Annotated in this window: 53 protein-coding genes (1 of these 53 cut by a window edge); 25 read left to right on the top strand and 28 right to left on the bottom strand. The window is 64.6% G+C overall.

The features are described 5' to 3' along the window. Positions 1–423: 423 nt before the first annotated feature. Together ppdK and SO140_RS18760 are read right to left on the bottom strand one after the other, a co-directional pair. The gene (gene ppdK / locus SO140_RS18765) at positions 424–3315 is read right to left on the bottom strand and encodes a pyruvate, phosphate dikinase (protein ID WP_498541104.1); all 2892 of its coding nucleotides are present in this window, start codon (positions 3313–3315) and stop codon (positions 424–426) included. Positions 3316–3491: 176 nt separating this feature from the next. Next, on the bottom strand, positions 3492–3647 hold the full coding sequence (locus SO140_RS18760; protein WP_449384629.1) for a DUF3096 domain-containing protein: 156 nt from the start codon (positions 3645–3647) through the stop codon (positions 3492–3494). Positions 3648–3896: 249 nt separating this feature from the next. On the opposite strand from SO140_RS18760, the gene SO140_RS18755 reads away from it, so the two are divergent. Continuing rightward, positions 3897–4250 carry a DUF1236 domain-containing protein gene (locus SO140_RS18755; protein WP_474802247.1) on the top strand — a complete coding sequence of 118 codons (354 nt, stop codon included), beginning with the start codon at positions 3897–3899 and terminating at the stop codon, positions 4248–4250. Positions 4251–4501: 251 nt separating this feature from the next. Here the strand turns inward: SO140_RS18755 and glyS are convergent, their stop codons facing one another. The 6 genes from glyS to SO140_RS18725 all read right to left on the bottom strand — a co-directional run bounded on the left by glyS (position 4502) and on the right by SO140_RS18725 (position 10174). Continuing rightward, positions 4502–6601 (bottom strand): glycine--tRNA ligase subunit beta, encoded by a 2100-nt coding sequence (gene glyS / locus SO140_RS18750; protein WP_498542922.1) that lies wholly within the window; start codon positions 6599–6601, stop codon positions 4502–4504. Further along, complete coding sequence (locus tag SO140_RS18745; protein WP_498541106.1) at positions 6601–7539, bottom strand: glycine--tRNA ligase subunit alpha; 939 nt, start codon at positions 7537–7539, stop codon at positions 6601–6603. Before SO140_RS18745 ends, glyS begins: the two co-directional genes overlap by 1 nt. Before the next feature lie 219 nt (positions 7540–7758). After that, a complete protein-coding gene (locus SO140_RS18740; protein ID WP_027524294.1) occupies positions 7759–7950 on the bottom strand; it encodes a hypothetical protein in 192 nt (63 codons plus the stop codon). 104 nt (positions 7951–8054) lie between these two features. Beyond that, entirely contained in the window at positions 8055–8963 is a 909-nt protein-coding gene (locus SO140_RS18735; RefSeq protein ID WP_449384032.1) for a S49 family peptidase, read from the bottom strand. A 214-nt stretch (positions 8964–9177) separates the two neighbouring features. Next, complete coding sequence (locus tag SO140_RS18730; protein ID WP_498541107.1) at positions 9178–9954, bottom strand: tRNA1(Val) (adenine(37)-N6)-methyltransferase; 777 nt, start codon at positions 9952–9954, stop codon at positions 9178–9180. Then, positions 9947–10174: a putative signal transducing protein gene (locus SO140_RS18725; RefSeq protein ID WP_449384030.1), complete on the bottom strand. Its 228-nt coding sequence runs from the start codon at positions 10172–10174 to the stop codon at positions 9947–9949. The genes SO140_RS18730 and SO140_RS18725 overlap by 8 nt, the downstream gene beginning before the upstream one ends. A gap of 129 nt (positions 10175–10303) precedes the next feature. Here SO140_RS18725 and SO140_RS18720 point away from each other — a divergent pair, with 129 nt between their 5' ends. The 3 genes from SO140_RS18720 to SO140_RS18710 all read left to right on the top strand — a co-directional run bounded on the left by SO140_RS18720 (position 10304) and on the right by SO140_RS18710 (position 12957). Next, on the top strand, positions 10304–11311 hold the full coding sequence (locus SO140_RS18720) for a polyprenyl synthetase family protein (protein WP_498541108.1): 1008 nt from the start codon (positions 10304–10306) through the stop codon (positions 11309–11311). Between the two features lie 115 nt (positions 11312–11426). Next, positions 11427–12059, top strand: a complete 633-nt coding sequence (locus SO140_RS18715; protein WP_449384028.1) for a LysE family translocator — start codon at positions 11427–11429, stop codon at positions 12057–12059. A 19-nt stretch (positions 12060–12078) separates the two neighbouring features. Continuing rightward, a complete protein-coding gene (locus SO140_RS18710; RefSeq protein WP_498541109.1) occupies positions 12079–12957 on the top strand; it encodes an alpha/beta fold hydrolase in 879 nt (292 codons plus the stop codon). Positions 12958–13102: 145 nt separating this feature from the next. Here SO140_RS18710 and SO140_RS18705 read toward each other — a convergent pair whose 3' ends face one another. The 3 genes from SO140_RS18705 to SO140_RS18695 form a co-directional block, all read right to left on the bottom strand. Then, positions 13103–13987 carry a 4-(cytidine 5'-diphospho)-2-C-methyl-D-erythritol kinase gene (locus SO140_RS18705; RefSeq protein ID WP_449384026.1) on the bottom strand — a complete coding sequence of 295 codons (885 nt, stop codon included), beginning with the start codon at positions 13985–13987 and terminating at the stop codon, positions 13103–13105. A gap of 28 nt (positions 13988–14015) precedes the next feature. Continuing rightward, positions 14016–15812 (bottom strand): tetratricopeptide repeat protein, encoded by a 1797-nt coding sequence (locus SO140_RS18700; protein ID WP_449384025.1) that lies wholly within the window; start codon positions 15810–15812, stop codon positions 14016–14018. A 279-nt stretch (positions 15813–16091) separates the two neighbouring features. Beyond that, positions 16092–17753 carry an electron transfer flavoprotein-ubiquinone oxidoreductase gene (locus SO140_RS18695; RefSeq protein ID WP_498541110.1) on the bottom strand — a complete coding sequence of 554 codons (1662 nt, stop codon included), beginning with the start codon at positions 17751–17753 and terminating at the stop codon, positions 16092–16094. A gap of 135 nt (positions 17754–17888) precedes the next feature. On the opposite strand from SO140_RS18695, the gene SO140_RS18690 reads away from it, so the two are divergent. Then, positions 17889–18695: a uracil-DNA glycosylase gene (locus tag SO140_RS18690; protein ID WP_449384023.1), complete on the top strand. Its 807-nt coding sequence runs from the start codon at positions 17889–17891 to the stop codon at positions 18693–18695. A gap of 106 nt (positions 18696–18801) precedes the next feature. Here SO140_RS18690 and SO140_RS18685 read toward each other — a convergent pair whose 3' ends face one another. From SO140_RS18685 to SO140_RS18675, 3 genes are all read right to left on the bottom strand, one after another. Further along, positions 18802–20310: a glycosyltransferase family 39 protein gene (locus SO140_RS18685; protein WP_449384022.1), complete on the bottom strand. Its 1509-nt coding sequence runs from the start codon at positions 20308–20310 to the stop codon at positions 18802–18804. A 130-nt stretch (positions 20311–20440) separates the two neighbouring features. Beyond that, positions 20441–21271 carry a ribonuclease HII gene (gene rnhB, locus SO140_RS18680; protein WP_498541111.1) on the bottom strand — a complete coding sequence of 277 codons (831 nt, stop codon included), beginning with the start codon at positions 21269–21271 and terminating at the stop codon, positions 20441–20443. Positions 21272–21350: 79 nt separating this feature from the next. After that, positions 21351–22514 carry a PA0069 family radical SAM protein gene (locus SO140_RS18675; RefSeq protein WP_498542921.1) on the bottom strand — a complete coding sequence of 388 codons (1164 nt, stop codon included), beginning with the start codon at positions 22512–22514 and terminating at the stop codon, positions 21351–21353. A gap of 216 nt (positions 22515–22730) precedes the next feature. Between SO140_RS18675 and SO140_RS18670 the strand changes: the two genes are divergently transcribed. Continuing rightward, a complete protein-coding gene (locus SO140_RS18670; RefSeq protein ID WP_498542920.1) occupies positions 22731–25133 on the top strand; it encodes a phosphoketolase family protein in 2403 nt (800 codons plus the stop codon). A 12-nt stretch (positions 25134–25145) separates the two neighbouring features. Here SO140_RS18670 and SO140_RS18665 read toward each other — a convergent pair whose 3' ends face one another. Both SO140_RS18665 and SO140_RS18660 read right to left on the bottom strand, forming a co-directional pair. Further along, complete coding sequence (locus SO140_RS18665; RefSeq protein ID WP_498542919.1) at positions 25146–26000, bottom strand: adenylate/guanylate cyclase domain-containing protein; 855 nt, start codon at positions 25998–26000, stop codon at positions 25146–25148. Between the two features lie 165 nt (positions 26001–26165). Next, the gene (locus SO140_RS18660; protein ID WP_449380415.1) at positions 26166–27005 is read right to left on the bottom strand and encodes an RMD1 family protein; all 840 of its coding nucleotides are present in this window, start codon (positions 27003–27005) and stop codon (positions 26166–26168) included. A 228-nt stretch (positions 27006–27233) separates the two neighbouring features. Here SO140_RS18660 and SO140_RS18655 point away from each other — a divergent pair, with 228 nt between their 5' ends. From SO140_RS18655 to SO140_RS18645, 3 genes are all read left to right on the top strand, one after another. Continuing rightward, positions 27234–27809 carry a glycosyltransferase family protein gene (locus tag SO140_RS18655; protein WP_449380416.1) on the top strand — a complete coding sequence of 192 codons (576 nt, stop codon included), beginning with the start codon at positions 27234–27236 and terminating at the stop codon, positions 27807–27809. Positions 27810–27870: 61 nt separating this feature from the next. Then, positions 27871–28851, top strand: a complete 981-nt coding sequence (locus SO140_RS18650) for a bifunctional helix-turn-helix transcriptional regulator/GNAT family N-acetyltransferase (protein ID WP_498542918.1) — start codon at positions 27871–27873, stop codon at positions 28849–28851. Then, positions 28851–28991, top strand: a complete 141-nt coding sequence (locus SO140_RS18645; RefSeq protein ID WP_449380418.1) for a hypothetical protein — start codon at positions 28851–28853, stop codon at positions 28989–28991. Before SO140_RS18650 ends, SO140_RS18645 begins: the two co-directional genes overlap by 1 nt. A gap of 40 nt (positions 28992–29031) precedes the next feature. On the opposite strand, the gene SO140_RS18640 is transcribed toward SO140_RS18645, so the two are convergent. Continuing rightward, positions 29032–29469: a hypothetical protein gene (locus tag SO140_RS18640; protein ID WP_498542917.1), complete on the bottom strand. Its 438-nt coding sequence runs from the start codon at positions 29467–29469 to the stop codon at positions 29032–29034. A 294-nt stretch (positions 29470–29763) separates the two neighbouring features. Between SO140_RS18640 and SO140_RS18635 the strand changes: the two genes are divergently transcribed. Next, the gene (locus SO140_RS18635) at positions 29764–30027 is read left to right on the top strand and encodes a hypothetical protein (protein WP_449380420.1); all 264 of its coding nucleotides are present in this window, start codon (positions 29764–29766) and stop codon (positions 30025–30027) included. Between the two features lie 107 nt (positions 30028–30134). Here the strand turns inward: SO140_RS18635 and moaB are convergent, their stop codons facing one another. Further along, a complete protein-coding gene (moaB, locus tag SO140_RS18630; RefSeq protein ID WP_498542916.1) occupies positions 30135–30698 on the bottom strand; it encodes a molybdenum cofactor biosynthesis protein B in 564 nt (187 codons plus the stop codon). A gap of 164 nt (positions 30699–30862) precedes the next feature. Continuing rightward, a complete protein-coding gene (ypfJ, locus tag SO140_RS18625) occupies positions 30863–31813 on the bottom strand; it encodes a KPN_02809 family neutral zinc metallopeptidase (RefSeq protein WP_498542915.1) in 951 nt (316 codons plus the stop codon). A 407-nt stretch (positions 31814–32220) separates the two neighbouring features. Between ypfJ and SO140_RS18620 the strand changes: the two genes are divergently transcribed. The 3 genes from SO140_RS18620 (at position 32221) to SO140_RS18610 (ending at position 34669) form a co-directional block, all read left to right on the top strand. After that, positions 32221–33351, top strand: a complete 1131-nt coding sequence (locus SO140_RS18620; RefSeq protein ID WP_449380423.1) for a site-specific DNA-methyltransferase — start codon at positions 32221–32223, stop codon at positions 33349–33351. 177 nt (positions 33352–33528) lie between these two features. Further along, positions 33529–33855 carry a hypothetical protein gene (locus tag SO140_RS18615; protein WP_449380424.1) on the top strand — a complete coding sequence of 109 codons (327 nt, stop codon included), beginning with the start codon at positions 33529–33531 and terminating at the stop codon, positions 33853–33855. Between the two features lie 133 nt (positions 33856–33988). Then, positions 33989–34669, top strand: coding sequence for a glutathione S-transferase family protein (locus SO140_RS18610; protein WP_449380425.1), 681 nt, complete (start codon positions 33989–33991; stop codon positions 34667–34669). A gap of 67 nt (positions 34670–34736) precedes the next feature. On the opposite strand, the gene SO140_RS18605 is transcribed toward SO140_RS18610, so the two are convergent. Further along, a complete protein-coding gene (locus tag SO140_RS18605) occupies positions 34737–36746 on the bottom strand; it encodes a HAMP domain-containing methyl-accepting chemotaxis protein (protein ID WP_498542914.1) in 2010 nt (669 codons plus the stop codon). Positions 36747–36957: 211 nt separating this feature from the next. Then, positions 36958–37401 carry a nuclear transport factor 2 family protein gene (locus SO140_RS18600; RefSeq protein WP_449380427.1) on the bottom strand — a complete coding sequence of 148 codons (444 nt, stop codon included), beginning with the start codon at positions 37399–37401 and terminating at the stop codon, positions 36958–36960. A 90-nt stretch (positions 37402–37491) separates the two neighbouring features. Between SO140_RS18600 and SO140_RS18595 the strand changes: the two genes are divergently transcribed. Next, entirely contained in the window at positions 37492–38409 is a 918-nt protein-coding gene (locus SO140_RS18595; protein ID WP_449380428.1) for a LysR family transcriptional regulator, read from the top strand. Between the two features lie 105 nt (positions 38410–38514). Here the strand turns inward: SO140_RS18595 and SO140_RS18590 are convergent, their stop codons facing one another. Next, on the bottom strand, positions 38515–39135 hold the full coding sequence (locus SO140_RS18590; RefSeq protein ID WP_498542913.1) for a glutathione S-transferase family protein: 621 nt from the start codon (positions 39133–39135) through the stop codon (positions 38515–38517). A 122-nt stretch (positions 39136–39257) separates the two neighbouring features. On the opposite strand from SO140_RS18590, the gene SO140_RS18585 reads away from it, so the two are divergent. Then, positions 39258–40541, top strand: coding sequence for a flavin-dependent oxidoreductase (locus tag SO140_RS18585; RefSeq protein WP_449380430.1), 1284 nt, complete (start codon positions 39258–39260; stop codon positions 40539–40541). A gap of 3 nt (positions 40542–40544) precedes the next feature. Here the strand turns inward: SO140_RS18585 and SO140_RS18580 are convergent, their stop codons facing one another. Further along, a complete protein-coding gene (locus tag SO140_RS18580) occupies positions 40545–40964 on the bottom strand; it encodes a PaaI family thioesterase (protein ID WP_449380431.1) in 420 nt (139 codons plus the stop codon). A 70-nt stretch (positions 40965–41034) separates the two neighbouring features. Then, positions 41035–42156, bottom strand: a complete 1122-nt coding sequence (gene mutY / locus SO140_RS18575; protein WP_449380432.1) for an A/G-specific adenine glycosylase — start codon at positions 42154–42156, stop codon at positions 41035–41037. A gap of 169 nt (positions 42157–42325) precedes the next feature. Between mutY and SO140_RS18570 the strand changes: the two genes are divergently transcribed. The 3 genes from SO140_RS18570 (at position 42326) to SO140_RS18560 (ending at position 44334) form a co-directional block, all read left to right on the top strand. Further along, the gene (locus SO140_RS18570) at positions 42326–42805 is read left to right on the top strand and encodes a DUF721 domain-containing protein (RefSeq protein WP_498542912.1); all 480 of its coding nucleotides are present in this window, start codon (positions 42326–42328) and stop codon (positions 42803–42805) included. Between the two features lie 131 nt (positions 42806–42936). Beyond that, positions 42937–43593: a DsbA family protein gene (locus tag SO140_RS18565; protein WP_449380434.1), complete on the top strand. Its 657-nt coding sequence runs from the start codon at positions 42937–42939 to the stop codon at positions 43591–43593. Positions 43594–44061: 468 nt separating this feature from the next. Then, positions 44062–44334: a hypothetical protein gene (locus tag SO140_RS18560; protein WP_449380435.1), complete on the top strand. Its 273-nt coding sequence runs from the start codon at positions 44062–44064 to the stop codon at positions 44332–44334. A 90-nt stretch (positions 44335–44424) separates the two neighbouring features. Here the strand turns inward: SO140_RS18560 and SO140_RS18555 are convergent, their stop codons facing one another. Then, entirely contained in the window at positions 44425–44640 is a 216-nt protein-coding gene (locus SO140_RS18555; RefSeq protein WP_498542911.1) for a hypothetical protein, read from the bottom strand. An 86-nt stretch (positions 44641–44726) separates the two neighbouring features. Here SO140_RS18555 and smc point away from each other — a divergent pair, with 86 nt between their 5' ends. The 7 genes from smc (at position 44727) to SO140_RS18520 (ending at position 53362) form a co-directional block, all read left to right on the top strand. Continuing rightward, the gene (gene smc, locus SO140_RS18550; protein ID WP_498542910.1) at positions 44727–48191 is read left to right on the top strand and encodes a chromosome segregation protein SMC; all 3465 of its coding nucleotides are present in this window, start codon (positions 44727–44729) and stop codon (positions 48189–48191) included. Between the two features lie 131 nt (positions 48192–48322). After that, positions 48323–49303, top strand: coding sequence for a small ribosomal subunit Rsm22 family protein (locus SO140_RS18545; protein WP_498542909.1), 981 nt, complete (start codon positions 48323–48325; stop codon positions 49301–49303). Between the two features lie 145 nt (positions 49304–49448). After that, the gene (locus SO140_RS18540) at positions 49449–50009 is read left to right on the top strand and encodes a LemA family protein (protein ID WP_027524255.1); all 561 of its coding nucleotides are present in this window, start codon (positions 49449–49451) and stop codon (positions 50007–50009) included. 32 nt (positions 50010–50041) lie between these two features. Beyond that, positions 50042–51244 (top strand): M48 family metallopeptidase, encoded by a 1203-nt coding sequence (locus tag SO140_RS18535; RefSeq protein ID WP_449380439.1) that lies wholly within the window; start codon positions 50042–50044, stop codon positions 51242–51244. A 221-nt stretch (positions 51245–51465) separates the two neighbouring features. After that, on the top strand, positions 51466–52218 hold the full coding sequence (locus SO140_RS18530; protein WP_498542908.1) for a P-loop NTPase family protein: 753 nt from the start codon (positions 51466–51468) through the stop codon (positions 52216–52218). Between the two features lie 60 nt (positions 52219–52278). Next, entirely contained in the window at positions 52279–52947 is a 669-nt protein-coding gene (locus SO140_RS18525; protein ID WP_498542907.1) for a hypothetical protein, read from the top strand. A gap of 82 nt (positions 52948–53029) precedes the next feature. Beyond that, complete coding sequence (locus tag SO140_RS18520) at positions 53030–53362, top strand: GIY-YIG nuclease family protein (RefSeq protein ID WP_449380442.1); 333 nt, start codon at positions 53030–53032, stop codon at positions 53360–53362. A 74-nt stretch (positions 53363–53436) separates the two neighbouring features. Here SO140_RS18520 and SO140_RS18515 read toward each other — a convergent pair whose 3' ends face one another. From SO140_RS18515 to SO140_RS18505, 3 genes are all read right to left on the bottom strand, one after another. Further along, positions 53437–53976, bottom strand: coding sequence for an adenine phosphoribosyltransferase (locus tag SO140_RS18515; RefSeq protein WP_498542906.1), 540 nt, complete (start codon positions 53974–53976; stop codon positions 53437–53439). 9 nt (positions 53977–53985) lie between these two features. Next, positions 53986–56151, bottom strand: a complete 2166-nt coding sequence (locus tag SO140_RS18510; RefSeq protein WP_449380444.1) for an anthranilate synthase component I — start codon at positions 56149–56151, stop codon at positions 53986–53988. A 266-nt stretch (positions 56152–56417) separates the two neighbouring features. Further along, on the bottom strand, positions 56418–56661 hold the final stretch of the coding sequence (locus SO140_RS18505) for a hypothetical protein (protein ID WP_449380445.1). Its footprint extends 548 nt past the window's final position; 244 of the gene's 792 nt are visible here — the last part of the coding sequence; its start codon lies beyond the right edge, outside the window — the gene reads right to left on this strand; its stop codon occupies positions 56418–56420.

Genomic DNA, 56661 nt, shown 5'->3' with positions numbered 1-56661 from the left:
CACGCGAAGAGGTAAATGCCTGGTCAACACATATGGTGAAGGAACTCTTTATGACGCGTGTCATTGCGGGACACGCATCACCAAACTCCGTCATTGCGCAACGGTCCCTCCACACAGCCGCTGTCATTCCCCGCGAAAGCGGGGAATCCGGTACGCCGGGGCTTATCGATTCTAGCACGACCGTCTCGGAGTACTGGATCGCCCGGTCAAGCCGGGCGATGACATCGAGAGTGCGTAGAGCGCGCTTACCCCAAGCTCGTCATTGCGAGGAGCAAAGCGACGACGCAATCGCGAGTTTTTCCGCGGCGACAGTTTGGATTGCTTCGCTGCGCTCGCAATGACGGCGTGGAGACACCGACATAAACAAAAAAGAGGCGGGGCAATCGCCCCGCCTCCTCCAACTCGTATCTCACGCGGGCCTGCTCACGCCTGGCTTGCGACCTGCTTGCCGAGCGCGGCCTGGGCCGCCGCAAGGCGTGCGATCGGCACGCGATAGGGCGAACAGGAGACGTAGTCGAGGCCGATCGCATGGCAGAACGCCACCGAGGCGGGATCGCCGCCGTGCTCGCCGCAGATGCCCACTTTCAGCGAAGCGCGCGTCTTGCGGCCGCGCGCGACGCCGATCTTGACGAGCTCGCCGACGCCTTCCTGATCGAGCGCGATGAAGGGATCGATCGAGAGGATTCCCTTGGTCACGTAGGGACCGAGGAAGCTCGCAGCGTCGTCGCGGCTGATGCCGTAGGTGGTCTGCGTCAGGTCGTTGGTGCCGAAGGAGAAGAACTCGGCCGACTGCGCGATCTCAGCCGCGAGCAGGCAGGCGCGCGGCAGCTCGATCATAGTGCCGACCTGATAGGCGAGCTTGGTGTTGGTGTCGCGCATCACCGCCTGGGCGGTGGCATCGATGCGCGCCTTGACGAGATCGAGCTCGGCCTTGGTCGCGATCAGCGGCACCATCACCTCGAGGCCAACGGCCTTGCCGGTGCGCCGCTGCGCCTCGACCGCAGCCTCGAAGATCGCGCGCGCCTGCATCTCGGCGATCTCGGGATATGCGATCGCGATGCGGCAGCCGCGGAAGCCGAGCATCGGATTGAACTCGGAGAGCTCGCGCGCACGGTCGGCCAGGCGGCGCGGGTCGGTGTTCATGGCGCGTGCCACTTCCTCGACCTCGGCGTGGGTATGCGGCAGGAACTCGTGCAGCGGCGGATCGAGCAAGCGGATCGTGACGGGCAGGCCCTTCATGATCTCAAACAGCTCGACGAAGTCGGCGCGCTGCATGGGAAGGAGCTTTGCAAGCGCGGCGCGGCGCGACTGCTCGTCCTCGGAGAGGATCATCTCGCGCACCGTGCGGATGCGCGTCTCCTCGAAGAACATGTGCTCGGTGCGGCAGAGGCCAATGCCTTCCGCGCCGAACTTGAGCGCGGTGCGCGCATCCTCCGGCGTGTCAGCGTTGACACGCACGCCGATCTTGCGGACCTGATCGGCCCAGTTCATCAGCGTGCCGAATTCGCCGGACAGTTCCGGCTCGATCATCGGCATACGGCCCGCAAGCACCTGGCCGAGCGAACCGTCGATGGTGATGACGTCGCCGGTCTTGAAGGTGCGCGAGCCGATGCTCATGGTGCCGCGGCCATAGTCGACACGGATCGTGCCGCAGCCGGAGACGCAAGGCTTGCCCATGCCGCGTGCGACCACCGCCGCGTGCGAGGTCATGCCGCCGCGGGTGGTGAGGATGCCCTCGGCCGCGTGCATGCCGTGGATGTCTTCGGGGCTGGTCTCGATACGAACCAGGATGACCTTGCGTCCGTCGGCCTGAAGCTTGGCGGCTTCATCCGAGGAGAACACGATCTCGCCGGAGGCAGCACCAGGCGAGGCCGGCAGGCCGGTCGCGATCACGTCGCGCTTGGCGTTGGGATCGATGGTCGGATGCAGGAGCTGATCGAGCGAAGCAGGATCGATGCGCGTCACCGCTTCCTTCTTCGAGATCAGCCCCTCATTGGCGAGCTCGACCGCGATACGCAGCGCCGCCTTCGCGGTGCGTTTTCCGCCGCGGGTCTGCAGCATCCAGAGCTTGCCGCGCTCGACGGTGAACTCCATGTCCTGCATGTCGCGGTAATGCTTTTCGAGCTGCGTGTAGATGCGCGTCAGCTCCTTGAACGCCTCCGGCATCGCCGTTTCCATCGACGGCTTGTCGGAGCCGGATTCTTGCCGCGCGTCCTCGGTGATGTCCTGCGGCGTGCGGATGCCCGCCACCACGTCCTCGCCCTGCGCGTTGATCAGGAACTCGCCATAGAGCCTGCTCTCGCCGGTCGAGGGGTTGCGGGTGAAGGCGACGCCGGTCGCCGACGTCTCGCCCATGTTGCCGAACACCATGGCCTGCACGTTGACCGCGGTGCCCCAGGATTCCGGGATGTCGTGCAGCTTGCGGTAGGTCACCGCGCGCGCATTCATCCAGGATGAGAATACGGCGCCGATCGCGCCCCAGAGCTGGTCGTGCGGATCCTGCGGAAACTCCTTGCCGGTCTCGTGCGCCACCGCATCCTTGTACTTGCCGACCAGATCGACCCAGTCCTCGGCAGTGAGATCGGTGTCGAGCGCGTAGCCCTGGCTGTCCTTGAATGTGTCGAGGATTTCCTCGAAGTGGTGATGCTCGAAGCCGAGCACCACGTCGGAATACATGGTGATGAAACGGCGATAGCTGTCATAGGCAAAGCGGCGGTCGCCCGACAGTTCGGACAGCGCTTCCACGGTCTCATCGTTGAGGCCGAGATTGAGCACGGTGTCCATCATGCCCGGCATCGATGCGCGCGCGCCGGAGCGCACCGAGACGAGCAGCGGGTTCTTGGCATCGCCGAACGCCTTGCCGGTCAGCTTGCCGACATAGTCGAGCGCCTTCTCGACCTGCGCTTTCAATTCCTTCGGATAGGTCTTCTCGTGGGCGTAGAAATAGGTGCAGACAGAGGTCGGGATGGTGAAGCCTGGAGGCACGGGCAGGCCGAGATTGGCCATCTCGGCGAGGTTGGCGCCCTTGCCGCCGAGCAGGTCGCGCATTTCGGATTTGCCCTCGGCCTTGCCGTCGCCAAAGGTGTAGACCCACTTGCCCGCCTTGACGGCGGGTGCCGGCTTCGCAGCCGGCTTGTTCGAGGGCTTGCTCGCTGCCTTGGCCGCCGGCTTGGCGACGGGTTTCGCAGCAGCCTTGACCGGGCTCTTCACAGCGCTCTTGGGCAGCGCCTTGCGAGCCGCCGGCACGGCTTTCGCCTTTGCAGAGGGCTTTGATTTCGCTGGTATTTTTTTAGGCTTCGAGGCGGCTTTGGCCATGGCTTGCACACAACCTGCGAGAGGGATGGGAAATCGCGGGCCTTACACCACTTTGGGCGGGCTCGCGCAAGTCGAACAGTTCCGGAAAATGAACGGCACTATGGCTTTGGCATGATCTGCTCGGAAAACCGCTGCGCACTTTGCGCTAACGCGGCCCTACGGGTCCGGATCATGCCCTAGAGATGCAGCCACTTCAAAAGGCCAAGCCCGATCGCGCCGTTCAGGATCAGAAAGATCGCGACGATCAGATTGAGGAGCCGCGGCATGATCAGGATGAGCACGCCCGCGATCAGCGACATGATCGGCGAGATGTGGGCGATGGTGAGGTGCATGAAATATCTTTCTCGAGGCTTGGGCGAGTGAGCCTTTGGGGTGATGCGAATCGCGGCCGGATCATACCGGTGCCGGTTCCGCGAGTAGAGACGCGCGAGCCCATATATGAGTTCCGCCCTTCGCGAAAACTGCCTGAAATTGCCGCCGATGCGGCACTCAATCTTTCGGAACATTGGACAGGGTGCATGCATTGGCAACCGGGTCGCGCCACTGGCGTGGCGCCGAATCATCTTCGTGAGGAGTTGCCCATGCGGAACAGGATTCTTGCACTTGCAGCGCTTGGCGTCGCGCTCGGCGCGCCCGTCGCGGCGCAGGCGCAAGCCGACGTCACGATCGGCCGCGCGCCCGTCGTGACCGAACGCAGCCCTGGCATCGCCGTCGAACAACGTCCGGCGTTTCGCGATTACGTCGTGGAGCAGCGCGTGCCGGCCTTCAGCGTGCCCGACCGCGTCGTGGTCGGCACCGTGCTGCCGGAAACCGGCATCACCTACTATGACGTGCCGCAGCGCTTCGGTCCGACGACCTATCGCTACACCGTCGTGAACGGCGAGACCGTGCTGATCGAACCGCGCTCGCGGCGAATCGTCGAGGTACTCGACTAGGTGTCCGGCGCGTCTCACTCGATTTGGCGCGAATAGAGTTTTCGGACATCAGGCCCCGCCCGGTCCATCCCCCCGCCGGGCGGGGCTTTTTCTTACGCGCGCTCTCGTGTCCCGGGCAAGCGAAGCGCAGACCCGGGACCCAGAAGCCGAGTGCACACGGCATGGGCCCCGGATCAGCAGCGCACCACGCCGCAAAGGGCGGCGCGCTGCGCAGCAGCCGGGGCACGAGATCGTCAATCTTGGATCTTCGATCAATCTTGGATCTTCGAGAAGTCCGCCACCGCGCGCGTGGCGCTACGAATTTCGTTCAGCAGCTTCAACCGGTTCTCGCGCACCTTCGGGTCCTCGTCGTTGACGCGGACCTTGTCGAAGAAGGCATCGACCGGCGGACGGAGCTTTGCCATTGCGCTCATCGCGCCGGCGAAATCTTCCTTGGCGACGGCAGCGCTTGCCTCCGCCTTCACCTCGCCGATCGCCTTAGCCAGCGCTTTCTCTTCAGGCAGGCTGTAGAGCGCCGCATCAGGCGCGCCGTCGAACGTGCGCTTATCCTTCTTCTCCTCGATCGACAGGATATTGCCGGCGCGCTTCGTACCGGCGAGCAGGTTCTTGCCGTCGTCACTGTCAAGGAACTTGCCGAGCGCCTCGACGCGGCGAACGATCATCAGGAGGTCGTGCTGGCCGCCGAGCGCGAACACGGCGTCGACGAGATCATGACGCGCGCCCTGCTCACGGAGCTGGACCTTGAGACGGTCGGCGAAGAAAGCGAGGAGATCGTTCGGGATCTTCTGCGCATCCGCGGGCTTCATCGACAAACCGGCAAGCGCCGACGCCGCCACCTTCAGGAGCGACAGGCGCAGCGTGTTCTCGGCAATCAGCCTGATCACACCCAGCGCCGCACGACGCAACGCATACGGATCTTTCGATCCCGTTGGCTTCTCGTCGATCGCCCAGAAGCCAACCAGCGTATCGATCTTGTCCGCCAGCGCGACTGCCACGCTGACCAGATCTGTCGGAACCCGATCCGCCGGCCCTTGCGGCTTGTAGTGCTCCTCACACGCGGCCGCGACGGACGCGTCCTCACCCTGCGCGAGCGCGTAGTACCTGCCCATCAGGCCCTGAACTTCCGGGAATTCGCCGACGACTTCCGTCAGCAAATCCGCCTTGGCCAGATGCGCGGCGCGCTTTGCTTTCGCAACATCCGCACCAACCAGCGGCGCAATCTCGGCCGCCAGGCGCTCGATGCGCTTGATGCGCTCTGCCTGCGTGCCGAGCTTCTCATGGAACACGATGTGCTCGAACTTCGGCAGCCGGTCCTCGAGCTTCGTCTTCAAGTCGGTGTCGTAGAAGAACTTCGCATCGCTCAACCGCGCGCGGATCACACGCTCGTTGCCGGAGACGATCGCCTTGCCGCCGTCGGCCGCTTCGATATTCGCAACCAGGATGAACTTGCTCGCGAGCTTGCCCGTTTTGGGATCGCTCACAACGAAACACCTCTGGTTGTTGCGGATGGTGGCGCGGATCACTTCAGCCGGGATCGACAGGAATTCCTGATCGAACGATCCCATCAGCACGACCGGCCATTCAATGAGGCCCGCGACCTCGTCGAGCAGGTTTTGATCTTCGACCAGCTCAAAGCCCTGCGCAAAGGCAAGCTGCTTGGCGTCGGTCAGGATCGAGTCCTTGCGGCGCTCCGGATCGAGCACGACCTTGGCGTCGAGCAGTTTCGCCTCGTAGTCCTCGAAGCGGCGCACGTTGATCGCGGCTGGCGCCAGGAAGCGATGACCATAGGTAGTCTGGCCCGTCTCGATGCCGTCGACGGAGAACTTCACCACGTCAGGCTCTTCGGTCTCGAGGCCGAAGGTCGCGGTGATCGCGTGCAGCGGACGCACCCAGCTCAGCGAACCCGACTTGGCCGAGCGCGCGCCCCAGCGCATCGACTTCGGCCAGGGGAAGGTGCGGATGATGACGGGGAGGATCTCGGCGATCACATCGATCGCCGCGCGGCCCGGCTTCTCGATCAGCGCGATGTAGAAGTCGCCCTTCTTGTCGCTCTGGATCTTCGCCTCGCTCAGCGAGGCAAGGCCCGTGGCTTTCAAGAATCCCTGGATCGCGGGCTCAGGTCCGCCAACGCGCGGACCACGGCGCTCTTCCTTCAGATCAGGCTGGCGCGTGGGGATGCCGTGCACGGTGAGCGCGAGGCGGCGCGGGGTCGCAAACGCCTTGGCGCCTTCGTAGACGAGGCCTTCGGCCACGAGCTTGTCGGTGACCATGCGGCGCAGGTCGTCGGCCGCCTTGGCCTGCATGCGCGCAGGGATTTCCTCGGAAAACAGCTCCAGCAGCAAATCGGGCATCAGGCCACTCCGCCCGCTTCGGTGTGCACCCAGGCCTCGCCGCAGGCCTTTGCAAGCTCGCGCACCCGGAAAATGTAACTCTGCCGCTCCGTGACCGAGATGACGCCGCGTGCATCGAGCAGATTGAAGACGTGGCTCGCCTTGATGCACTGGTCATAGGCCGGCAGCGCCATCAGGTGCTCCCTGCGGTTGCTGGCTTCGCGCCAGCCGGCCGCGAGATATTTCTTGCAGGCGTCCTCGGCCATCTTGAACTGCTCGAACAGCATCGCGGTGTCGGCATATTCGAAATTGTGCCGCGAATATTCCTGCTCAGCTTGAAAGAAGACGTCCTTATAGGTGACCTTCTGGTCGCCTTCGCGGCCGTTGAAGTTGAGGTCCATGATGCGGTCGACGCCCTGCAGGTAGCAGGCAAGCCGCTCGAGCCCGTAGGTGAGTTCGCCCGCGACCGGCGCGCATTCGACGCCGGCAACCTGCTGGAAGTAGGTGAACTGCGACACTTCCATGCCGTCGCACCAGCATTCCCACCCCAGCCCCCACGCGCCCAGCGTCGGGCTCTCCCAGTCGTCCTCGACGAAGCGGATGTCGTGCACGGTGGAATCGATGCCGATCGCGGCGAGCGACTTCAGGTACAGCTCCTGAAGGTCCGGCGGCGACGGCTTGAGGATCACCTGGAACTGGTAATAGTGCTGGAGCCGGTTCGGGTTCTCACCGTAGCGGCCGTCCTTCGGCCGGCGCGAGGGCTGCACATAGGCGGCATTCCACGGTTTCGGGCCGAGCGCGCGCAGGGTGGTCGCAGGGTGGAAGGTGCCGGCGCCGACCTCCATGTCGTAGGGCTGGAGGATCACGCAGCCGTAATCCGCCCAATAGCGTTGCAGCGCCAGGATCAGGCCCTGGAACGAGCGGTCCGGGCGCATATGGGCGGGCAAGGAAGCGTCCATCGTCAGGTCAGGCTTTCGCGGGGGGTTGAATCGCGCGGGACCGTATCGACGGCGGCGGTGGGAATCAAGGCAAAGGGCGGATTGGGGCAAACAGCCCATCATCCCGCGACGATGCAGTAGGGTGGGCTAAGGCGCTCTTGCGCCGTGCCCACCATCTTTCGTTAACCGCATCAGAAGTGGTGGGCACGGCTTCGCTTTGCCCACCCTACGGCAGCGCAGCTACCCCGGGCGATACGCCCCGGTGACCGGGTCGCGCTTCAGCGTCTGGATTTCCCCCATGCGCGCGGCTTCAGCGACGCGCGACAGGCGCATCTCCTCCAGTTCCTGGTTGATCCGGACTGCGGTCTTGTAGGCCCAGCGGACCACGGCTAGCCCGCCCAGGACGCCCGCGAATGCAACGAACGGCGGCATCGGTCGATCCTTGTTCAATGCTCAGCCCCCACGCGCATTCTCGCGCAGACGAGCCCGCGCCGCAATTGGCTTGGTTCGGACCAAATGGCGCGGGCCGGCTCCTGCTAGAACCCGAATTTTGCCCAAATCGCCCGCGTTTCCAGCGCCGAAATCAGCTCCTCCGGCAGCCCAGCCATCCCTTCCAGGGCCGAAAGCTGGCCTGCGCCGGGTGATTTGCGGCCAAACAGACCGGACAGCAGCCCGGTCGGCTGGGCGATCACGGGGGTGAGAACCTTCTCGCCATAGCGGGCACGAAGAGTTGAGCGGAGGTCGCCGATCCCGTCGGCAAGGCCCAGCGAGATCGCAGTGTCGCCCGCCCAATATTCGCCGGTGAACAGGGTGTCCTCGCCGCCCTTCAGGCGCGCGCCCCGGCTCTCCTTCACGAGCGTAATGAAGATCGCGTGGATCTCGCGCTGAAGCTTCTTCAGCCGCGCCACGTCATCAGGGTTTTCGGGCAGGAATGGATCGAGCATCGCCTTGTGCTCGCCGGCGGTATAGAGCCGCCGCTCGATGCCGAGCCGCTTGATCGCCTCCTGGAAGCCGAAGCTGCCGCCGACCACGCCAATGGAGCCGAGGATCGAGGAGGGATCGCAGAAGATCTCGTCGCCCGCGCAGGCGATCATGTAGCCGCCGGACGCCGCGACGTCCTCGACGAACACCAAGACCTTAAGCTTCTTCTCGGCCGCAAGCTGCTTGATGCGCAGATAGATCTGGCGCGACTGCACCGGCGAACCGCCCGGCGAGTTGATGACGAGCGCCACCGCCTTGGCGTTGCGGAATGAGAAGGCGCGCTCCAGCACCCGCGCGATGCCTGCGAGCGTCATGCCCGGCCGCAGCGGCGTTACCGCGCCGATCACCCCGGAGAGCCGCACCACCGGCACGACCGCAGCGCCAGGGCGAAAGCGCGCCGGAAGATACTCCACGAACTTGTCGATCAGGCCGGACGTGTTGGGATCGTTCAATTGTTCGGCCATGCCGTTACCTCGTCTTTACCATTTCTTATCACGCGACTGTCATTGGAAGTGCCTGGAACGTGTTTTGCAAAGTCTCCGTAAGGAGGCTGCAATGAGGCAGCGGAGAACGACATGAAGATTTATCTGCTGATGATGCTGATGGGTGCGCTGTTCACGGCGATTCGCTTCACCACAGCGCAGGACCAGCAGTCGAACTCGCTTCCCCAGTAGATTTTCAAGCCGCCGCCAGCGGCAGCACCGCCCTCCCCGAAAGTACGTCCCGTAACTCTTTTTTAGGCACGCCTGACTCTTCGTTGAGCATCAGGCCCGGCAGGATGCGCGTCGGCGCCCTGCTGCCTTTGATGGCGCGGACCAGCACACGGATCGCAGGCTTCTCCGCGTCGCCATGAACCGGCAACACCGAGAGGCTTCCGAAGCCGCGTGACAGCGCTGTCAGTACGTCTGCTATCCCATCTGCGCGCCAGATCAAGGTCAGCGCGCCACCTGATTTGAGAATGCGCCGCGCTGCATGCACCCAGGCATGCAGCGTCTCCGTGGTCGCCACATGGGCAACGTGACGCGCCTGGTCCGGAGAGCCGCGATGGCGCACGGCATCGTTGAAGGGCGGATTCATCAGGACGACGTCAACGCTGTCAGGCCAAAGGCCGTTTGCCGCGAAGCTCTCCGAACCGGCCGTGACGTCGAGGACGATCGCCTCGGCTTCAATCGCATTCGCGGCCGCGTTGGCGCGCGCGAGGCTGCCAAGCTCCGGATCGATCTCGACCAGCATCAGGCTGACCCCGGGGACGCGCCGCGCCAGCGCCAGCCCCGCCGCACCGATGCCGGCGCCGAAATCGACGACGCGGTTGCCGGCCTTGGCCGCGGTCGCCGCGGCCAGCAGGATCGCATCGTGACCGGCGCGGTGACCGGACCGCTTCTGCATCAGCCGCAATTGCCCGTCCAGGAACGCGTCCTCGGTGACATCATCGACGTTCGGGGCGAGCTCAGTCATCGCCGCGCAATTCGTGGCTCAGGCCGGCCTCGGTGAGGAGCTGCCGCGCCGCGCTGGCGTCGTCCTCATGGACCAGGATCCGCCGCGGCAGGATGCCGAGCGAGCCCTCGATGATGCTCATGTTCTGGTCCAGCACCAGATGGTGGATATTGGCGCCGTCAAGCAACGCGCCTATCGCCGACACCAGCACCATGTCGTTGGTCCGAACCAGTTCGCGCAAAACGAGCCTCCTGCCTGACGCGGGGTGGGCGGAAATGTCAATGGTTCCGCGGCACTTGCCGCGTCCGTCCGCAGTTTCTATTGTCTTTGGATCAGAATAGCCCTTCCCGGGCAAATATTGGAGACCGGCGTGGCCGTAATCGTACCTTTCGAAACTCCCGGCGCGTCGATCGAAGAGCTGGTTGCCCTCGTCGCCCCCGACATGGAACGGGTCAATGCGACCATCCTGTCGCGGACCGGCTCCGAGGTGACGATGATCCCGGAGGTCGCCAACCACCTGATTTCCTCCGGCGGTAAGCGCCTGCGGCCGATGCTCACCCTCGCCATGGCCAACCTCGCCGGCTACGCGGGCGACGGCCATATCAAGCTCGCCGCTTCCGTCGAGTTCATGCATACCGCAACCCTGCTGCACGACGACGTCGTCGACGAGAGCGAGATGCGCCGTGGCAAGCTGTCGGCACGCATGCTCTGGGGCAACGAGGCCAGCGTGCTGGTCGGCGACTTCCTGCTCGGACAAGCCTTCCGCATGATGGTTGAGGTCGGCTCGTTGCGGGCGCTCGACATCCTCTCGGCAGCAGCCGCGACGATCGCCGAGGGCGAGGTGATGCAGCTCGCGGCCGCCAAGAACACCGCGACCACCGAGGACGAATATCTCGCCGTGATCCGCGCCAAGACCGCAGAATTGTTCGCGGCCGCCTGCGAGGTTGGGCCGGTGCTCGCCAACCGCCCGAAGGCCGAGCAGACCGCTTGCCGCTCGGTCGGCATGAATCTCGGCATCGCCTTCCAGCTCGTGGATGACGTGCTCGACTATGGCGGCAAGAGCGCCAAGCTCGGCAAGAATACCGGCGACGATTTCCGCGAAGGCAAGATCACACTGCCGGTGGTGCTCGCCTTCCGCCGCGGCAATGACACCGAGCGCGCCTTCTGGATAAGGGCGCTGGAGCGCGGTGAGATTGGGGACACCGATCTCGATCACGCCATCGGGCTGATGAACAAGCACCGTGCGCTCGAGGACACGCTGAGCCGCGCCCAGCATTACGGCGCCATGGCTGTGGATGCGCTGGCGCTGTTCCCGTCCTCGCCGATGAAGAGCGCGCTGGAGCAGGTCGTGGCGTTCTGCCTCGCACGGTCTCACTAAAGCGCGATGAAATTGGGATGAATCGTCATCGCGCTTTAGGTCATTGTTCGAGCATGATCTTTTCGGAAAACCGCTCCACACTTTTCCGGATCATGCTCTACCGGTCTCCGCGCAAATGATCGACACGAATTTCTGGCTGTTCCTCGCTGCCGCCCTCGTCATTGCACTCGTTCCCGGTCCCGGCATCTTCTACGTCGCGGCACGGAGCTTGTCGGAAGGGCGTGCGAGCGGATTTGTCTCGACTGCCGGCACGGCGCTCGGCGGCATGGTCCACGTGGTTGCGGGCAGCCTCGGCATCTCCGCCATCATCCTTGCGAGCGCCGAGCTCTTCGCCGCCGTGAAGTTCGGCGGCGCGATGTACCTCGTCTGGCTCGGCATCCGGACGGTTCGCAGCGCGGGCCAGCTTCAATCGCTGGAGCGTGAGCCCGTCGGCGACAAGCGCGCCTTCCGCGACGGCGTGCTGGTAGAGGCTCTGAATCCGAAGACTGCGGCGTTCTTCCTGGCCTTCATACCGCAGTTTCTCGATCCGTCCGCCGCCAGCCCCACGCTGCAGTTCATCCTGCTCGGCGCGATCTCGGTGACGCTAAATACGCTCGCCGATGTCGTTGTCGTGCTGATGGCCTCCCTCACCCGCGCGCAATTGATCGGTCGGCCGCGTCTCATGCAGCGCCTCACCCAGGGCTCCGGCATCTTCATCGCAGGTCTCGGCCTCTCGCTCGCGCTGGCGAGGCGGCCCGTGCAGAGCTAGCGCACCGCAGGGCCGTGGCATGGTGCTCGCCCCAAAAAGTCGCTTCTACGAGTCTCACGGCCTGCGGCTGCATTATGCCGACTGGGGCAACGAAGGCGCGCCAGTCGTCATCCTGGTCCATGGCGGGCGCGACCATTGCCGCAGCTGGGACGTCATCGCCCGCGCGTTGCAGCCGCATTTTCACGTGCTCGCGCCCGACCTTCGCGGGCACGGCGATTCCGACTGGACCAAAGGCGGCAGCTACGCGCTGACCGAGTATGTGTACGATCTGGCCCAGCTCGTCCGCGCCATCGCCGCGCAACAGGTGATCCTCATCGGCCATTCGATGGGCGGGATGGTGAGCCTGATCTATTCGGGATCGTTTCCGGAGCAGGTATCCGCGCTGGTGGTTCTCGACGGCGTGACGGTCTTGCCGGATGCGCAAAGGGCCCCCACGCCCGAACGCATCACCAAATGGGTCGGTCAGCTCGACAAATTGCACGACCGCGCCCCCCGCTCCTATCGCACGATCGAGGACGCTGCGGCGCAGATGAGAACCTACAACAAACGCCTGTCGCGCGAGCTGGCGCTGCACCTCGCAACGCACGGGGTGCGCCAAAACGACGATGGCACCTATCGCTGGAAGTTCGATCCCTACCAGCGCGTGACTGCGCCGCAGCGGCTATGGCCAGATGATCACGTCGCGCTGTGGGCTCGCATCGCCTGTCCAACGCTGCTCCTCAATGCCGACGAAAGCTTCCTCGCCGGCTCCAAGGCGGCAGGCCTCGAGAATTATTTCCAGAAAGCGCGCATCGAGACGATCAGCGGCGCCGGACACTGGCTGCATCACGACCGGCCGCGAGAGGTGTTAGGTGCGATCAAGCGGTTTTTAGGCGTGACAGAGGAAGGCGCAGGCTAGCTCATCTGCTGTAGGGTGGGCAAAGCGAAGCGTGCCCACCACTTCTACTACGCGACGTCGATGCATGGTGGGCACGGCGCTGTCGCGCCTTCCCCACGGTAGTCGAGTGCTCGGCACCCGGCTACATCCACGTCATTGCAAGCAGCTAGCTCAACGTCCCCGCATGCACCCACCAGCCGGAGTGATCACGGCGAATCGTTTCGGCTGCGGCGTGAGCGTGTGCCGCGTCGCCGAAGATCGCAAAGCAGGTCGCGCCCGAACCCGACATGCGGGCGAGCTTGACACCAGCACAGGCGCGCAAGGCGTCCAGCACCTCGCCGATCACGGGCTCGATGCGCATTGCGGGGGCTTCGAGATCGTTGGCAACGGTCGAGAGGACGTCGACCCAGTCTGTGGTCGAGGCACCCCCCTCCGGCCAGGCCGGCGCTTCAAGGACGTCGGTGGCGCCGACCAGAAGCTCGCCGTTGCGCAGGCCCAGCGCCTGGAACACGTCCTTGGTCGCCACCGGCACGCGGGGATTCACCATCACACTGGGCATGCTCGGCAGCATCAGCGGCAGGAGTTGCTCGCCGACGCCGGTCATGTCGCAGGCGCGCGAGAGCAGGCACACCGGCACGTCGGCGCCGGTCGCAAGCGCGACCTCCTGCAAGCGGGGATCATCGAGCGACAGATTGTTGAGGCGCGCAAGCAGCCGCAAGGCGGCCGCAGCATCCGCAGAGCCGCCACCGATACCGGCTGCAACGGGCAGCACCTTGTCGAGCGCGAAGGCACCGAGCTTCAGGTTCGGCACGGCTTCGGCGAGAAGCCTTGACGCCTTGAGCACGAGATTGTCGGCGGTGTCGCCACAGGCTGCAGCCAACGGGCCCGTGGTGGTGAGCTTCAGCTCACTTCCGGGCTCGAGCGTGAGACGATCGGCGCAATCGGCGAATGCGACCACGCTTTCGAGATCATGATAGCCGTCGGTGCGACGACCGACGACGCGAAGGCTCAAATTGACCTTCGCCCGTCCTTCTTCAATCAACGCCGACATCGGCGACCAACCCCTGCCCCTTTTTGGATCAACCGCCCTTGCCGTCGTCCTTCTTCTTCTCGGCCTGCGCGGCCGAAGAATTCGAATTGTCGTCGGTCAGACCATTGGCAATCTTGGCCTCGATCTTCGGCAGGTCGTCCGGCTCGGGCTTCAGATCCCGCGCATGCGACCACTGGAATTTGGCTTCCAGCGTGCGGCCGATGCGCCAGTAGGCGTCGCCGAGATGGTCGTTGATGGTGGGATCCTCGGGCTTCAGGTCGATCGCACGCTCGAGGTTCTTCACCGCCTCCTCGTAATTGCCGATGCGGTAATAGGCCCAGCCGAGCGAGTCGACGATGTAGCCGTCGTCAGGCCGCTGCTCGACGGCGCGCTTGATCATCTTCATGCCGTCATCGAGATTGACGCCCTGATCGATCCAGGAATAGCCGAGATAGTTGAGGACATGCGGCTGGTCGGGCTGGAGCTCGAGCGCCTTCTTCATGTCGGCTTCCGCCTTGCCCCACTGCTTTGAGCGCTCCTCGCAGATGCCGCGGTAGTAGTACCAGACGCTGTTGGATTTGTCGGCGCCGGCCGGCAGCACCTCGACGCCTTGCGAATAGGTCGCGCCGCAATCACCGAACTTCTTGCGGCCGCGCTCGATATTGCCGAGCGCCATGATGGCTTCGAGATCCTTCGGATCTTCCAGGACCACGGATTTGAGGATCTTGATCGCCTCGTCGGTCTTGTCGGCGGAGTCGAGATCGACCGCGAGCTGGATCTGCGCGTTGCGCTTCAACGGCGAGTTCGCCGGCACGCGCTCATAGACCTTGATCGCCATCTGCGGCCGCTTCACCGATTCATAGAGATCGGCGAGCGACAGCAGCGCGAGCGGATGGCTCGGCTGGAGATAGAGCGCAAGCTGGAGATAGACCAGCGCAAGATCCTCGCCGCCGCGGCGGGTCAGCGTGGCGCCGATGCCGTAAAGCGCTTCGGCCGCACCGCCTTGCGCGGAATCGATCAGCGGAGGCATCTTCTTGCCGGCGCGGGTCTCGCGCAGGCCTTCCTGGATCAGCGGATGACGGGCGAGCTTCTTGTCGAAGGCCTCGTAGACGGTGGTCGCGGCGGCCGCATCCTTGTTGCGCGACAGCCAGCGCGCATAGGCTTCGGTGATGCGCAGCATGGAATCGTCGAGCTTGTAGGCGCGCTCGAAGCGGGTTCCGGCGTCCTTCTCCTTGCCGGCGAGCTCGAGGATCAGGCCAGCATGGAGGTCCTTGAACAGCGGATACCATTCCGGGCCCGTCAGCTTGTCGATGCTGGCGACGGCAGCCTTCGAGTCGCCCGCGCCATAAGCAGCCCAGCCGGACAACAGCGTCGCGACCAGATCGGTGATCGGCCCGCGGATCGACTGGTTGATGTTGCTCTGCGCCGTCGCATATTTCTTCAGCTTCAGATCGTGCACGCCGACCACGAGGCGCGCGACGCGGTTCGACTTGTCGATCGTCAGGATGCGCTCGGCGAGCTTGACGGCTTCGTCGATGTCGCCATCCGCGACGGAGGAGATGAAGGCGCGGTCGAGCAGCTCGTTGTTCTTGGGATCGGTACGCAGCGCCGAGCGGTAGAAGGCGGCCGCGGACGAGGCGTCGCGTTCGACGCTGGCGTGGCGCGCGGCGAGATAGCTGCCCGCGCCGGTGAGCGACTTCAAATCATTCCGGGTCGGAAACTGCACCGCCGTGTCGGCCGGATGATCCGGCGTCTGCGCCAAGACCGCGCCAGGGACCGCCACGATCGCAGAACCGGCAAGGGCGATGGCAGCAGCAGTCCAGCGGTTGAAACGATTTGAAAACATCAGGGCTCGCCTTAAGTTTGGAAAGTCGGGGTCGTCTCGCTTGCAAACGCGACCGGTGGCATCGGGACCCGGAACCGTCGTGGCGGGGAACAATGCCGCTTTTGGCGTCCAATCGCAAGGATTCGGCGGGGTTTTCGGAAGCCGATTCGGCGCTCGCCCCTACCGGTCCTGTCCGCCCCAAGATCCTGCCCAAGACGCTTTTACTATGGCCTTATCGTGGCCACGGACCGTGTCTCCGGTCACTGCCCTCACGCAATCGTGCGGCAGTTTGCCCGAATCCTACATGGCCTCGTAGTTTGGCCCACCGCCGCCCTCCGGCGGAACCCAGGTGATGTTGCCGTTCGGATCCTTCACGTCGCAGGTTTTGCAGTGAACGCAATTCTGGGCGTTGATCTGGAAGCGCGGAGCCGCGCCCTCCTCCACCCATTCATAGACGCCGGCCGGGCAGTAACGGTTCGAGGGGCCGGCAAAGACGTCGTGCTCCGAGGTCTTCTGGAGGTCCATGTCCGCAACCTTCAGGTGAACCGGCTGGTCCTCTTCATGGTTGGTGTTGGACAGGAACACCGACGACAGCTTGTCGAAGGAGATCTTGCCGTCCGGCTTCGGATAGTTTTTCGGTGCATGGCTTTTCGCAGGATCGAGCGTGGCGCGGTCGGGCTTGGCGTGTGACTGCGTGCCGAACAGCGAGACACCGAACAGTGTGTTGCACCACATGTCGAAGCCGCCGAGCGCGACACCGAGCACGGTGCCGAACTTCGACCATAGCGGCTTGACGTTGCGCACCAGGAACAGGTCCTTGCCGACCGAGGATGAGCGCCACGCGTTCTCATATTCGGCGAGTTCGTCATTGGCACGGCCGGCCGCGAGCGCGGCGGCGACATGCTCGGCGGCGAGCATGCCCGAGCCCATCGCGTTGTGGACGCCCTTGATGCGCGGCACGTTGACGAAACCTGCCGCACAGCCGATCAGCGCGCCGCCAGGGAAGCTGAGCTTCGGCACCGATTGGTAGCCGCCCTCCGTGATGGCGCGCGCGCCATAGGCGAGCCGCTTGCCGCCTTCGAACGTGCCGCGGATCGAGGGATGGGTCTTGAAGCGCTGGAACTCGTCGAACGGCGACAGATACGGATCGTCGTAGTTGAGATGCACGACGAAGCCGACGGCCACGAGATTGTCGTCGTAATGGTAGAGGAACGAGCCGCCGCCGGTCTTCATGTCGAGCGGCCAGCCGAAGGAATGCTGGATCATCCCCTTCTGGTGCTTGGCCGGATCGATCTGCCAGACTTCCTTCAGGCCGATGCCGAATTTCCCCGGCTCGCTGCTCGCGTCCAGCGCGAACTTGGCAATGAGCTGCTTGGAGAGAGAGCCGCGGGCGCCCTCGGCGAACAGCGTGTACTTGCCGAGCAATTCCATGCCGCGGGTAAAGGAATCCTTCGGCTTGCCGTCCCTGCCGATGCCCATGTCTCCGGTGGCGATACCCTTCACCGTACTGTTCTCGTCGTAGAGCACTTCGGCGGCTGCAAAGCCCGGATAGATTTCGACGCCGAGCGCTTCGGCTTTCCGCGCCAGCCAGCGACAGACATTGCCGAGTGAGCCAATATAGCAATGATGATTGTTCATCAGCGGCGGCATCAGGAAGTTCGGCAGCTTGATCGCGCCGCCCGCCGTCATCCAGTAGAAGCGGTCGTCCTTGACCTCTGTCTTCAGCGAGCAGTCGGGATCATTCCGCCAGTCGGGAATAAGCTTGTCGAGGCCGGCGGGATCGATCACCGCACCCGAGAGAATATGCGCGCCGACTTCCGAGCCCTTCTCCACCACGACGATGTTGAGGTCGGCGTTGAGCTGCTTCAGCCGGATCGCGGCCGAAAGACCCGAGGGACCGGCGCCGACGATGACGACGTCGAATTCCATGGATTCGCGCGGAGGAAGTTCTTCGGTGCTCATCTGATCTCAGCCCTTGAGACGGTCCCTGGTCGTTTGCGCCCCCTTGTTTCCGATTTTTCCGGGCAGGACAACCTCGGAAATGCGTTTCGCTGGGATGCAAGGCCCCCTAAACTGACCTAAATGTCATAAGTTGCCATGATCAGCGAACCCGCCCCCACCGTCCGCGAACTGCTGGCCTTCTATCTGGAGGCGGGCGTCGACTGCGCGCTTGCCGAGGAACCGATCGATCGGCTCGCCGAACCGGAAGCGCCGCCCCCGGTCGCGCGCGCGGTTCAGCCGGTCGAGGCGCCACGCCCCGTTGCAGCGCCTGCGGTGACGCGCGGCGAGGCCGCGCCCGCACCTGACGTTGCGATCGCCTCAGCGCGCGAGGCGGCGCGGACCGCACCAACGCTGGAGGCACTGCGCGAGCTGATGCAGAATTTCGACGGCTGCGCTTTGAAGAACACTGCGACGCGGCTGGTGTTCGCCGACGGCAACCCGGAAGCGCGCATCATGTTCGTCGGCGAGGCGCCGGGTCGTGATGAGGACATCGAAGGACTGCCCTTCGTCGGGCGCTCGGGAAAGCTGCTCGACCGTATGATCGGCGCGATCGGACTCGATCGCAGCAAGGCCTATATCGCCAACGTCATCCCGTGGCGGCCGCCGGGCAACCGCACGCCGACGCCGCAGGAGACGCAGACCTGCCTGCCCTTCATCCAGCGCCAGATCGAGCTCGTGAATCCCGACGTGCTGGTGACGCTCGGCAATCCCTCGACGCAGACGCTGCTTTCAACGCGTGAGGGCATCATGCGCACGCGCGGCCGCTGGTTCGACTACGACACAGGCGCGCGCGTCATCCGCGCGCTGCCGACATTCCATCCGGCCTATCTGCTGCGCTCTCCGTCCTACAAGCGGCTGGCCTGGCAGGATCTGCGCGCGATCGCGAAGGTGCTGGCGGGATAGCTCTTGTAGGGTGGACAAAGGCGCTCTTGCGCCGTGCCCACCATCTCTCCGCACATGAACAAAAGCGGTGGACACGCTTCGCTTTGCCCACCCTACGATGTCCGAACTAAGTCCCCTTGGGGCGCACGATGGCCCAGCCGATGCGCAGCAGCGGCTGGCGGCCGTTCACCAGCCATTCGAAGGCGCGCGGCACTTCGGGCACGATGCCGGGGAAGCGTTTTGCAATCTCCGGCGGCGGGGTGCCGGCGGTGTCGGAGGCGCGCCAGACCACGACGCCGCCGGTCTCGCTGAACCTGGCCGGCGTGAACCAGGGCGTACGCTGCGGCTCAGCGTCGATGAGGAGATGCGGCCGGCCGGAATGCAGCGCGATCAGGCTGGCAAGCTGCGTCTCGCCGGCGACGGCGCGCAGACGCTGGTTGGTGCGGCGGGCAAAGCTGTCGTCGAAGAAGTCCGAGATCGCACGCGCCGGCATCGAGGTCGTGATCTCGCTGGTCCCGATCCACGGCATCAGGAGAACCGCCAGCACGATGCCCGCGGCGGGCGCGGCGACGGCAGCCGCCCACACCGTGCGCAGCACGCGGGCACGGCGCATCGCGATCAGATCGCCGGCGGCGACGATTACGGCAAGGCCCGACATCAGCAGTACGAGGCCTGCCCCGCCCGCCACGCTATCGAGCCCGAACAGACCGGAGATCAACACGGTGCCAAGCCCGGGAGCCAGCGCAAAGAAGTAGACGAAGTGACGCCCCAGCGGCTCGACCGACGGCCGGTAGATGATCGGGGCGTCCTCACTCTTGCCGGCGAACCAAGTCGTGTTGAGAAAGGTCAACACCGGGATTGCCACCGCGCCGAGCACGAGGCCGCCGAACAGCCAGGCCGTGTTGATCGCGCTTGCCTTCAAATCCTCAACCTGCGGCAAGGCCGGCATGGACAGCGTCTCGGCACGCAGCAGCCAGATCGCATAAGGCAGCACCAGCACGGCAACGACGACGAGCGCATAGACCGGATCGAGTGCGCGCAGCGTTTTGCGACCGCCTTCGGTCGCGACCGCGAAGATGACGAGCAGCAACAACAGGCCGATGGCAGCCGGCGTCGTCAGCAGCAGCAGCCCGGAAGCGATCGACCAGGCGAACCAGGCATTGCCGCGGCGCTGGCCGACGACTTGCCAGGAGTGCAAGAGGAGCAGCGCCCAGAGCGGTCGCGCCAGCACCATCGGACCGAAGTCGAGCGCGGACGAGGAGAACGCCAGCACGGTCATGGTTAAGAGCACGGCGAGCACCGCCTGCTGGGTGCCGACCACGGCGCGCGCCAGATGATAGAGCGCAATGAAGGTCGCGATCTCGCAGAGCTCGGCCAGCACATAGACGCCGATCATGTGGTTGCCGGCGGCGCGGTAGGCGATGTCGCCGAGCCAGAACGCGAGCGGCGGCCCGAGCCCGGTGCCGACCTGATATTCGCGGCCGAAGGCGAGGAGCGTGGCGAGATTGCCGGGCGGGCTGCGGTATAAGACCAGCGCCACGAACAGCCACATCGCGGCCTGGAGCAGCACCACGATCCACACCACCAGCCGCGGCCGTGCGCGGATCAGCTCGATGACCAGGGAGGTAAACCGCATGCAAGGTCCGAAATGATGCAGCCAACCCGTCCAAGCCGGCGCGTCCATGTTTGATAAAGCGCGCTGCGCGCCGTGGCAACCAACTCCTCTCCCTCTCCCTGTTCTTACGGATAGAGGTGAAAACCCGCTGCTAGAGATTGGCCGAAACGTCGACCTGCACCTCTGCCTCGACCTGCACAACCGCATCATCCACGGCCGTGAACAGGTCGCGTTTCGGTTCGACCGTCCAGGGCATGTGCTTCTCGCGCGCGGCGACCACGGGCGCGAAGAAGCTGCGGTGGTGGATGGATGGACCGAGGCGATCCAACGCATCCAGGTGCTCTGGCACCGCGTAGCCCTTGTGCTGCTCGAAACCGTAGCCCGGACAATCACCCGCCAGCGCGCACATCAGCCGGTCGCGCGTGACTTTGGCGACAATCGAGGCGGCCGCGATCGAGAGCACCAGGCCGTCCCCGCCGATCACCGCCTCGCATTCGCAGGCCGTATCAAGCTTGTCGCGGCCGTCGACGAAGACATGACGAGCCGCCTCGGGCAGCGCCACCACCGCGCGCTTCAGCGCCCAGAGCGAGGCGCGCAATATATTATCGCGGTCGATGCGCGCGGGCGAGGCGACGGCGACCGAGACCTGCGCGGTTGCGCAGATCTTGTCGAACAGCCTTTCGCGCTCCTCGGCCGTCAGGCGCTTGGAATCGTCGATGCCGCGCGGGATCCGGTTCGGGTCGAGAATGACGGCGGCCGCAACCACTGGGCCAGCCAGCGGCCCCCGCCCCGCCTCGTCGCAGCCGGCGACCGGCCAAATGCCGCGCTTGATCAGCGCGCGCTCGCGGCGAAAGCTCGGCGGCGCGATCGCGATGACGCCCTTCGCGGCCTTGGCCGCTCCCTTGGGCTCCTTCGCGGCCGCTTTGGGCTCTTTCTTCGCGGCGTCCTTTGCCGGCTTGCTGGCTGATTTGTCCCGAATCATGGTCGGGATCGTGCGCACGCAGGTCCAGCCAGCGCAACCGGGAACCTCGGATATTCCCGCTATTCAGGCCCGCCTTACCTCAGAACAAGCTGAGCTGCTCGCCGCCGCGCTTGGGCTTGGCGAAGTGATCCGTGCTGAGCTTGGAGCGGCGCTTGTTCAAGCCGAGGCGTTCGCAGGCGATTTCGAAGCGGCGGCCGATGGTCCAGGCCATGGGACCCGTGCCCTTCATCCGCTCGCCCCATTTCGAGTCGTAGTCGCGGCCGCCGCGCATGTCGCGGATCAGGGTGAAGACGTGGCGATAGCGGTCGGGATAGTTCGCCATCAGCCATTCGCGGAACAGGTCGCGCACCTCGAGCGGCAGCCGCAGCAGCGCGTAGGAAGCCTCCTTGACGCCGGCATGCGCGGCCGCATCGAGGATGCGCTCGATCTCGGAGTCGTTCAGCGCGGGGATCACAGGCGCGACCATCACGGTGGTCGGGATACCGGCCTCGCCAAGCTGCTTGAGCGCCTCCAGGCGCTTGGGCGGCGTCGAGGCGCGCGGTTCCATGGTGCGCGCCAGCTTCGGATCGAGTGTGGTGACCGAGATCGCGACCTTGGCGAGGTTCCGCTTGGCCATGCGCGACAGGATGTCGATGTCGCGCGTCACCAGCGCCGATTTCGTCACGATGCCGACGGGATGGCCCGCACGCTCAAGCACCTCGAGAATGCCGCGCATGATGTTTCGCTCGCGCTCGATCGGCTGATACGGATCGGTGTTGGTGCCGATCGCGATCATCCGCGGCTCGTAGCCGGTCGCGGCGAGTTCCTTCTCCAGGAGCGCCGGCGCCTCGGGCTTGGCGAACAGCTTCGACTCGAAGTCGAGCCCTGGCGAGAGGCCGAGATAGGCGTGGGTCGGCCGCGCGAAGCAGTAGACGCAGCCGTGCTCGCAGCCGCGGTAGGGATTGATGGAACGGTCAAAGCCGATGTCGGGCGAGTCGTTGCGTGTGATCACCTTGCGTGAGGTGTCGACCGCCACCGTGGTCTTGAACGGCGGCAGCTCCTCCAGGCTCTGCCAACCGTCATCGAAGGCGACGCGCGCCTCGGCCTCATAGCGGCCGCTGGCGTTGGACTGGGCGCCCCGTCCGCGCCTGCGCTCCCGGTCGATCGCGACCGCAAGTTCAGGAAACGCGGAAGGCGCACCCGCCGGCTCGGAGGGCGCCGTGACCGGCGGGTGCCTGAGGGCATGAGAGGATGCTCGACTCATGCAGGCAAGATAGCATCCAAACGGAACAAATCAAGAACACAAACGTAAAAACCGTAAAACAACCCCATGCAAAGTAACCGCCCAAACTTCCCGCACCGAATTTTGACCTCGCGCAAGGGTTGCCGGCCGCATTGCCGTTTGATGCCGCCAGTACAAACGGGATCGATCGCACTGGAACCGGGTTGGTGACGGTCGCCGCAACAAGGTCAGCTCATCATGACGAGCCAACAACAAGCGCGCGCCAGCACAGGCGATCTCGACCTGCTCGATCGCTACTGGCGCGCCGCGAACTACTTATCCGTCGGGCAAATCTACCTTTTGGACAATCCGCTGCTGCGTGAGCCGCTCCGCCCCGAGCACATCAAGCCGCGCCTGCTCGGCCATTGGGGCACGACGCCCGGGCTGAACTTCATTTATGCCCATCTCAACCGAGCGATCCGCACGCTTGATCTCAGCGTGCTCTATATCTGCGGCCCCGGCCATGGCGGCCCGGGCATGGTCGCCAACACTTATCTCGAAGGCAGCTATAGCGAAATCTATCCAGACATCGGGCGCGATGCGGACGGATTGCGCAAGCTGTTCAGGCAGTTCTCCTTCCCCGGTGGCATTCCAAGTCACGCGGCGCCGGAGACGCCGGGCTCGATTCACGAAGGCGGCGAACTCGGCTACGCGCTGGTGCATGCCTATGGCGCCGCGTTCGACAATCCCGACCTGATCGTCGCCTGCATCGTCGGCGACGGCGAAGCCGAGACAGGACCGCTCGCCGCGTCCTGGCATTCCAACAAGTTCGTCAATCCCGCGCATGACGGCGCGGTGCTGCCGATCCTGCATCTCAACGGCTACAAGATCGCCAACCCCACCGTGCTCGGACGGATGCGCGACGAGGAGATCCGCCATCTCTTCCGTGGGCTGGGCCACGAGCCGCTATTCGTCGAGGGCGACGATCCCAAAACGATGCACCGGATCATGGCCGATGCGCTTGACGTGGCTCTCGCCAGCATCCGCTCCATCCAGCAGCACGCGCGCGAGGCACAGACGACGATCGAGCGGCCGCGCTGGCCGATGATCGTGCTGCGCTCACCGAAGGGCTGGACCGGTCCCAAGGAGGTCGACGGGCTGAAAGTCGAGGGTTTCTGGCGCGCCCATCAGGTCCCAGTCGCCAATTGCCGCGAAAATCCCGCGCATCTGAAAGTGCTCGAAGGCTGGATGAAGAGCTATGCGCCGGAGGAGCTGTTCGACACCAACGGCACGCTTGTTCCCGAATTGCAGGCGCTGGCCCCGACCGGTGACCGCCGCATGGGCGCCAATCCGCATGGCAATGGCGGGCTGTTGAAGCGCGAGCTGAAGCTACCCGATTTCCGCAGCTTCGCCGTCGAGGTGAAGCAGCCGGGCAAGACGGTCGCGGAGGCGACGCGCGAGCTCGGCAAGTTCCTGCGCGACGTGGTCAGACTGAACGCGGATGCGCGCAATTTCCGTATCATGGGTCCGGATGAGACCGCGTCGAACCGGCTCGACGCCGTGTTCGAAGCAACCGAACGCGTATGGATGGAACCGACCGAACCTTACGACGTGCACCTCGCCCAGGATGGCCGCGTCATGGAGGTTTTGAGCGAGCATCTCTGCCAGGGCTGGCTTGAAGGCTATCTCCTCACCGGACGCCACGGCTTCTTCTCCTGCTATGAAGCCTTCATCCACATCGTGGATTCCATGTTCAACCAGCACGCCAAATGGCTGAAGGTGTCGCGCGAGCTGACGTGGCGGCGGCCGATCGCCTCGCTCAACTATCTCCTGACCTCACATGTCTGGCGCCAGGATCATAACGGCTTCAGCCATCAGGACCCCGGCTTCGTCGATCTCGTCACCAACAAGAAAGCGGACATCGTCCGCGTTTATTTCCCGCCGGACGCCAACACGCTGCTGTGGGTGGCCGATCACTGCCTCCGCACCTACAACCGCATCAACGTGATCGTCGCCGGCAAGCAGCCGGCGCTGCAATGGCTCACCATGCAGGATGCGGCAACCCATTGCGATGCAGGCATCGGCATCTGGACCTGGGCCGGCACGGAAAGCGCCGAGGGCGAGCCCGACGTCGTGATGGCCTGCGCCGGCGACGTGCCGACGGTCGAAACGCTCGCCGCGGTCGACCTCCTGCGCAAGGCGCTGCCCGATCTGAAGATCCGCGTCGTCAACGTCGTCGACCTCATGACGCTGCAACCGAAGGAGCAGCATCCGCACGGCCTTTCCGACCGCGATTTCGACTCGCTGTTCACGCGCGACAAGCCCGTGATCTTCGCCTATCACGGCTATCCCTATCTCATCCATCGCCTCACCTACAGCCGCACCAACCATGCCGGCATGCATGTGCGCGGCTTTGAAGAGGAAGGCACCACGACCACGCCGTTCGACATGGTCGTGCTCAACGAGCTCGACCGCTATCACCTGGCGATCGAGGCGATCGAGCGTGTGCCCGGGCTCGCGACGAAAGCGGCCCATGTGAAACAGCAGTTCCGCGACGCCCTGCTCAAGCATTCGCGTTACTTGCGCGAGCACGGCGAAGACATGCCGGAGATACGGGATTGGGTCTGGCCGAACAGCGCAGGCGGAACGACGCGGGCTTAAAGCGCGATGAGATCAGTCACGCGTCTTCCGCCGTCCCTCATTTCCGTCCGACGCAGGTCCGTGCCGGAGCGTCCGCAGGGCGCCAATGAAGAGCAGCACTGCAACTGGCCAATGAAACCAGATCCTGTGCAGACCGGTGAAAACGTTGATCAGAATCAGAAAACACGAAACTGTGAGGATTGCTGCAATGGGGCGAGGCAGGATCGCCCACCGATCCGCGATGGAGTTCATCCAGTTGGACGGCTCGTGTCGGCCGCGAATCGTTTGAGCGCCAGCTTCCGGGCCTGCAGCTGCTCCGACCTGAGGAGCAGGGCTTGCGCTACCTCGCCCAACGGCTCCGCCGCCAACGGTCACCCGATAGGTGGTTACGGGGGCCACGTTCTTCATCTGTTGCTGGCCGAGACAGTCAAAGCCAAGAGATAGTTTGTTGTGCACCTGATCGTAGACGGAAGCCGAGACCATGACGCCACCGGGCTCGGCGAGTTCTTGCAGCCGCGCCGCTATGTTGACCCCGTCGCCAAAAATGTCGGAACCATCCACCATCACGTCACCTAGATTGACGCCGATGCGAAACCGCATCTGGGGCGCGTGAGGCGGTGGGACCGAATTCTGATTGGAAACTTCCTGTTGAATTTCGACCGCACATTGCACGGCCTCGACAACGCTGGCGAACTCGGCGATCACGGCGTCGCCCCAAGTATTCACAATCCGCCCGTCGTGACGCTCCACCAATCCTGCTATGGCAGTGCGGCAGCGGCGCAGCATCTCCAGCGTTCCCGCTTCGTCTGCTCCCATCAGGCGAGAATACCCGTGCACATCCGCGCACAGGACAGTGGTCAGCCGCCGTTTCACCTTGCCGTCAGTCATCGACCAAATGGTATCTCACTGACCGCCAAATGCACCAGGCATCGTCTGGTGCCACAACGGTCAAATGGCCGTTCATGGCCATCGCGTCATTTGCTGCGCCTGCACAAAAGTCATCGCTATTTGAAGCAAAGCAGATACGACCGAAATATGACTACGTGCCCTGGCTTAGTGAGTTCCGGCGATGATCTGGATGCAGCCGATCACGACCTCGATCACGATCAGCACCACCACAGCCACTTCGAGGCGTAGTGAACGCTGCGTGTCGATGATATCCGTCAGCGCGTTTGCGGTCCCGGAAATCGCGGCAAGCTTGCGCTCGAGCGTATCGAGGCGTTCTTTCAATTCATACTCGTCCTCGAGCCGCGAATAGAGGCGGTCGAGCCCGGGTTTCTCCCAGAGCACGTCGGGCTTCTCGGCGACGGCGACGCGGCCCGCGACGCGCTGCTGCACCAGCAGCGCGTTGCCGATCAGTTGCAGGATTCCCTTGCGACGGCGCGGCGTGCGGCCACGCTGAGCAAGCTCGCGCGCAAACGGCTCGATGACGTCGAAGACGGCGGCGACACGGCGCTCGTCGCGGGCGAGCGCGGTGCTCTTGGCGAGCGCATCTGCGATCAGGAGCAGGCGGTCCTCGGAGAATTTGCTGAGGCAGATCGGTCCGCCCGGCTGGATCACCTCGGCGTTCTCGTCGTTGCAGAGCTGCGCCTGCGCGGTCTCCTCCTCGTAGGGGCTGAACTCGCCGGTCACGCGCGGCTTCAACGTGTCGATCAGGACCTTCTCTTCGGAGGGCAAGAGGCCGATCAGCACCACGACGCCGTAGCGGAAGATCACGGCGAGCCCGGCATGGACGCGGAACGCGACCGGCGTCGACGATACCAGCGTTCCAATCTCCAGGCCCGCCGCATTGATGCGGTCGCCCAGCATCACGGCACGAATCCGCAATGCAGGTGCGGCGTCCTGCCGAGGTGATGTTGCAGTCGTACCAACAGCGAGTTGATCGGCGTTCACGCGAGTCTCCGCTGTGAAATCAGGTTGCACGCAGTCGGCGCGCAGCTGCAGATATATTCCGCAGTATTACGGCCTGCGTGCGACAGGCTTGGCTGGGGCCGGCTGCACGGTTTACCATCCAGCGGCGCGGCCGCATCAACGGCCGCGCAAAACGTTGCGCGGGGCGCAAGGCCATGGTTATACCGTATAACACTTGCGCTGTCCCTTGAGACAACTGAAGCCTCCATCATGTTGAGCGTCATCATACCGACGGAAGGCGTCGAGCGGTCAGCGGTCGCCACCCTGGCCTCACTGGTCCCGGGTGCTGCCGCCGGCCTGATCAAGGAAGTGCTGCTCGTCGACGGCACGCGCAACGGCGTGATCGAGCGCGTCGCCGACGTCGCCGGCTGCCGCTTCATCGGCTACGAAGGCTCCTCGCAAGGCGCGGCGCTTGCCGCCGGTGCGCTGCAGGCGCGTTCGCCCTGGCTGATGTTCCTGCATGCCGGTGCCGTGCTCGAGACCGGCTGGATCGAAGAGACCACGCAGTTCATTCAGACCGTCTCGGCCAGCGGACGCGACCGCGCGGCCGTGTTCCGCTATGCGCGTTCGCCCTACGCAGATACCGGCCTGCGCGACGTCATCCGCTTCGTGGCGCGGAAGATCGTGGGGCCCTTTGGCGATCAGGGGCTCCTGATCGCGCGCGATCATTACGACCGGATCGGCGGCTACCCGCCCCAGGCCCGCCGCTCCGAGGCGCGGCTGCTGCGGCGGCTCGGACGCTCGTCCCGGACGCTGTTGCGGAGCAAGATCGTCAGCATGGCGTGAACCAGAAGATACTTGCCAAAGGCAATTAATTAATTGACAATGGCAAGTATTGGAGGTGCCCATGTCGCCCAATACGTCGTCCAGTCTGTCATCAAGCGCGCCCTCGGGCGGTTCGGCCGGACCGGTGTCCGACGACCAGGTGGAGGCGGTTCGCGCCTTCAACCGGTTCTACACCCGCAAGCTCGGCGTGCTCGACCAGCAATTGCTGAAGACGCCCTTCTCCCTCAGCGAAGCGCGCGTGCTTTACGAGCTCGCCCATGGCGGCGAGCGCTCGGCCAAGGAGATCGGCATCGAGCTTGGGCTCGACCCCGGCTATCTCAGTCGCATCGTGCAGAACTTCGACGAAGCCGGCCTGATCGCGCGCAAGCCGCTTCCGACCGACCGGCGGCAGTTTCAGTTGAGCCTGACCGCGAAGGGGCGCCAGGCCTTCGCCAGGCTCGAGCGCTCGTCGCAAGAGGACGTCGCCGCAATGCTGCGGCCGCTCACCGAGACCGATCGCAAACGGCTGACGGGTGCGATGGACACGGTCGAGCGGTTGCTCGCCATGCCGCGCGCCGAGCCGGCGCCGGCAATCCTGCGCGATCCACGTCCTGGCGACATGGGCTGGGTCGTGCAGAGCCACGGCGCGCTCTATGCGAGCGAATATGGATTTGACTCGGGCTTCGAGGCCCTCGTCGCGGAGATCGTCGCGAAATACATGACCTCCTACGACGCATCGCGCGAGTGCTGCTGGATCGCCGACATCGAGGGCCGCCCGGTCGGCTCGGTGTTTTTGGTGAAGGCGAGCGACGACGTCGCAAAGCTGCGTCTCCTGCTGCTCGATCCCGTCGCGCGCGGCCGCGGCCTCGGCCAGCGGCTGGTCGCCGAATGCGTCTCCTTCGCGCGCGCCTGCGGCTATCGGCGGATGACGCTGTGGACGCAAAGCATTCTGGTCGGCGCGCGCAAGATCTACCAGGACGCCGGATTCAAGCTGGTCGCGAGCGAGCCGCATCGCAGCTTCGGACAGAATTTGACCGGCGAAACCTGGGAGCGCGACCTCTGATGCGCGAGCGGCACCAATTGTCGCGCCGCGTCACGGCAGAGCTGGTCGATCTCTACAAACGCCGCGCGCGACGCCTGCGCCGCGACGCCTGCCGGGAGCTATGGCGCGTGGTGTGGTTGTCGATGACACGGAAGAGCTAGCAAGGACATTGCTTCAGAACCCGGCCATCGCGTCACATCCCTACCAGATGCCAAACCAGCCAAAATGCGCTTGCCGTGCCATCATGAACTCGTATGGCGGCGCGCGTCGCCTTGCGGCTTTGCGCTGGTGTGGCGGTCTGGTCCCTCGCGTTTTCGTCTCCGAAGCGCGGGGGCGCGCCGTATCGGACGGCTGCAACTGCGCCAACGCCTCGCGTGTCCTGACTGGAATCGCTTCGCGCGTGATCGCCGGATTTTGCGTACTGCTCGCTGCGTTCGCGGTCTGTGAGGGAAGGATGGTCGGAAGACTGGTGTCGTAAACCACGCGCTCCGGCAATTTCAGCGCCGAGTGGATACGGATCGCAATGCGATTTGAATCGGCCCTCTCGAGAATTGGCAATGTCGGCATGCAGGCGTCCGCGATGAACAGCAGCGCGAGCAGAATGATGCCAACGAACGCAAAGTAGCGGGTCAGGGGCATGCGGCGATCCACGCCCCCCTGCGGCGTACAGGCTCGACAAATTGGGCGTGTGGCGCTTGATCTAAATCAAGTCGTGGTGCGGGGCGACGGAAGGTCGCATGCGAAGCGCATTGCCGTCGCGCGCAATCACAGCAGCAAAGCAGCCTGCGCAGTTTGTGCCGGGGGCTTGGAAACCTGCTTCGTTTACAATGTTGATCTACGTCAACGTCCGCCCATCGTCCGATCTTCACGTTGGGTCCCGCCGCACCCTGGGCGGCTCGCGACACTTACTGTGCGCAAGCGCGGAGGATCACCATGCACCAGAGAAACCTTCTTTCGTTTGGATCAGTGACAGTTGCCGGGCTCGCCGCCAGCGCCATGTTGGGGCTTGCAGGTCTCACGCTCAATCCATCACCGGCGAGCGCGGTCGTGTACTGCCAGTACGTCGAATATCCAGCCGGTTGCGTTGCAAGGGCGGGCGTCGTGCTCCGGCCTCGGCCAGTGGCGCGTGCTGCGGTCCGTCATAACGTCGGCGGCAATTTGAATGGGGGAGTCAATCGCGTTGGAGTGCGGCGGTAAAGGACCTGTTTTGCGGCTCACGAGTCCGTGGCGGCACCAGCTACTCCTGACACTCGGCGGATACTGATCCGCCGAGCATTTGATCGTTCAACGCTTTTCGCGCACAACTAAACCGTCGCGCCTTGCGCCTTCGGTCGGCGCAAATGCTCGTCGAGGCGCGGCATGATCTCGACGAAGTTGCAGGGGCGCGTGCGATAGTCGAGTTGGGCGGCGAGGATGCCGTCCCAGCCGTCGCGGCAGGCGCCGGGCGAGCCTGGCAGGCAGAAGATGTAGGTCGCGCCCGCAACGCCCGCGGTGGCGCGGCTCTGGATCGTCGACGTGCCGATCTTGGCATGGCTCATCATGTGAAACGCGATCGAGAAGCCATCCATCCGCTTCTCGAACAGCGGCTCGATCGCCTCCGGCGTGACGTCGCGTCCGGTGAAGCCGGTGCCGCCGGTGGTGATGACGACGTCGACACCGGCGTCCGCGATCCAGCGGCGGATGACGGCGCGGATCGCCTCGACGTCGTCGGTGACGATCTCGCGGGCGGCGAGATGATGGCCGGCAGCGCTGATGCGATCCGCGAGAGTCTGGCCGGACTTGTCATCGACGAGCGCGCGGGTGTCGGAGACGGTGAGCACCGCGATGTTGAGCGGGATGAACTGCTTTGTCTCATCGATGGAGGGCATTGCGCTTTCCTCTCGTGTCCCGGACGCGGTGCAGCGCGTCAGCGATGCGCCGCAGAGCCGGGGGACCCGTTTCTGAGATACCTCTGTGGGACCGGCATTCTGGGCCCCGGATCAGCAGCGCAGCATTTCATGCTGCGCAGCGTCCGGGGCACGAACTCTTCCAACTACAACGATCCGCCGCCAAACGTGTTGCAGGCCTGGACCGTGCCTTGCTGATAGCCGGTCATGAACCAGCGCTTGCGCTGCTCGGCCGAACCGTGGGTGAAGGAGTCGGGCACGACACGGCCCGTGGCCTGGCGTTGCAGCGTGTCGTCGCCGATCGCGCTCGCCGTGGTCAGCGCCGCGTCGATGTCGCCCGGTTCGAGGAAGTTCGGACGCTTCTTCGCCTCGCGGTTGACCCAGACGCCGGACAGGCAGTCGGCCTGCAATTCCACCTTCACCTGGAGCGCGTTGGACTCGGCCTTGCTGCCGGCCTGCTGCTGCAATCGGGTCACGCGCGGAATGATGCCGAGCAGATTCTGGATGTGATGGCCGGCCTCGTGGGCGATGATGTAGGCAGTCGTGAAATTACAGGCGGACTTGCCGGAGCAGCCGCGGAAGCGTGTCTCGACCTCGCGAAAGAAGCCGGTGTCGAGGAAGATGGTCTTGTCAGGCGGGCAGTAGAAGGGGCCCATCGCCGACTGCGCCATGCCGCATCGGCCGCCATTGGTGGCGTTGCGGAACAGCACGATCTTGGGACCGGTGTAGGACTGGCCGCTGGCCTGGAAGATCTCGCTCCAGCGATCGTCGATCTCGCCCAGGATGCCGGAGATCATGCTGCCCATCTCGTCGGTCGGCGCGCCGCGCTTCGCCTGCCCGCCCGAGGCCTGGCGATCGGTCTGGTAGCTCGGTGCCTGGCCACCGCCGGTCAGGATCTCGGCGCCTCCGATCAGGATGCGCGGATCGATGCCGAAGGCATAGCCGAGCAGGCCGAGCACGATGATGGTGCCGATGCCGAGGCCGCCGCCGCCCATCGGCAGACCGAACCCACCGCCGCCGCCACCGCCAAACCCACCACCACCTTCGTCGCGACGATCCTCGATGTCGTCGCTGCGGCGAAAATCATCGTAACGCATGGCGGCTTCCCTTTGAGTCCCTGATTGCATCCGCGGGGGGCACGCAACAGCGCAAGACCTACCCGCGTCACAAACGTAAAATTTCCGTTCTGTTAATCAATATCCTGCTCGGCAAAAATTGCCTAGTGCGGCGCGTTGCCGACGGCTGCAATTTTTTCCGGAGGAGCAGCAAATTTTTCCGAGAAGAAAGTTTAGCCCGAACGAGGCGATCGCAGCAGTGCGAACGCGAAATATGCTGCAAAACACGAGTGATCCGCGCATCTTCCCACGCGCGATCCGCGATGTCGAAGCAATCTCGAGAAGATGCGAGTTAAGTCGTTTTTTACTTTGCGCGGTCAATGTAACGGCCAGTCGGTTGTTTGGTCCCGCGTCGCCGACAGCGTCGCCTGAGTCAGAGTTCTTGAGTCATGGTAGTGTCGCGTCGCGGGGCGTCTGCAAAGGCGCCCCGCACAAATTTTGAGTCCGCATCGCATCGCATCATCGTCGGCGATTGCGTCGCCGAGATGTCGAAGCTTCAGGCTGGTAGCGTCGATCTGGTGTTCGCAGATCCGCCCTACAATCTCCAGCTCAAGGGCGATCTCAAGCGCCCCGACGAATCCCATGTCGATGCCGTCAACGACGCCTGGGACAAGTTCGATTCGTTTTCCGCCTATGACGATTTCACCCGCGCCTGGCTGCTCGCCGCGCGCCGCGCGATGAAGCCGTCGGCGACGATCTGGGTGATCGGCTCCTATCACAACATCTTCCGCGTCGGCGCGATCATGCAGGATCTCGGCTTCTGGCTCCTGAACGACATCGTGTGGCGCAAGTCCAATCCGATGCCGAATTTCCGCGGCCGCCGCTTCACCAACGCGCACGAGACCATGATCTGGGCCGCGCGTGACGAGAAGGCCAAGGGCTACACCTTCAATTACGAAGCGCTCAAGGCGGCCAACGAGGACGTGCAGGCGCGCTCCGACTGGCTGATCCCGCTGTGCACCGGCGAGGAACGCCTCAAGGGCGCCGACGGCAAGAAGGTTCACCCGACGCAGAAGCCGGAAGGCCTGCTGGCGCGCGTGCTGCTGTCGTCGTCCAAGCCCGGCGATCTCGTCATCGATCCCTTCAACGGCACCGGCACCACCGGCGCCGTCGCAAAACGGCTCGGCCGCAGCTACATCGGCTTCGAGCGCGAGCGAACCTACGCAGAAGCCGCCGAGGAGCGTATCGCCGCTGTCGAGCCACTGCCGGAAGCGAGTCTCGCACCGTTCATGACCGCACGCGAGGCGCCGCGTGTGGCGTTCTCCGAGCTGATCGAGCGCGGCATGATCATGCCCGGCACGAAGCTGTTCGACGCCAAGAAGAAGCTCGGCGCGCTCGTGCGCGCCGACGGCGCCATCATGCTGGGCGACAAGGTCGGCTCGATCCACCGCATCGGCGCGGTGGCGCAGGGCTCGGCCGCCTGCAACGGCTGGACCTACTGGCACGTCGAGACCAAGCAGGGCCTCAAGCTGATCGACGAGCTGCGCGCCGAAATCCGCTCCGGCATGGCCGCGGAGTAGCCCTGCTTCACCTTTTCGTCATTCCCGGGCTCGCGAAGCGAGAACCCGCAATCTCGCGCCGTAATCTCCAGGTTCCGGGTTCGCGCTGACGCGCGCCCCGGAATGACTGGAAGACTTGAACGGCCAAGCCCCCGGGACTACATTCAATATCGGCTTCCAGTCTTGACCGGTCGGGCCATGCGACGACAGTCCGAGACATTGCTGTTCTTGCCGCTGCTGCCGATCTTCCTGATCGGCATGTTTCCGATGTTGATGATCGGACTTTTGGGCTTTGCCGGACTCGCCTTGTTCGGCGTGCTGCTGATCTGCGTCGGGCTTGCCAGCGGCAACGAGGCTCATGACACCTTCAATCACGACGTCATCGTCCACGGTTATCCCAAGGGCTCCGAGCGCGCCGCGCGGGCCTCCGACGTGCATGCCGCGACGCGCCTTGCGCACCGTGTGGAAGCTGCGGGTCTCGGCGTGATCATCGTCGCGATCCTCGGCTTCCTCTACGTCGGCTGACCTGCACGGCGTGCAGGCTCCATCCACGAACTCGTCACTTGTGCTTGCCGCAAGGGTTCGGGCAAGAGAGGGCCGCCGGCGGCAATGATGCTGCGTCCGATCTCGGCTCACAAAGGACCGGGGAGACTTTTCGATGCTCAAATTCTACTTCAACGGCTCGCCGAACCCGACCAAGGTCGCGCTTTATCTGGAAGAGTCCGCCTTGCCGTTCGAGCCGGTCGCGGTCGACACCCGCAAGGGCGAGCAGTTCACGCCCGAATTCCTCAAGATCAATCCCAACGCCAAGGTGCCGGCGATCGACGATGACGGCTCAATCGTGTTCGACTCGAACGCCATCCTGCTCTATCTCGCCGAGAAGACCGGCAAATTCCTGCCCGCGCCCGCCGTCCGTGCGCAGACCCTGTCATGGCTGATGTTCATCGCCACCGGCCTTGGCCCCTATTCAGGACAGGCCGTGCACTTCAGGCACTTCTCGCCGAAGGACCAGGACTACGCGCACAACCGCTATCAGTACGAAGGCCACCGCCACTACCAGATCCTCGACGACCATCTGGCAAAGCACCGCTACATGGTCGGTGACAGCTACTCGATCGTCGACATGGCGCTGTGGGGCTGGGCACGCATGGCCGCCTTCGTGCTCGGCGAGGACGCACCTGGCAAATACCCGAACGTCAAGCGTCTCGTCGACGAGATATCGGCGCGGCCCGCAGCGGCGCGCGCCATCGCGCTGAAGGACAAGTTCACCTTCAAGACCGTGATGGACGACGAGGCTCGCGACAACATGTTCAAGCACATGAAGACAAAGGTGGCCTGACCGCCTGTCGTCCCGGGTCGCGCATCCAAAGCGCGGCCCAGTGTTCGCGAGGCGCAGCTACCGACGATCAGGCGGCGTGCACCGAGTTCAGGAACTTGGCGAGCTCGAGCTTCAGCCTGCTGCTGTCCGCCGACAACGACTTGGCGGACGCCAGCACCTGCGAGGACGCCGAGCCGGTCTCCGAGGCGCCGCGCTGCACGTCGCCGATATTGGTCGAGACGCGCTGCGTTCCGCGCGCCGCATGCTGAACGTTGCGCGAGATCTCCTGCGTCGCCGCGCCCTGCTCTTCCACCGCGGCCGCGACCGCTGCTGAAATTTCCGACAGCCGCTCGATGGTGCCGCCGATCTCCCGGATCGAGCCGACCGACTCCTCGGTCGCCGCCTGGATGCCGGACACCTGCTGGGCGATTTCGCCGGTCGCCTTCGCGGTCTGCTCGGCCAATGCCTTGACCTCCGTGGCGACGACGGCAAAGCCGCGGCCGGCTTCGCCCGCACGCGCGGCCTCGATGGTGGCGTTCAGCGCCAGAAGGTTGGTCTGGCCGGCGATCGTGCTGATCAGCTCGACGACGTCGCCGATCCGGGCGGCCGCCTTCGAGAGCTCACCGACCCGCTCGTTCGTCCTGCCCGCCTGCGCCACGGCTTCATTGGCGATGCGTGCCGATTCCTGCACCTGGCGTGCGATCTCGCCCACGGACGAGGAGAGCTCCTCGGTCGCCGACGCAACAGCCTGCACGTTGGTGGAGGCTTCCTGCGAGGCGGCTGCGACCTCCGTCGACAAATCCTGGGCGCGCGAGGCGGTCGTGGTCAGCGTGCCGGCCGACGCTTCCAGCTCGCCCGACGCCGATGAAACCGCCTCCACGATCTCGCCCACCGCCTGTTCGAACTGGTCGGCGAGCTCGACCATGCCGGCCTTGCGCTGCTCGGCCTGACGCGCCTCGAGCTCCTTCTGCTCGGCGCGCAGGCGCTCGGTCTCGATCATATTGTCCTTGAAGACATGGATCGCTTTCGCCATGTCGCCGATCTCGTCGCGATTGCCCCGTCCGGGGATCTCGATCCCAAGGTCGCCGCCGGCTAGCGATCCCATCGCGCGCGTCATCGAGGTGAGTGGTCCGACGATGCTGCGGGCGATCAGGAAGGCGACGATGCAGCCGAACAGGAGGGCCAGGGCGCCGGCCGCCTCCTGGATCGACGTCGTGCTCGCGATGATAGCCTCGGCCGCTGCGCGCGATGCCTGATTTTCCGTCTTCAATCCGCTTTCCGCGACCTTGAGCTTGTCGATGCTTCGGACGATCAGGGGCGCGAGGTTGTTGCTGTAGATGTCGTCCGACTTGAGCATCGCGGCGGATGTCGTCTCGAAGGCGTTCTTGTTGATCGTCAGCGAGGCCTTCACCGGTGCGATCGCGGACCGGACCGCCTCGGGCAGCGCAGCACTCTCGAGCGCGTCGAGTTTTTGTTGCGTATTCTCCACGCTCGTCCTGAAGGCAGAAGCCCCCTTGCTGTCGCGCAAGGCCAGGAAGCGCCAGTTCGCAATCCGGACAAGAACGATCTTGGATTCGAGATCCGCGACCGCGGCTGCGACGTCGGCATCGTGGGAGATGCGCGCAGCGATGACCAGCTTGGCGGTCTTGGCGGCCAGATCGTCACCACCCGGCAACAGGGTCGCCCTGCCCGTCCTCATCTCGTTGACGGCATCGCCCAGATCGTCGCGCAGGGTCCGCATCTTTGCGATATCGCTGGCGAGATCGTTGTAGAGCTTTCGCCGCTCCTCGGAGAGTGTCTGTTTTGCTCCCACCTGAAGCAGCTGGGTCGCCGCGGCCTCGCGGTCGCCAGCCTCCTTGAGAGACGGCTCGTTCCCATCATGAATGTAGCGAAGGTTGGCCCGCTGGATCGCCTGCAGATGGCCCGATATTTCCAGGACCCGCGCCGTGCTGTCCGAGAGAGCCGACGCCTTTGAGACCTGGTCCTGGACGGCCCACAGATTCCAGACCGCGACTGCGGCCATGATCAGGCCGACCGCCACCAGAGCTGCGAAGCCGGCGTAGAGACGCCCCCTGATCTTCAAACGAACGCCCGCCATTTCCTCTGTCCACCCCTAGCAAGAGACGCGGGGCAGCCGGACGAACCTGAAATCGCCCGGCGACTCGTGCTCCGCCGCGAGACAATGCGCGACACTTGTTAATTGTGTCCTTCACCCGCTTCGCGTGGACTCCGATGGAACCCGGACCCAAGCTCGTGCGAAAAAGGCATCCCCGGGACTGGACCGCAACCGTGAGACAATGCGAACCGGATCAGCCCGCGGCCCTGCTTGGGGCTTGCGGAAACGGGCCCAGCGCCTTCTCGGTCAGGACCGAGTCGCAATACTCGCGGATCTCCTTGATCCTGCCGTCCTCGAGTCGAAACACCAGGCAATAGTCGTTGTCGTAGCGAACGCCTTCTTTGGTGACGTTGTCGCCCTTGGCCTCGACCACAACGACGTCGCCGTCGGCGATGAAGCGGTGCGCCACCGTGCGCGTGCGGTCGCGAAGGCGCGAGCGGACATGGCCGTGCAGGTCGTTGAGGATGGCATCCTTGCCGGTGAAGGTGCGCGACCAGGAATATTGCCCGGTGACGACCCATTTGGCGTCCTCCGCAAGGCTTGCGATGAACAGCGCGCGGTCGCGTACCTCGGGGTCGGGATTCGCGGCGGCGGCGAAAATATCCTGCATCAGTTTCTTGTTGGCGGCAGCGCTCATGATGGCTCTCCTTTGCTTGAGTCCGCCCGGATCATCGTCGCCTCACGCGAATTCTTCCAATCGATAATGGATATGATATCTATTCATTTCATGAATTTGCATTCGCTTGACCTCAATCTTCTGAACGCACTCGATGCGCTCTTGCGCGAAGCCAATGTCAGCCGCGCAGCTTTGCGGATCGGGCTGTCGCAGCCGGCGACCAGCCACGCGCTCCAGCGCCTGCGCGACATCTTCGGCGATCCGCTCCTGGTGCGCACCGGCGCGCGGATGGAGTTGACGCCGCGGGCGCAGGCCCTGCGCGCCCCGCTCGCCCAGGCACTCGACCAGGTGCGAGGGCTCTTCGTGCCGGAGGAGTTCGATGCGGCGCGCAGCGAGCGACAGTTTCGGCTGATGATGCCGGACCTCGCGGTCGAGCTGCTGATGCCGCCCTTGATGGAGAAGGTGACGCGCCTTGCGCCCAATGTGCGCATCGACGTGGTGCCGTGGCGAGGGCCCGCGATCTTCCACGCGGAGTTCGCCCGCACCATCGATCTCGTGATCTCGATCGGCAACGCCTTCAAGGGCTTTCACCGTCAACTGCTCTACACCGACAGCGACGCGCTGGCCGTGCGGCGCGGCCATCCCGTCGGTACCAAGCTGAAGCGGCGCGACACGTTCCTCGCTGCCCGTCACGTCGCCGTCATCATCCGCGGCCAGGCCGAGGACCTGATCGACACCTGGCTACGCACCAAGGGCATCGAGCGGCATATCGCGCTGGTCGTGTCCGGCTATCTCGAGGCGCTGCACGTCGCCGCGCGCACCGACCTCGTCGCCTTCGTGCCGCGCCGGCTGATCACGGCGCTGTCGAAGCAGTTCGCGCTCGCCACCGTCACCCCGCCGCTCGATCCCGGCATCGACGAGCAGTTCATGTTCCATCCGACCCGAGCGCAGATGGATCCAGGCTCGATCTGGCTGAGACGGCTGATGCTGGAGACGGGACGGGAGTTGGAGAAGCGGAAGGCTTTGTAACTTTGTAGGGTGGGTTAGCCGAAGGCGTAACCCACCGCTTCTGTCTCCGCGGAAATCAAAGAGGTGGGTTACGCTTCGCTAACCCACCCTACGATCCGCGGACCCTCACGCCTTGTGCGCGTCCATCACCTTGCGCACGGCGGGCCGCTCGGACATCCGCTTGAAATGATCGGCGACCTTCGGTGTCGCCTTGATGTCGACGCCGTCGCCTTCGAGCCAGAGCGACAGCGTATGGAGATAGGGATCGCAGATCGTGTACTGCTCGCCCATCACCCAGGGCGCCCCGAGCATCTTCTGCTCGATCAGCGAGAAGCAGGCACCCATGGTCTTCGGGATCATCCGCTTCATGTCCGCGAACGAAGTCTCCTCGGTCGCCCAGCGCGCGCCACGCATCTTGTGGGCGTGCGCCACGTGCACCGTCGAGCACAGATAGGAATTGAACGACTGCGCCTGCGCGAATGCGAAGGCATCGTCGAGCGGCGCGAGCTTCGCCTTGGGAAACATTTGCGCGATGAAGCTAAGCATTGCCGGCGTCTCGGTGAGAACCCCGCGATCGGTCACCAGCGAAGGCACGCGGCCCTTGGGATTGATCGCGAGGTAGTCCGGGCTGTTCTGCTGGTTGGTCTTGAAGTCGACCCGTTCAGTCGTGTAGTCGGCCCCGGCCTCTTCCAGGGCGATGTGGGAGGCGACCGCGCAGGTGCCGGGTGTGTAGTAGAGCTTGAGCATGGGAGACCTCGTACCGAAAGGGCAACGTTAACGGCAGGCCGGCGCGGCGTCCATAGGCTGCTCTCTTCGCAGTTGCCGACGACCGCCTCCCGTGCGAAGACCCCGCAAACGGGGGATTTGACATGACGGTCCTTATCGCCGGCGGCGGCATCGGCGGGTTGACGCTTGCGCTCAGCCTGCACCAGATCGGTGTGCCCGCAAAAGTGTTCGAGAGCGTCGCCGAGCTGAAACCGCTCGGCGTCGGCATCAACGTGCTGCCGCATGCGGTGCGCGAACTGATCGAGCTCGGCTTGATGGACAAGCTCGATGCGAGCGGCGTGCGCACCCGCGAGCTCGCCTATTTCTCCAAGCACGGCAAGCCGATCTGGAGCGAGCCGCGCGGGTTGGAGGCTGGCTACAAATGGCCGCAATTCTCGATCCATCGCGGCGTCCTCCAGCAGCTCCTGCTCGACACCGCGGTCGAGCGGCTCGGCCGCGAGAACATCCTGACCAGCCATCATCTCACCGGCTGGCACGAGACGGCCGACGGTGTCCGCGCTGAGTTCATCGACAAGGCGACCGGCAAGCGCGCCGGGGCTTACGAAGGCGCGCTTCTGATCGCGGCCGACGGCATCCATTCCGCCGTGCGCGAAAAGCTCTACCCGCAAGAGGGGCCACCGATCTGGAACGGCCGCATCCTCTGGCGCGGCGTGACGCCGGCCAAAGCGTTCCTCTCCGGCCGCACCATGATCATGGCCGGGCACGAGATCCTGAAATTCGTCTGCTATCCCATCACCAAGACGCCGGACGCGTCCGGCAGCCACCAGATCAACTGGGTCGCCGAGCGGCATATGCCGCCGACCTATCAGTGGCGGCGCGAGGACTATAACCGCACCGCGCGGCTGGAGGAGTTCTTGCCGTGGTTCGAGAGCTGGCAGTTCGACTGGCTCGACGTGCCCGGCCTGATCAAGAACTGCCCGCACGCCTACGAGTATCCACTGGTCGACCGCGATCCGATCTCGCAATGGACTTTTGGCCGCGTCACCCTGATGGGCGATGCCGCGCACCCGATGTATCCGATCGGCTCGAACGGTGCCTCGCAGGCGATCCTCGATGCCCGCGTGATCACCCGCGAGATTCTTGCGAATGGACTGACGAATGCAGCGCTATCGGCCTATGAGGCCGAGCGCCGACCGGCGACGACCGATCTCGTGCTGCTCAACCGCAAGAACGGCCCGGAGCAGGTGATGCAGCTCGTCGAGGAGCGCGCGCCTGATGGCTACGACGTCGTCACCGACGTGCTGTCGCAGAAGGAACTGGAAGACATCGCCGCGAACTACAAGCGTGTCGCCGGCTTCCAGGTCGAAGCGCTGAACGCCAAGCCGCCGATCGTGTCGCGACAGCACGCGACAGGAGCGAGCGCCTGAGCCTCACCGCATCACCCGCGCGGCCTCGAGCAGCCGTTCGGTCGCGCTGGCGGTTGCGAGCAGCGTGCCGTCCTCGGTCATCAGCTTGCCTTCGACGAACGCGATCGTCTTGCCGAGCTGCGTCACCTTGGCTTCGGCAATGATCGGGCCGGGCCTGGCCGGAGCGAGAAAATTCACGGTCATGCTGATTGTGGTGGTGTAAAGCCTCCCCTCGCTCATCACGAACACCGCCGGACCCATCGTATCGTCGAGCATCGCCGAGAGCAGGCCGCCCTGGATGAAGCCGGCAGGATTGCAGAACTCCGGCTTGCCCTCGAAGCCAAGCTTGATCCAGCCCTGCTCGGGCCGGGCGTCCAAGAGGCGCCAGCCCAGGAGCTTGGCACAGGGTGGCATGTTGAAATCGTCGAGCGCGGTCATGACCATCGGGAGCCTCCATCTAGCTTCGCGATACCGCAGCGCTGCTGCCAGCATCCTGTCAGGAGTGCGCGCGGAGCTAGAGATCCAGCCCGTGCGCGATCACCTTGCGCATGACGTTGGGCAGCGCCTCATTGGCAAGGGTTGCGATCGGAACCCAGCGCATGCCCCCTGGCGCGCGGGTGCGGCTGTCGACCTCGGCGGTGTAGACCACGAGCTCCAGCGGGAAATGCGTGAACACATGGGTGACCACGCCCAGCTTGCGCTGCCAGCGGGTGAGGCCCTTGATCTCAGGCGCCTGCGCACGCGCAGCCTTGTCCTCCTGCCCGGCGAGCCAGTCCGAGCCCGGCACCTCGGTCATGCCGCCGAGCAGGCCCTTTTCGGACCGCGAGCGGACCAGCAGCTCATCGCCGCGAACGACAACGAAGGCCGCGCCGCGGCGCAGCGTGCCGCTCTTCTTCGGCGCTTTGCGTGGAAACGTCTCCTGCGTGCCTTGCACCCGCGCGACGCAATCCTCGTTCAACGGACACAGCGAACACGCAGGCTTCTTCGGCGTGCAGATCGAGGAGCCCAGATCCATCAGCGCCTGCGCGCTGTCGCCGGCGCGAGACTTCCCGTCGTCCGCGCGGGAATCCGCGAGCAGCGTCGCCGCCAATTGCTGGATCAGCGGTTTTGCCTGCGGCAATTCCTCTTCGACTGCGAACAGCCGCGACACCACCCGCTCGATGTTACCATCGACCGGCATGGTGCGGCGGTCGAAAGCGATCGCCGCGATCGCCGCCGCCGTGTAAGGCCCGATCCCCGGCAATGCGCGCAGGCCCTCTTCGGTATTTGGAAAAATGCCGCCATGCTCGCGCGCCACCGCGACCGCGCAAGCATGGAGATTGCGAGCCCGCGAATAGTAGCCGAGCCCGGCCCACATCCGAAGCACGTCGTCCTGCGAGGCGTGGCCGAGCGCCGTGACATCAGGCCACCGCGCGACGAATTTTGCGAAATAGGGCCCGACCGCCTTGACGGTGGTCTGCTGGAGCATGATCTCCGACAGCCAGACTCGGTACGCATCCGGCGTCTCGCCCGCCGCCGCGCGCCATGGCAGCCGGCGGCGATGGCGGTCGTACCATTGGAGCAGCGCCAAAGGACGCGCGGAGACTTCCGGCCGAACTGGTTCCGATTTCGCCTTCAGGGCGGGTGTGGGGCTCATGCTGACACTGTATCGACGTCGCACCGAACTCTCCACGTCATGCCCACGCTTGTCGCGGGCATCCACGCCTTTCTTCACGGCACGACGTGGATGGCCGGGGCTCGGCCCGGCATGACGCCGGATAATTTCTGGTCAGCGTCGCACGATGATATGATGATATAAGGCAGCCATGTCCAAACCCGGTCCCATCAGCGCAAAGCCGCTGTCGATCCTGCTCAACGACGTCTTTGCCGAGGCCTATGCCAAGCAGGGCTTTGCCGCGCGCGAATTGGTAACGCGGTGGGGCGAGATCGCCGGCTCCGAGATCGCCACGCATGCGGAGCCGTTGAAGATGCAATGGCCGCGGCCGGTCGAGGGCCAGCCACAGGAACCAGCGACGCTGGTGCTGCGGGTCGAGGGGCCGATGGCGCTGGAGATCCAGCACTCCGCCGACGTCATCCTGGAGCGGGTCAACCGCTTCTTCGGCTGGAACGCGGTCGGCAAGCTCGCCTTCCGCCAGGCCCCGCTGTCGAGCCGCGGCCGCCCGGCCCGGCCCCGCCCACCCGATGCCGGGGCGGTGGCCAAGGTGGCCGAGACCCTCGGCAATATCGAAGATGAACAATTGCGGGACGCGCTGGCGCGACTGGGCGCTGCAATCAAGCGAAATTGAGCCTCATTCCGCCGCTAATCTGGAGCCGTTGTTGCGGCCCGCCATTGCCTCCATTGCGGTTTCAAGCTAGCGACAGGCCGCTCAATCGGCGAACTTTGGGCGTGCCCACGCCAATTTCGGGAGTTGGACCTTTGATGATCACCCGCCGCGTCTTCACCACGATGCTTTCGCTGACCGGACTTGCCGTGGCCGCCGGGTTGTCGCCACTGCGGCTCATCACCGAGGCCATGGCGCAGAGCGCCTCCGACGTCGCCAAACCGGTGTCGCTGCCCGACATGGCGCTCGGTCCGGACAACGCCGCCGTCACCATCACCGAATTCGCCTCGATGACCTGCCCGCACTGCGCGGCCTTCAACGAGCAGGTGTTCCCGAAGATCAAGAAAGAATTCATCGACACCGGCAAGGTGCGCTACATCTTCCGCGAGTTCCCGCTCGACATCAAGGCCGCCGCCGGCTCGATGCTGGCGCGCTGCATCGCCAATGGCGACGCGCCGAAATTTTTCGCCGTCACCGACATGTTGTTCCGCTCGCAGGCCGACTGGGTGACGAAGAACACCACGGAGACGCTCGCGCGGATCGGCAAGCAGGCGGGCCTCTCGCAGAGCCAGGTCGAGGCCTGCCTGAAGGACCAGGCATTGCTCGACAAGATCGCCGCCGACCAGAAATATGCGAGCGAGGTTCTGAAGGTCGATTCGACGCCGACCTTCTTCATCAACGGCGAGAAGATCAAGGGCGAGGCCTCGTTCGAGGAATTCGCGAAGAAGATCAATCCGCTGTTGAAGAGCTGATCTGGCTTCGCCCCCGATTTCCGAGACGCGAGCCGAGCTTGCGTGGCGCCTTGCGATAGCGACGTCGCAACCAAACTAGTTAAGCCACGAGTTGCCGACAGTTACGTGAATTTCTTCAGTACATATCCGAGCAGCGCGGTCCATCGAGAAAGCGAAGCTTTGGCATTGGACTGGAAGTACTTGCAAAATCACGTCTTCCGAACCGAGATGCGCTGCGGGCGGGCAGATGGGCCTCTTGCTGCTCCGTGAGGTAGTGAAGAAGCCCGTCTGGTGGTTCGGAGGTAGGCAAAGAGCCGAGTTGTGGCGCGGCAGACAACGTAGAGCCAAGCCGACCACCCCCTCGGAAATTGGTTGTCCGCTCCCGTCAAGGATGTAAGCGAAGCCGCGTCAGAGATTGTTCCTTGACCACAATCACAACCTGCGAGAGCATGAGGGCGTTCATTCATATCTTTTTTTGGAGAATGCCAGATGACCACCATCCATATGGACTCTTCCGTGAGCCAAACGATCACGTGCGCTGTTCAGAATGGAGGGGTTCTGAGCTGCACCAAAACAAGCAGCAAGGACGTCTATTCTCACTCAATCTGGGCGACAGAAAACAATATCCGGCAGTTCACGATGTTCGAGGGCGACAGTATCGTCATTCCAACCGGCTCAACTCTGACGATCTGGATATTCCGGAAGCAGCCAGGCAAGTCGACCTGGACAATGGATTTTGACCTCAAGGAAAAGGCCACCTGAGCGGCGATGCAACCCGAAGGCTTGGCAAATAGCTGGATCGTCACGTCAGGACCAACTCCGGCGCGGGCAATGGCTCGTTTGCCGAGCGCTCTAACTCCCCTGCCCGACCAACGCCCAAAGCTTTGTTTGCTGTTGATAAATGCCGACACACCTGCCGAAAATCATGCCCCCTGTTGAAGAGCTGATCTTCACGTTTTGATCCTGATTCGCGACCTGCGAAGCCTCAAATCCCTTGTGAAAAGCGGCTTTCGCCGGTTGCCCTGACGCGCCGGCGCGGCCATTGTCCAGCCGCATGAGCCGCATCAAGCGACTCATCCGGACCCCGACATTTGCCTTCTATGGTATTGTCACGGCAGGGAGATTCGCGTCCTGCCAACAGAGAAGCGTGTTTTATGAAGATCACCCGCCTGCGCCTTCATGGCTTCAAGTCCTTCGTCGAGCCCACCGACTTCGTGATCGAAGCGGGCCTCACCGGCGTCGTCGGACCGAACGGCTGCGGCAAGTCGAACCTGGTCGAAGCGCTGCGCTGGGCGATGGGTGAAACCTCGCACAAATCGCTGCGCGCCGCCGACATGGACGCGGTGATCTTCGCAGGCTCCGGCAATCGCCCCGCGCGCAACCACGCCGAAGTGACGATGACGATCGACAATGCCGATCGCACCGCGCCGGCGGCGATGAACGACAGCCAGCTTCTCGAAATCTCCCGCCGCATCGAGCGTGAGGCGGGCTCGGTCTATCGCATCAACGGCCGCGACGTGCGCGCCCGCGACGTGCAGATCCTCTTTGCCGATGCCGCCACCGGCGCGCGCTCGCCGGCCCTCGTCCACCAGGGCAAGATCGGCGAGATCATCCAGGCCAAACCCGAGCAGCGCCGCCGCGTGCTCGAGGATGCCGCCGGCGTTGCCGGCCTGCACGCCCGCCGCCACGAGGCCGAGCTGCGGCTGAAGGCGGCCGAAACCAACCTCACCCGCGTCGAGGACGTGATCGGCCAGCTCTCCGGTCAGATGGAAGGCCTGAAGAAGCAGGCCCGCCAGGCCGTGCGCTATCGCGAGGTCGCAGCCAAGGTGCGCAAGGCCGAGGCCACGCTATTCCATCTCCGCTGGGTCGGCGCCCATGCCGAGGTCAATGAGTCCGGCCACACCCATGATCTCGCGGTTCGCGAGATGGCCGAGCGCACCCAGCACCAGGCCGAAGCCGCCCGCATCCAGGCGATCCGCGCCGCCGGGATGCCGGCGCTGCGTGATGCCGAAGCGCGCGCCGCGGCAGGCCTGCAACGGCTGACCAATGCACGCGAGCTGCTCGATCGCGAGGAAGTGCGCGCAAAGGATCGCGTTACCGAGCTCGAGCGCCGACTGGCTCAGTTCGAGGGCGACATCGCCCGCGCGCAGCAGCAGACCATGGATGCCGACGTGGCGCTTCATCGGCTCGACGCCGAGGATCTGGAGCTGAAGGAAGAAATCAAGTCGCGCGTCGAGAAGTGCTCCGGTGTCGATGAGCGCGTGTCCGAGGCCGAGGCGACGCTCACCGAGACCGAACAGCAGTTCTCCGAGCTGACCACGGCGCTTGCCGACCTCACCGCCAAGCGCAATCAACTCGAAGCCAATGTCCGCACCCACCGCGACAAGCTCGCGCGGCTCGACCAGGAGATCGCGAATGTCGCAGCGGAAGAGCAGAAGCTTGCGGAGGAGACCGGCGGCTTCGGTGATCTCGACGAGCTGACCGCTGCCGTCGAGAATGCCGAGCAGACGCTGGCAGCCTCCGAGGCCGCGGCGCAGGACAGCGAAGCCGCGCATGTCGCGGCTCGCCAGACGCTGGAATCCTCGCGCTCGCCGCTGAACGAAGCCGACAAGCGCGTGCAGCGTCTTGAAACCGAGGCGCGCACGATCTCCAAGATCGTCAACGGCGAGACCAAGAATCTGTGGCCGCCGATCATCGACGGCATCACCGTCGACAAGGGTTTTGAAAAGGCGATCGGCGCTGCGCTCGGCGACGACCTCGATGCGCCCGTCGATCCCTCCGCGCCGATGCGCTGGACCAATGCCGGCGTCACGGAAGGCGATCCGGCGCTCCCCGAGGGCGTCGTGCCGCTCGCCAATCACGTGCAGGCGCCGATCGAGCTTTCGCGCCGACTGGCGCAGATCGGCGTCGTGCCGCGCGAACGCGGCGCAGAGCTCGTCTCGCAGCTCAAGACCGGCCAGCGCCTGGTCTCGCCCGAAGGCGACGTCTGGCGCTGGGACGGTTTTGTCGCTGCAGCTCACGCGCCGACTGGCGCCGCGCGACGGCTCGCCGAACGCGCCCGCCTCGTCGACATCGAGAACGAGCTGGAGCAGGCCCGCATCGACGCGCAGATCAAGCGCCAGGCGCTGGAGAACGCGGAAGGCCAATTGCAGATGGCCGCCAGCACCGAAGGCGCCACACGTGAGGCCTGGCGCGCAGCGCAGCGCGAGCTCAATGCCGCCCGCGAGCGCCATGCCACCGCCGAGCGCGAGATCAACCGTCACGCCGCGCGCAAGTCGGCGCTGTCGGAGGCGCACAGCCGCCTCGCCGCCGACCGCGCCGAGGCCGAGGCTGCGCATGAATACGCGGCAGCCGCGATCTCCGAGCTGCCGTCGAGCGAAGACACCGAAGTGCGGCTCGCGGCCGTGCGCAGCGACATCGAGGGCCAGCGCCGCATGGCCGCCCAGGTCCGTGCCGAGGCACAGGCGCTGGCGCGCGAGGCCGAGCTCGCCGATCGTCGCGTGCAGGCGATCCTCGCCGAGCGCACCGAATGGCAGAACCGCAAGGAAAGCGCGGCCTCCCACATCGACACCATCCAGGCTCGCATCACCGAGGTCTCGGTCGAGCGCGGCGATCTCGAGAATGCGCCTGCCGTGTTCGCCGAGAAGCGCAGCGCGCTGATCAACGAGATCGAATACGCCGAGAACGACCGCCGCGTGGCCGCCGACGCGCTCGCCGAGGCCGAAACCGCCATGGCCGAGACCGATCGTGTCGCAAAGCTGACGCTCGAAGCCTTGTCGAGCGCCCGCGAAGCGACCGCGCGTGCCGAGGAGCGCATGGAAGGCGCGCGGCGCCGTCTGGAAGACATCGAGCGCGAAATCCGCGACATGCTGGAGGTCGAGCCGCAGGCCGTCGCCGGCCTTGCCGAGATCGAACCCGGCGCGGAGCTGCCGCCGCTGCACGAGATCGAGGAGGACCTCGAAAAGATGCGCCGCGACCGCGAGCGCCTCGGTGCGGTGAACCTGCGCGCCGAGGAAGAGCTCAAGGAGGTCGAGACCCAGCACACCGGCCTCACCACCGAGCGCGACGACCTCGTCGAAGCCATCAAGCGGCTGCGCCAGGGCATCCAGAGCCTCAACAAGGAGGCCCGCGAGCGGCTGTTGACCTCGTTCGAGGTCGTCAACAACCACTTCAAGCGCCTGTTCGTCGAACTGTTCGGCGGCGGTGAGGCGGCTCTGCACCTCATCGAGAGCGATGATCCGCTGGAAGCCGGTCTCGAGATCATCGCAAAGCCCCCGGGCAAGAAACCTCAGACGCTGTCGCTGCTGTCGGGCGGCGAGCAGGCGCTGACCGCGATGGCGCTCATCTTCGCGGTGTTCCTCACCAACCCCTCGCCGATCTGCGTGCTGGACGAAGTCGACGCGCCGCTGGACGACCACAACGTCGAACGGTACTGCAACCTCCTGCACGAGATGACCAGCTCGACCGACACACGCTTCATCATCATCACGCACAATCCGATCACCATGGCGCGAATGAACCGGTTGTTCGGCGTCACCATGGCCGAGCGCGGCGTCTCGCAGCTCGTGTCGGTGAGCCTGGCAGAGGCGGTGGACATTCTCGACCAGAACGTGGCGTGAAGCGGCAGTCGTTCCACACCCATTGACGTCATCATCCGCGAAAGCGGATGATCCAGTACGCCGCGGCCTCTCGGTTGAACGGCGCTGTCTCGGAGTACTGGATGCCCCGCCTGCGCGGGGCATGACGATGGATGATGATTTCCCCTACCCTTCCTGCCGAGCTCAAAGCCGCGCTTGACGCCAAGCTCGTGGGCTTTTCCCGCACTGACGCCGCGCAGCGGGCCGGGCGCATCTCGAACACCTATCGCGCTGGCGGTGGCTCCGCCGCCATCAAATCCGAAGCTGATGCACTCGCCTATGCGCTCGCTCGCATGCCGGCGACCTATGCCGCCGTCGCTGCAAGCCTGAATGCGCTCACCATGATCGTGCCGGAGCTTGCTCCCGAGAGCCTGCTCGATGTCGGCGCAGGGCCGGGCACCGCGAGCTGGGCGGCCGCGGAAGCTTTTGCCTCGCTGCAATCCTTCACCCTGCTCGACGCGAATCGCACGTTGAGCAGCCTGGCGCTCGAGCTTGCGCGTGACAGCACGCGACTGGCTGACATCAGCTATTTGCCGGGCGACGCCGCCGCGAACCTCGCGGGGGCCACGCCCACCGATCTCGTCATCGCGAGTTATTTGATCGGTGAGCTCGGCGAGCACGACCAGCGCGCGCTCGCTGACGCGATGTGGGCGAAAGCCCGGCACGCCCTCGTCGTGATCGAGCCCGGCACGCCAGCCGGCTACGCACGTATCCTTGCGCTGCGTCAGCAGTTGATTGCATCAGGCGCGCATGTCGCGGCGCCCTGCCCGCACGACAAACCCTGCCCGCTCACACCGCCCGACTGGTGCCATTTTGCCCAGCGCCTGCCGCGCTCACAGGCGCACCGGCAGCTCAAGGGCGCCGAGGTCCCCTTCGAGGACGAGAAGTTCATTTATGTGGCGCTGACCCGCGCGCCTGTCGCCGCGCGCTTTGCACGCGTGCTGGCAGAGCCTGATGTCGGCAAGGCCGAGATCACGGCCAAGCTCTGCACCGAGCAAGGCGCCGAGCTCGCGAAGGTGCCGCGCCGGGACAAGGCGGCCTATGCGGGTGCCCGCCGCTGGCGTTGGGGCGACGCCGTCATGGCCGAAAGTTAACCTCGATCAGTGCTTTTCTCTTGAACTGGAATAGGCTTGCGCCCGACCAAGCCTTACTTGCCTTTTGCCTGCCTTGCGCGCCGGCCTGCCGCCCGGCGTCGTTTTGGTCTACGCTATCCGCCTTCTTCCCCTTCAGGAGTTCTCCATGTCGACCGGCTGGATCGTTCTCGGCGTCATCGTCGTCCTCGTGCTGTTCGCCTTCGGCGCCTACAACCGCCTGGTGGCGCTGAGCCAGCGTGTGGGCCAGGCCTTTGCCGACATCGACGTGCAGCTCAAGCAGCGGCATGACCTGATCCCGAACCTGGTCGAGACCGTGAAAGGCTACGCGGCGCATGAGCGCGGCACGCTCGACGACGTGATCAAGGCGCGCAATTCGGCAATGTCGGCGCAGGGACCGGCGCAGGTGTCCGCGGCCGAGAACCAGCTCTCCGGCGCGCTCGGCCGGCTGATCGCGCTGTCGGAGGCCTATCCCGACCTCAAGGCCAACGCCAATTTCCAGCAGCTCGCGAGCGAGCTCTCGGACCTCGAAAACAAGATCGCGGCGAGCCGCCGTTTCTTCAACAACGCGGTCCAGGAATACAACACCGGCATCCAGCAGATGCCCGCCGCCTTGTTCGCCGGCATGTTCGGCTTCACGCGCAAGGAGTTCTTCGATCTCGGCGCGAGCCGCACCGAGGTCGAGGCGGCGCCACAGGTCAAGTTCTGATCTGAAACGATAGACCGGCAGGACAGCGCGCCATGGCCGCGTATGGTCTCTACACGCATATCGCCTCGAACAGGTTTCGTTCGATGGTGCTGCTCGCGGGCCTGTTCCTGCTGTTCTACGTGCTGGTCTATGCCGGCGCGCTGATCGCCGAAGTCGTCATCAACGGCAATCAGTCCGTCGCCTATTATCTGACCCACGCTCTCTCCGACCTGATCAAGGCATCGCCCTTCGCGACCGCCGCGGCGATCGCCTGGATCGTGATCGCCTATTTCTTCCACCAGTCGATGATCGATGCCGTCACCGGCGGCCACGACGTGACAAGACAGGAAGAGCCGCGGCTCTACAATCTCCTCGAAAATCTCTGCATCTCGCGTGGCATCACCATGCCGAAGCTGAAGATCATGGAGAGCCCGGCGCTGAACGCGTTCGCGACCGGCCTCAACCCGCGGCAATATGCGATCACCGTCACCACGGGTCTGATGAAAGCCCTGAACGACCAGGAGATCGAGGCGGTGCTGGGCCACGAGCTGACCCACATCAGGAACGGCGACGTGCAGCTGATGGTGGTCGCCGTCATCATCGCCGGCGTGGTCGGCTTCTTCGGCGAATTGTTCTTCCGCATGTTCACGAGCTTCAGCTGGAGCTCCGGTTCCGGCGGCTCGTGGTCGTCGGGTTCGTCCTCCTCGTCGCGATCGTCCTCGTCATCAAGCGACAGCAAGAGCTCGGGCGGCGGCGCGGTGGTGGTCGTCATCATCGCGGTCGTGCTGATCGTGGTGGCCTGGCTGGTGTCGCAGGTGGTCAAGCTCGCGCTGTCGCGTTCGCGCGAATTCCTGGCCGATGCCGGCTCGGTCGAGCTCACCAAGAATCCCGACGCGATGATCTCGGCGCTGCGCAAGATCGACGGCCGCGGCGAGCTGCCGGGCGCGACCTCTGCCGTGATGGAGCTCTGCGTCGACAATCCCCGCGAGGGCTTCGCCGACCTGTTTGCGACCCACCCCTCGGTCGACTCGCGGATCAAGGCGCTGGTCAATTTTGCCGGTGGCCATGATCCGGGCCCGCTGCCGCCGCCCTCGGACGAATCCGAGGAATCGGGAACGCAGGCGGAACGGCAGGACATCCCGCCGGCGGTGCCCACCGGCCCGTGGACCGATTCTGGCACGCCGGCCGATGCCACCGTGCCGAGCCGCCCCGGAACCCCGGTCGGCAATCCAATGGGACCCTGGGGCCATCATTGATCGCACAATTTGCCGCGCCACGAGGCTGGATGCGGAGGGATTTTGGTGCGATTGGGAAAAACCGCGGGAATTGCTGCAACGAGGTCCGGAGGAATTGAATTCTCCCTTGTTTCTGCCATGTTCGCGCCCAACAGCAGACTTGGGCAAGTCGGCTGGGAAAGTCGATTTGGGACCTGACCGATCGTGCATCGCGATCGGGGGCGCGCGTTTAGGGGACGTCAATGGCAAAGCCGGCAGTGGTTGTGGTGGGCGCGGACAAGGGTGGGGTCGGCAAGACCACGGTATCGCGCACCTTGCTCGATTATTTTTCCGCCAACAACGTGCCGACCCGCGCGTTCGACACGGAGTCGCCGCGCGGAACCCTGAAGCGCTTCCACCCTGACATCACCGAGATCGTCGACATGACGACGACGGCCGATCAGATGAAGATCTTCGACACGCTCAACGCGGTGAGCCCGTCGGTGACCGTGATCGACGTCCGCGCCGGCCTGCTCTCACCGGCGCTGGCTTCGCTGCGCGACATCGGCTTCCTCGACGCCGCCAAGGCCGGCCAGATCACCTTCGCCGTGTTCCACATCCTCGGGCCCTCGATCGCCTCGCTGGAGGAGATCGCAGAGACCGCAGGCTTCATGACCGGCGCAAAATATTTCCTGGTGAAGAATTTCATCAACGACACCCAGTTCTTCCAGTGGGACCAGGCGACCTACAACTCCTACTTCCACCGCATCAAGGATGCGACCGAGCTGACCATCCCCAAGCTCAACGAAATGGCCTATGAGCAGGTCGAGGTTTCGTCCGTTCCGTTCCTGAAATTCGTCGCCAACAAGGGCATCCACGACGAGGCCGCGAACTATTCGTTCGTACTGCGCGGCTATGTCCGGCACTGGCTGGCGAACGTCTGGAGCGAGTATGACCGCATCCGGCTGACCGACATCGTGGGCTCCAAGCCAACCGCCCGCAGCAGCGAAAAATAGTTGCGGGCAAGCTGCGGATGCGGCTGGATTGGGCGCCGAACCCGCCTGATATAGCTGCCAATGGCCGCCACGCCCGTCTACATCATCTGCTCCCCCCGACCGCAGGTCGGCAAGACGCTGCTTGCGCGCTTGCTGACCGAGTTCCTGCTGCTCAAGAACGGCGATGTCGCCGCCTTCGACGTCAATCTGAAGGAACCGTCACTGCTCGACTATCTGCCGAAGGTCACCGAGACGGCCGACGTCATCGACACCTACGGCAAGATGCAGCTCATGGACCGCGTCATCGTCGATGACGGCCTCGGCAAGGTGATCGACCTCGGCTTCCACGCCTTCGATGAATTCTTCAAGATGACCGACGAGATCGGCTTGTTGAAGGAAGCCGCCCGCCGCCACGTGGCGCCGATGATCCTGTTCGTCGCCGACACCGACCGCGTGTCGAGCCGCGCGCATGAAATGCTGCGCCAGCAGATCCCGCGGATCAGCCTGATCACCGTGGACAACGAATATGTCGTCCGCGGCGAGCTGCCGTCTGCCATGGCCGGCGGACGGCTGTTCCGTCTGCCGGCGCTGCCGGGCTTCCTGAAGACCTATATCGACCGGCTCAACTTCTCCTTCACCGGCTATCTGCGCCAGGAGAAGGACTCGTCGACCGAATTGCACCAGTGGATCCGGCGGAACTATCTCGCCTTCCGGGAGCTCGAGCTCAGCCTGATTCTGCAGAGTTCTTAATTATTTTACCCGGGTAATATTGACTGATCGCCTAGCGGCTTGTATGACCTCGCGCGACACCATTCCCCGCGAGACCGAGCCAATGAGCATCGACCGAAAGGCCGCGATTGCCGCCTACAAGGAGCGCAAGGCCGCCGGCGGCATCTACGTCGTCCGCTGCGCGGCGACAGGCGAAGCCTGGGTCGGCCAGGCACTCGATCTGGAGAAGGTCCCCAACCGGATCTGGTTCACGCTGCGCCAGGGCGGACATCCCTGCCGCTCCCTTCAGGCGGCATGGAACGCGCATGGCGCCGCGGGCATCAGGTTCGCCGAATGCGAGCGGCTGGACGAGGAGGACGTGAGCTATGTCCGCGACGCGCTGCTGAAGGAGCGCATGCTACATTGGCTGTCGGAGCTGAAGGCCGAGGCGATCTAAGGCCAGCGCTTGCCGCGGGCTCCTTCACCTCTCCCGCGTGCGGAAGAGGGAGCGCATCTCCTACGCGGCTCTATTCAATGCCCCTCGAACGTCATCAGGGTACGCACGGGCACGTCCATGGCGCGCAGCTTGGCAGCGCCGCCGAGCTCCGGCAGGTCGACGATGAAGCAGGCCGCGACCACGTTGGCGCCGATCTGCCTGAGCAGCTTCACCGCGCCCTCGGCGGTGCCCCCGGTGGCGATGAGGTCGTCGACCAGGATGACGCGCTCGCCGGGCGCGACCGCATCCACATGCATCTCCATCTCGTCGATGCCGTACTCCAGCGAATAGGCGATGCGCACCGTGGTGTGTGGCAGCTTGCCTTTCTTGCGGATCGGTACGAACCCGGCCGAGAGCTGATGCGCCACCGCGCCGCCGAGGATGAAGCCGCGCGCCTCCATGCCGGCGACCTTGTCGATCTTGTTACCGGCCCAGGGATGCACGAGCTCGTCGACCGCGCGGCGGAACGCGCGCGCATCGGCCAGGAGCGTGGTGATGTCGCGGAACATGATCCCGGGCTTGGGATAGTCGGGGATCGTTCGAACGCTCGCCTTCAGATCGTAGTCAAAAGTCATTGGTGCCTCTCAATCGACGCCCGCACTCAGCCGGAATGCGTTCTCGACAATTCGTAAACCCACCTCGCCGCCGAGCGACATCAGCGACTCCGGATGGAACTGCACGCCGGCGACCGGCAACGTCTTGTGCTCGAGGGCCATGGCGACGCCGTCCTCGGTGCTCGCCGTGACCGACAGAACTTCCGGCATGCTGTCGCGCTCAACATACAGCGAATGATAGCGGCCGATCACGATCTCATTCGGAAGGTTGCGCATCAGGCGCCCACCCCGCACCTGCACCCGCGAGGGCCGGCCGTGGGCGGGATACGTCAGTTGCCCGAGCTCGCCGCCAAAATATTCGCCGATTGCCTGCACCCCGAGGCAGACGCCGAACACCGGCAGCTTCTTCTGAAGCGCCGCGTCGATGGTCTTTTTGATCCCGAAATCCTCCGGGCGGCCTGGTCCGGGCGACAACACCAGCAAATCCCATGTCTTCTGCTTGAGCATGTCGAGCGCATGCACATAGCGGACCACGGTGACGCTGGCGCCGACCTGGCGGAAATAGTCGGCGAGCATGTGCACGAAACTGTCGTCATGGTCGATCAGCAGCACGTTCTTGCCCGAGCCGGTCGCATCGGGCGCGAAGGTCGACAAAGGCTTTGGCGGATCGCCGCGCAGCGCCTGGAACAGGGCGGCGGCCTTCACCTGGCACTCGCGGTCTTCAGCGGCCGGATCGGAGTCGAACAGGCAGGTCGCGCCGACACGCACCTCGGCAAGCCCATCCTTCATGCGGATGGTACGAATGGTCAGGCCGGTGTTGATGCTGCCGTCGAAATTCACCGCGCCGATCGCACCCGCATACCAGCGGCGCGGCGAGCGCTCGTGATCCTCGACGAACTGCATCGCCCAGAGCTTCGGAGCGCCGGTGACGGTGACGGCCCAGGCATGGGTGAGGAATGCATCGAGCGCGTCGAAGCCGGGACGCAACATGCCTTCGACGTGGTCGACGGTGTGAAAAAGTTTTGAGTAGGTCTCGATCTGCCGCCGCGCCAGCACCTTGATGGTGCCGGGCACGCAGACGCGCGCCTTGTCGTTACGATCGACGTCGGTGCACATGTTGAGCTCGAACTCGTCCTTCTCCGAGTTCAGGAGCTGGCGGATCTGCTCGGCATCGCCGATCGCATCCGTGCCGCGCGCGATGGTGCCCGAGATGGGGCAGGTCTCTACGCGACGGCCATCAGAGCGCACGAACATCTCCGGCGAAGCCGACACGAGAAACTCGCCGTCGCCGAGATTCATCAGCGCGCCGTAGGGCGACGGGTTGATGACGCAGAGACGCTGGAACACTTCCGCAGGCGAGCGCTCGCAGGGCTCGGCGAAGAGCTGTCCCGGCACGGCCTCGAAGAGATCGCCGCGGGCAAAGGCCGCGCGCGCGGTCTCGACCGTCGCCTGATATTCGCCGGGCGCATGATCGGCAAAGCCCTGCCGCGGCGTCTTGAGATACGGGCTGTCCGCGGTCTCGCGCGGCAGACCTTCGGTCGATTTGCCCTTCCAAGTGAAGTCGTAGCTCAGCACCACGCCACGGCCGGTGGCGCGGTCATAGGCGAGCAGGCGATCGGGCACATAGAGCACGATGTCGCGCTGGTCCTTTTCACGCGGGCGCTTCTGCACGAGATCCTCGATCTGGAAGACGAGGTCGTAGGCGAACGCCCCGAACAGGCCGAGCAGCCCGTCATCATTGGCGGAGAAGGCGCTGACGAGATCGCGCACCAGCGACATCACGCTGGCGCGCCGCGTGCGCTGGTCCTCCTCGACCGGCGCATCTCCGCGGATGATGTGGCCGGCAAGCCGCGAGGCCGTCTTCTCGGAGATCACCACGCAGGGCTCGCGCAGGACATCGGCGAGGAAGGCGATCAGCACCTGGCCGCGCTGGTTCAGCGCTTCGAGCTGGAAATTGACGCCTGATGTTTCGAGCTTGAGCGGCGGATCGGAGAAGCCGAGGTCAAAACTCTCGTAGCGGCCGGGCACGGTGGTGCCCGACGACAGCACCACACCGCGGCGACGGTCGAGCAGGTTGACGAGATCGTCGAGCCGGCTGGCGCCGCCACTGAATTGCTCCGCCACGCGCGTGATCGCGAGACCCGCGCGGGTCACATAGTCGCTTCTGGCCGGAAGGGCAAAGACTGTCCTGTTCATGTGATCCTCTTGGGCTCCTCTTACGAGACTTGCCGAGGGAACGCCACACAGGACAAACGATCAGGCCGCCGCTCTGCGTTGGCGACCTTCGACGATTTGGGAAAATGAAATCGCACCGGCCACCTCTTTAGGAGGTGCGCCACCAAAGACGGGATGGGCGGACGGCGGTGCTCATGGGGGAACTACACACCATGGCGCGGGGACGGCGTCAAGATGGCGAGGCCCCCTCGATCGCCAAAATGGTGCGGCGTCGCCGCGAAAATGCATCATGCGGAGGTCTGAATGCTGTCGCGGCCAGCGGCCGCCTCTGCCGCATGGCGCTCGATTTCGGCGCGCGTTACGGTGAGCGCGGCTTTGCCGTCTGATCCGACGATGTCGGCGCGGTCGCGGAGAGTCGCAATCATAGTGGCGGTCGTTCCGGTGACTGCGCACCATGCCGCCCATTCATCGCCCACCTCAACTGCCGTGATCATCGCGGCTGGACCTAGATCCGACCTTCGCAGGAGCAAA

This window comes from Bradyrhizobium sp. UFLA05-108, assembly GCF_059803455.1.
This window is presented reverse-complemented; position numbering and strand designations above follow the sequence as displayed.

Coding starts and splice junctions, on each gene's coding strand:
- ppdK (WP_498541104.1), bottom strand. CDS start 3,315: ATGGCCAAAGCCGCCTCGAAGCCTAAAAAAATACCAGCGAAATCAAAG.
- SO140_RS18760 (WP_449384629.1), bottom strand. CDS start 3,647: ATGCACCTCACCATCGCCCACATCTCGCCGATCATGTCGCTGATCGCG.
- SO140_RS18755 (WP_474802247.1), top strand. CDS start 3,897: ATGCGGAACAGGATTCTTGCACTTGCAGCGCTTGGCGTCGCGCTCGGC.
- glyS (WP_498542922.1), bottom strand. CDS start 6,601: ATGCCCGATTTGCTGCTGGAGCTGTTTTCCGAGGAAATCCCTGCGCGC.
- SO140_RS18745 (WP_498541106.1), bottom strand. CDS start 7,539: ATGGACGCTTCCTTGCCCGCCCATATGCGCCCGGACCGCTCGTTCCAG.
- SO140_RS18740 (WP_027524294.1), bottom strand. CDS start 7,950: ATGCCGCCGTTCGTTGCATTCGCGGGCGTCCTGGGCGGGCTAGCCGTG.
- SO140_RS18735 (WP_449384032.1), bottom strand. CDS start 8,963: ATGGCCGAACAATTGAACGATCCCAACACGTCCGGCCTGATCGACAAG.
- SO140_RS18730 (WP_498541107.1), bottom strand. CDS start 9,954: ATGACTGAGCTCGCCCCGAACGTCGATGATGTCACCGAGGACGCGTTC.
- SO140_RS18715 (WP_449384028.1), top strand. CDS start 11,427: ATGATCGACACGAATTTCTGGCTGTTCCTCGCTGCCGCCCTCGTCATT.
- SO140_RS18710 (WP_498541109.1), top strand. CDS start 12,079: ATGGTGCTCGCCCCAAAAAGTCGCTTCTACGAGTCTCACGGCCTGCGG.
- SO140_RS18705 (WP_449384026.1), bottom strand. CDS start 13,987: ATGTCGGCGTTGATTGAAGAAGGACGGGCGAAGGTCAATTTGAGCCTT.
- SO140_RS18700 (WP_449384025.1), bottom strand. CDS start 15,812: ATGTTTTCAAATCGTTTCAACCGCTGGACTGCTGCTGCCATCGCCCTT.
- SO140_RS18695 (WP_498541110.1), bottom strand. CDS start 17,753: ATGAGCACCGAAGAACTTCCTCCGCGCGAATCCATGGAATTCGACGTC.
- SO140_RS18690 (WP_449384023.1), top strand. CDS start 17,889: ATGATCAGCGAACCCGCCCCCACCGTCCGCGAACTGCTGGCCTTCTAT.
- SO140_RS18685 (WP_449384022.1), bottom strand. CDS start 20,310: ATGCGGTTTACCTCCCTGGTCATCGAGCTGATCCGCGCACGGCCGCGG.
- rnhB (WP_498541111.1), bottom strand. CDS start 21,271: ATGATTCGGGACAAATCAGCCAGCAAGCCGGCAAAGGACGCCGCGAAG.
- SO140_RS18675 (WP_498542921.1), bottom strand. CDS start 22,514: ATGAGTCGAGCATCCTCTCATGCCCTCAGGCACCCGCCGGTCACGGCG.
- SO140_RS18670 (WP_498542920.1), top strand. CDS start 22,731: ATGACGAGCCAACAACAAGCGCGCGCCAGCACAGGCGATCTCGACCTG.
- SO140_RS18665 (WP_498542919.1), bottom strand. CDS start 26,000: ATGACTGACGGCAAGGTGAAACGGCGGCTGACCACTGTCCTGTGCGCG.
- SO140_RS18655 (WP_449380416.1), top strand. CDS start 27,234: ATGTTGAGCGTCATCATACCGACGGAAGGCGTCGAGCGGTCAGCGGTC.
- SO140_RS18650 (WP_498542918.1), top strand. CDS start 27,871: ATGTCGCCCAATACGTCGTCCAGTCTGTCATCAAGCGCGCCCTCGGGC.
- SO140_RS18645 (WP_449380418.1), top strand. CDS start 28,851: ATGCGCGAGCGGCACCAATTGTCGCGCCGCGTCACGGCAGAGCTGGTC.
- SO140_RS18640 (WP_498542917.1), bottom strand. CDS start 29,469: ATGCCCCTGACCCGCTACTTTGCGTTCGTTGGCATCATTCTGCTCGCG.
- SO140_RS18635 (WP_449380420.1), top strand. CDS start 29,764: ATGCACCAGAGAAACCTTCTTTCGTTTGGATCAGTGACAGTTGCCGGG.
- moaB (WP_498542916.1), bottom strand. CDS start 30,698: ATGCCCTCCATCGATGAGACAAAGCAGTTCATCCCGCTCAACATCGCG.
- ypfJ (WP_498542915.1), bottom strand. CDS start 31,813: ATGCGTTACGATGATTTTCGCCGCAGCGACGACATCGAGGATCGTCGC.
- SO140_RS18620 (WP_449380423.1), top strand. CDS start 32,221: ATGGTAGTGTCGCGTCGCGGGGCGTCTGCAAAGGCGCCCCGCACAAAT.
- SO140_RS18615 (WP_449380424.1), top strand. CDS start 33,529: ATGCGACGACAGTCCGAGACATTGCTGTTCTTGCCGCTGCTGCCGATC.
- SO140_RS18610 (WP_449380425.1), top strand. CDS start 33,989: ATGCTCAAATTCTACTTCAACGGCTCGCCGAACCCGACCAAGGTCGCG.
- SO140_RS18605 (WP_498542914.1), bottom strand. CDS start 36,746: ATGGCGGGCGTTCGTTTGAAGATCAGGGGGCGTCTCTACGCCGGCTTC.
- SO140_RS18600 (WP_449380427.1), bottom strand. CDS start 37,401: ATGAGCGCTGCCGCCAACAAGAAACTGATGCAGGATATTTTCGCCGCC.
- SO140_RS18595 (WP_449380428.1), top strand. CDS start 37,492: ATGAATTTGCATTCGCTTGACCTCAATCTTCTGAACGCACTCGATGCG.
- SO140_RS18590 (WP_498542913.1), bottom strand. CDS start 39,135: ATGCTCAAGCTCTACTACACACCCGGCACCTGCGCGGTCGCCTCCCAC.
- SO140_RS18585 (WP_449380430.1), top strand. CDS start 39,258: ATGACGGTCCTTATCGCCGGCGGCGGCATCGGCGGGTTGACGCTTGCG.
- SO140_RS18580 (WP_449380431.1), bottom strand. CDS start 40,964: ATGGTCATGACCGCGCTCGACGATTTCAACATGCCACCCTGTGCCAAG.
- mutY (WP_449380432.1), bottom strand. CDS start 42,156: ATGAGCCCCACACCCGCCCTGAAGGCGAAATCGGAACCAGTTCGGCCG.
- SO140_RS18570 (WP_498542912.1), top strand. CDS start 42,326: ATGTCCAAACCCGGTCCCATCAGCGCAAAGCCGCTGTCGATCCTGCTC.
- SO140_RS18560 (WP_449380435.1), top strand. CDS start 44,062: ATGACCACCATCCATATGGACTCTTCCGTGAGCCAAACGATCACGTGC.
- smc (WP_498542910.1), top strand. CDS start 44,727: ATGAAGATCACCCGCCTGCGCCTTCATGGCTTCAAGTCCTTCGTCGAG.
- SO140_RS18545 (WP_498542909.1), top strand. CDS start 48,323: ATGATGATTTCCCCTACCCTTCCTGCCGAGCTCAAAGCCGCGCTTGAC.
- SO140_RS18540 (WP_027524255.1), top strand. CDS start 49,449: ATGTCGACCGGCTGGATCGTTCTCGGCGTCATCGTCGTCCTCGTGCTG.
- SO140_RS18535 (WP_449380439.1), top strand. CDS start 50,042: ATGGCCGCGTATGGTCTCTACACGCATATCGCCTCGAACAGGTTTCGT.
- SO140_RS18530 (WP_498542908.1), top strand. CDS start 51,466: ATGGCAAAGCCGGCAGTGGTTGTGGTGGGCGCGGACAAGGGTGGGGTC.
- SO140_RS18525 (WP_498542907.1), top strand. CDS start 52,279: ATGGCCGCCACGCCCGTCTACATCATCTGCTCCCCCCGACCGCAGGTC.
- SO140_RS18520 (WP_449380442.1), top strand. CDS start 53,030: ATGAGCATCGACCGAAAGGCCGCGATTGCCGCCTACAAGGAGCGCAAG.
- SO140_RS18515 (WP_498542906.1), bottom strand. CDS start 53,976: ATGACTTTTGACTACGATCTGAAGGCGAGCGTTCGAACGATCCCCGAC.
- SO140_RS18510 (WP_449380444.1), bottom strand. CDS start 56,151: ATGAACAGGACAGTCTTTGCCCTTCCGGCCAGAAGCGACTATGTGACC.